At 35.1% G+C, this 57,671-nt stretch carries 61 protein-coding genes (1 of these 61 running past the window's edge); 22 read left to right on the forward strand and 39 right to left on the reverse strand.

Annotation, left to right across the window (positions count from 1 at the left end; all coding sequences use genetic code 11):
• Positions 1-754: 754 nt before the first annotated feature.
• Genes FG384_RS14340 through FG384_RS14350 form a run of 4 tightly spaced genes read right to left on the reverse strand, consistent with a single transcriptional unit; the run spans position 755 to position 2,423 of the window.
• Positions 755-1,243, reverse strand: a complete 489-nt coding sequence (locus tag FG384_RS14340) for a GNAT family N-acetyltransferase (RefSeq protein ID WP_142643294.1) — start codon at positions 1,241-1,243, stop codon at positions 755-757.
• Positions 1,244-1,261: 18 nt separating this feature from the next.
• On the reverse strand, positions 1,262-1,996 hold the full coding sequence (locus FG384_RS14345; RefSeq protein WP_142643295.1) for a hypothetical protein: 735 nt from the start codon (positions 1,994-1,996) through the stop codon (positions 1,262-1,264).
• A gap of 30 nt (positions 1,997-2,026) precedes the next feature.
• Positions 2,027-2,200 carry a hypothetical protein gene (locus tag FG384_RS19860; protein ID WP_166462454.1) on the reverse strand — a complete coding sequence of 58 codons (174 nt, stop codon included), beginning with the start codon at positions 2,198-2,200 and terminating at the stop codon, positions 2,027-2,029.
• 34 nt (positions 2,201-2,234) lie between these two features.
• A complete protein-coding gene (locus FG384_RS14350; RefSeq protein ID WP_142643296.1) occupies positions 2,235-2,423 on the reverse strand; it encodes a hypothetical protein in 189 nt (62 codons plus the stop codon).
• 64 nt (positions 2,424-2,487) lie between these two features.
• Between FG384_RS14350 and FG384_RS14355 the strand changes: the two genes are divergently transcribed.
• Positions 2,488-3,201: a class I SAM-dependent methyltransferase gene (locus tag FG384_RS14355; RefSeq protein WP_142643297.1), complete on the forward strand. Its 714-nt coding sequence runs from the start codon at positions 2,488-2,490 to the stop codon at positions 3,199-3,201.
• Between the two features lie 28 nt (positions 3,202-3,229).
• Here FG384_RS14355 and FG384_RS14360 read toward each other — a convergent pair whose 3' ends face one another.
• Positions 3,230-4,081: a DUF2268 domain-containing putative Zn-dependent protease gene (locus FG384_RS14360; RefSeq protein WP_142643298.1), complete on the reverse strand. Its 852-nt coding sequence runs from the start codon at positions 4,079-4,081 to the stop codon at positions 3,230-3,232.
• Between the two features lie 175 nt (positions 4,082-4,256).
• On the opposite strand from FG384_RS14360, the gene FG384_RS14365 reads away from it, so the two are divergent.
• Positions 4,257-4,520, forward strand: coding sequence for a hypothetical protein (locus FG384_RS14365; RefSeq protein WP_142643299.1), 264 nt, complete (start codon positions 4,257-4,259; stop codon positions 4,518-4,520).
• 163 nt (positions 4,521-4,683) lie between these two features.
• Here FG384_RS14365 and FG384_RS14370 read toward each other — a convergent pair whose 3' ends face one another.
• On the reverse strand, positions 4,684-5,172 hold the full coding sequence (locus FG384_RS14370; protein ID WP_142643300.1) for a GNAT family N-acetyltransferase: 489 nt from the start codon (positions 5,170-5,172) through the stop codon (positions 4,684-4,686).
• A 193-nt stretch (positions 5,173-5,365) separates the two neighbouring features.
• On the opposite strand from FG384_RS14370, the gene FG384_RS14375 reads away from it, so the two are divergent.
• The 4 genes from FG384_RS14375 (at position 5,366) to FG384_RS14390 (ending at position 9,568) form a co-directional block, all read left to right on the forward strand.
• Positions 5,366-6,931: a spore germination protein gene (locus tag FG384_RS14375; protein WP_142643301.1), complete on the forward strand. Its 1,566-nt coding sequence runs from the start codon at positions 5,366-5,368 to the stop codon at positions 6,929-6,931.
• Positions 6,932-6,966: 35 nt separating this feature from the next.
• Complete coding sequence (locus FG384_RS14380; protein ID WP_142643302.1) at positions 6,967-8,163, forward strand: Ger(x)C family spore germination protein; 1,197 nt, start codon at positions 6,967-6,969, stop codon at positions 8,161-8,163.
• 6 nt (positions 8,164-8,169) lie between these two features.
• Entirely contained in the window at positions 8,170-8,403 is a 234-nt protein-coding gene (locus FG384_RS14385) for a hypothetical protein (protein WP_142643303.1), read from the forward strand.
• 67 nt (positions 8,404-8,470) lie between these two features.
• A complete protein-coding gene (locus FG384_RS14390; protein ID WP_142643304.1) occupies positions 8,471-9,568 on the forward strand; it encodes a GerAB/ArcD/ProY family transporter in 1,098 nt (365 codons plus the stop codon).
• A gap of 978 nt (positions 9,569-10,546) precedes the next feature.
• Here the strand turns inward: FG384_RS14390 and FG384_RS14395 are convergent.
• Genes FG384_RS14395 through FG384_RS14410 form a run of 4 tightly spaced genes read right to left on the reverse strand, consistent with a single transcriptional unit; the run spans position 10,547 to position 13,733 of the window.
• Positions 10,547-11,680, reverse strand: coding sequence for a bifunctional cystathionine gamma-lyase/homocysteine desulfhydrase (locus FG384_RS14395; protein ID WP_142643305.1), 1,134 nt, complete (start codon positions 11,678-11,680; stop codon positions 10,547-10,549).
• A complete protein-coding gene (locus FG384_RS14400) occupies positions 11,681-12,613 on the reverse strand; it encodes a PLP-dependent cysteine synthase family protein (RefSeq protein WP_142643306.1) in 933 nt (310 codons plus the stop codon).
• Complete coding sequence (locus FG384_RS14405) at positions 12,613-13,083, reverse strand: S-ribosylhomocysteine lyase (protein ID WP_142643307.1); 471 nt, start codon at positions 13,081-13,083, stop codon at positions 12,613-12,615. Before FG384_RS14405 ends, FG384_RS14400 begins: the two co-directional genes overlap by 1 nt.
• A 2-nt stretch (positions 13,084-13,085) precedes the next feature.
• Positions 13,086-13,733 (reverse strand): class I SAM-dependent methyltransferase, encoded by a 648-nt coding sequence (locus FG384_RS14410; RefSeq protein ID WP_142643308.1) that lies wholly within the window; start codon positions 13,731-13,733, stop codon positions 13,086-13,088.
• Positions 13,734-14,096: 363 nt separating this feature from the next.
• Here FG384_RS14410 and FG384_RS14415 point away from each other — a divergent pair, with 363 nt between their 5' ends.
• On the forward strand, positions 14,097-14,378 hold the full coding sequence (locus FG384_RS14415; protein WP_205961807.1) for a hypothetical protein: 282 nt from the start codon (positions 14,097-14,099) through the stop codon (positions 14,376-14,378).
• Between the two features lie 38 nt (positions 14,379-14,416).
• Here FG384_RS14415 and FG384_RS14420 read toward each other — a convergent pair whose 3' ends face one another.
• Positions 14,417-14,920, reverse strand: a complete 504-nt coding sequence (locus tag FG384_RS14420) for a GNAT family N-acetyltransferase (protein ID WP_142643310.1) — start codon at positions 14,918-14,920, stop codon at positions 14,417-14,419.
• Between the two features lie 25 nt (positions 14,921-14,945).
• Complete coding sequence (locus FG384_RS14425; protein ID WP_142643311.1) at positions 14,946-15,383, reverse strand: hypothetical protein; 438 nt, start codon at positions 15,381-15,383, stop codon at positions 14,946-14,948.
• Between the two features lie 214 nt (positions 15,384-15,597).
• On the opposite strand from FG384_RS14425, the gene FG384_RS19865 reads away from it, so the two are divergent.
• From FG384_RS19865 to FG384_RS14435, 3 genes are read left to right on the forward strand one after another with little or no spacing between them, the layout of a single operon-like run.
• Positions 15,598-15,738, forward strand: a complete 141-nt coding sequence (locus FG384_RS19865) for a hypothetical protein (RefSeq protein WP_166462455.1) — start codon at positions 15,598-15,600, stop codon at positions 15,736-15,738.
• Positions 15,739-15,770: 32 nt separating this feature from the next.
• The gene (locus FG384_RS14430; protein ID WP_142643312.1) at positions 15,771-16,772 is read left to right on the forward strand and encodes a S66 family peptidase; all 1,002 of its coding nucleotides are present in this window, start codon (positions 15,771-15,773) and stop codon (positions 16,770-16,772) included.
• Complete coding sequence (locus FG384_RS14435; protein WP_142643313.1) at positions 16,769-17,320, forward strand: HAD-IIIA family hydrolase; 552 nt, start codon at positions 16,769-16,771, stop codon at positions 17,318-17,320. The genes FG384_RS14430 and FG384_RS14435 overlap by 4 nt, the downstream gene beginning before the upstream one ends.
• Before the next feature lie 90 nt (positions 17,321-17,410).
• On the opposite strand, the gene FG384_RS14440 is transcribed toward FG384_RS14435, so the two are convergent.
• The 5 genes from FG384_RS14440 to FG384_RS14460 form a co-directional block, all read right to left on the reverse strand.
• On the reverse strand, positions 17,411-17,797 hold the full coding sequence (locus FG384_RS14440) for a CopG family transcriptional regulator (RefSeq protein WP_142643314.1): 387 nt from the start codon (positions 17,795-17,797) through the stop codon (positions 17,411-17,413).
• Between the two features lie 321 nt (positions 17,798-18,118).
• Positions 18,119-18,880: a hypothetical protein gene (locus FG384_RS14445; RefSeq protein ID WP_142643315.1), complete on the reverse strand. Its 762-nt coding sequence runs from the start codon at positions 18,878-18,880 to the stop codon at positions 18,119-18,121.
• Between the two features lies 1 nt (position 18,881).
• Entirely contained in the window at positions 18,882-19,637 is a 756-nt protein-coding gene (locus FG384_RS14450; RefSeq protein ID WP_142643316.1) for an ABC transporter permease, read from the reverse strand.
• Positions 19,634-20,362 carry an ABC transporter ATP-binding protein gene (locus FG384_RS14455; protein WP_142643317.1) on the reverse strand — a complete coding sequence of 243 codons (729 nt, stop codon included), beginning with the start codon at positions 20,360-20,362 and terminating at the stop codon, positions 19,634-19,636. Before FG384_RS14455 ends, FG384_RS14450 begins: the two co-directional genes overlap by 4 nt.
• Positions 20,359-20,892, reverse strand: a complete 534-nt coding sequence (locus FG384_RS14460; RefSeq protein WP_142643318.1) for a GNAT family N-acetyltransferase — start codon at positions 20,890-20,892, stop codon at positions 20,359-20,361. Before FG384_RS14460 ends, FG384_RS14455 begins: the two co-directional genes overlap by 4 nt.
• Positions 20,893-21,078: 186 nt before the next feature.
• Here FG384_RS14460 and FG384_RS14465 point away from each other — a divergent pair, with 186 nt between their 5' ends.
• Positions 21,079-22,380, forward strand: a complete 1,302-nt coding sequence (locus tag FG384_RS14465) for an amino acid permease (RefSeq protein ID WP_240793442.1) — start codon at positions 21,079-21,081, stop codon at positions 22,378-22,380.
• A gap of 138 nt (positions 22,381-22,518) precedes the next feature.
• On the opposite strand, the gene FG384_RS14470 is transcribed toward FG384_RS14465, so the two are convergent.
• From FG384_RS14470 to FG384_RS14505, 8 genes are all read right to left on the reverse strand, one after another.
• Entirely contained in the window at positions 22,519-24,495 is a 1,977-nt protein-coding gene (locus FG384_RS14470; protein WP_142643320.1) for a S9 family peptidase, read from the reverse strand.
• A 153-nt stretch (positions 24,496-24,648) separates the two neighbouring features.
• Entirely contained in the window at positions 24,649-26,196 is a 1,548-nt protein-coding gene (locus tag FG384_RS14475) for a fatty acid--CoA ligase family protein (protein ID WP_142643321.1), read from the reverse strand.
• Between the two features lie 191 nt (positions 26,197-26,387).
• The gene (locus FG384_RS14480; protein WP_142643322.1) at positions 26,388-27,665 is read right to left on the reverse strand and encodes a M28 family metallopeptidase; all 1,278 of its coding nucleotides are present in this window, start codon (positions 27,663-27,665) and stop codon (positions 26,388-26,390) included.
• A gap of 116 nt (positions 27,666-27,781) precedes the next feature.
• Positions 27,782-29,719, reverse strand: a complete 1,938-nt coding sequence (locus FG384_RS14485) for an FtsX-like permease family protein (protein ID WP_142643323.1) — start codon at positions 29,717-29,719, stop codon at positions 27,782-27,784.
• The gene (locus FG384_RS14490) at positions 29,691-30,464 is read right to left on the reverse strand and encodes an ABC transporter ATP-binding protein (RefSeq protein WP_142643324.1); all 774 of its coding nucleotides are present in this window, start codon (positions 30,462-30,464) and stop codon (positions 29,691-29,693) included. The genes FG384_RS14485 and FG384_RS14490 overlap by 29 nt, the downstream gene beginning before the upstream one ends.
• Positions 30,388-31,470 (reverse strand): sensor histidine kinase, encoded by a 1,083-nt coding sequence (locus tag FG384_RS14495; RefSeq protein WP_142643325.1) that lies wholly within the window; start codon positions 31,468-31,470, stop codon positions 30,388-30,390. The genes FG384_RS14490 and FG384_RS14495 overlap by 77 nt, the downstream gene beginning before the upstream one ends.
• 1 nt (position 31,471) lies before the next feature.
• Entirely contained in the window at positions 31,472-32,176 is a 705-nt protein-coding gene (locus tag FG384_RS14500; protein ID WP_142643326.1) for a response regulator transcription factor, read from the reverse strand.
• 80 nt (positions 32,177-32,256) lie between these two features.
• The gene (locus tag FG384_RS14505) at positions 32,257-33,249 is read right to left on the reverse strand and encodes a lipoate--protein ligase (protein ID WP_142643327.1); all 993 of its coding nucleotides are present in this window, start codon (positions 33,247-33,249) and stop codon (positions 32,257-32,259) included.
• A 123-nt stretch (positions 33,250-33,372) separates the two neighbouring features.
• Between FG384_RS14505 and yhfH the strand changes: the two genes are divergently transcribed.
• The gene (gene yhfH / locus FG384_RS14510) at positions 33,373-33,498 is read left to right on the forward strand and encodes a protein YhfH (RefSeq protein WP_142643328.1); all 126 of its coding nucleotides are present in this window, start codon (positions 33,373-33,375) and stop codon (positions 33,496-33,498) included.
• 175 nt (positions 33,499-33,673) lie between these two features.
• Here the strand turns inward: yhfH and FG384_RS14515 are convergent, their stop codons facing one another.
• The 8 genes from FG384_RS14515 to hemE all read right to left on the reverse strand — a co-directional run bounded on the left by FG384_RS14515 (position 33,674) and on the right by hemE (position 42,356).
• The gene (locus FG384_RS14515; protein WP_142643329.1) at positions 33,674-35,863 is read right to left on the reverse strand and encodes a YhgE/Pip domain-containing protein; all 2,190 of its coding nucleotides are present in this window, start codon (positions 35,861-35,863) and stop codon (positions 33,674-33,676) included.
• Positions 35,864-35,930: 67 nt separating this feature from the next.
• Positions 35,931-36,500: a TetR/AcrR family transcriptional regulator gene (locus FG384_RS14520; protein WP_142643330.1), complete on the reverse strand. Its 570-nt coding sequence runs from the start codon at positions 36,498-36,500 to the stop codon at positions 35,931-35,933.
• 91 nt (positions 36,501-36,591) lie between these two features.
• Positions 36,592-37,059 carry a FixH family protein gene (locus tag FG384_RS14525; protein WP_142643331.1) on the reverse strand — a complete coding sequence of 156 codons (468 nt, stop codon included), beginning with the start codon at positions 37,057-37,059 and terminating at the stop codon, positions 36,592-36,594.
• Entirely contained in the window at positions 37,056-38,450 is a 1,395-nt protein-coding gene (locus FG384_RS14530) for a sensor histidine kinase (protein ID WP_142643332.1), read from the reverse strand. Before FG384_RS14530 ends, FG384_RS14525 begins: the two co-directional genes overlap by 4 nt.
• Complete coding sequence (locus FG384_RS14535) at positions 38,447-39,121, reverse strand: response regulator transcription factor (RefSeq protein WP_142643333.1); 675 nt, start codon at positions 39,119-39,121, stop codon at positions 38,447-38,449. Before FG384_RS14535 ends, FG384_RS14530 begins: the two co-directional genes overlap by 4 nt.
• Positions 39,118-40,062 carry a YncE family protein gene (locus FG384_RS14540; protein ID WP_142643334.1) on the reverse strand — a complete coding sequence of 315 codons (945 nt, stop codon included), beginning with the start codon at positions 40,060-40,062 and terminating at the stop codon, positions 39,118-39,120. The genes FG384_RS14535 and FG384_RS14540 overlap by 4 nt, the downstream gene beginning before the upstream one ends.
• 291 nt (positions 40,063-40,353) lie before the next feature.
• Positions 40,354-41,286, reverse strand: coding sequence for a ferrochelatase (gene hemH / locus FG384_RS14545; protein WP_142643384.1), 933 nt, complete (start codon positions 41,284-41,286; stop codon positions 40,354-40,356).
• Between the two features lie 17 nt (positions 41,287-41,303).
• Complete coding sequence (gene hemE / locus FG384_RS14550; RefSeq protein ID WP_142643335.1) at positions 41,304-42,356, reverse strand: uroporphyrinogen decarboxylase; 1,053 nt, start codon at positions 42,354-42,356, stop codon at positions 41,304-41,306.
• A gap of 450 nt (positions 42,357-42,806) precedes the next feature.
• Here hemE and FG384_RS14555 point away from each other — a divergent pair, with 450 nt between their 5' ends.
• From FG384_RS14555 to FG384_RS14565, 3 genes are all read left to right on the forward strand, one after another.
• A complete protein-coding gene (locus FG384_RS14555) occupies positions 42,807-43,298 on the forward strand; it encodes an antibiotic biosynthesis monooxygenase family protein (protein WP_142643336.1) in 492 nt (163 codons plus the stop codon).
• A 58-nt stretch (positions 43,299-43,356) separates the two neighbouring features.
• Positions 43,357-44,529, forward strand: coding sequence for a M20 metallopeptidase family protein (locus tag FG384_RS14560; RefSeq protein ID WP_142643337.1), 1,173 nt, complete (start codon positions 43,357-43,359; stop codon positions 44,527-44,529).
• 929 nt (positions 44,530-45,458) lie between these two features.
• Positions 45,459-45,641 (forward strand): hypothetical protein, encoded by a 183-nt coding sequence (locus FG384_RS14565; RefSeq protein WP_142643338.1) that lies wholly within the window; start codon positions 45,459-45,461, stop codon positions 45,639-45,641.
• Between the two features lie 463 nt (positions 45,642-46,104).
• Here the strand turns inward: FG384_RS14565 and FG384_RS14570 are convergent, their stop codons facing one another.
• Both FG384_RS14570 and FG384_RS14575 read right to left on the reverse strand, forming a co-directional pair.
• Positions 46,105-47,301: an ABC transporter permease gene (locus FG384_RS14570; protein ID WP_142643339.1), complete on the reverse strand. Its 1,197-nt coding sequence runs from the start codon at positions 47,299-47,301 to the stop codon at positions 46,105-46,107.
• The gene (locus tag FG384_RS14575) at positions 47,285-48,034 is read right to left on the reverse strand and encodes an ABC transporter ATP-binding protein (protein WP_142643340.1); all 750 of its coding nucleotides are present in this window, start codon (positions 48,032-48,034) and stop codon (positions 47,285-47,287) included. Before FG384_RS14575 ends, FG384_RS14570 begins: the two co-directional genes overlap by 17 nt.
• A gap of 363 nt (positions 48,035-48,397) precedes the next feature.
• Here FG384_RS14575 and FG384_RS14580 point away from each other — a divergent pair, with 363 nt between their 5' ends.
• The 6 genes from FG384_RS14580 to FG384_RS14605 all read left to right on the forward strand — a co-directional run bounded on the left by FG384_RS14580 (position 48,398) and on the right by FG384_RS14605 (position 51,646).
• The gene (locus tag FG384_RS14580) at positions 48,398-48,823 is read left to right on the forward strand and encodes an HIT family protein (RefSeq protein ID WP_142643341.1); all 426 of its coding nucleotides are present in this window, start codon (positions 48,398-48,400) and stop codon (positions 48,821-48,823) included.
• Positions 48,824-48,943: 120 nt separating this feature from the next.
• Positions 48,944-49,468 (forward strand): tryptophan transporter, encoded by a 525-nt coding sequence (locus tag FG384_RS14585; protein ID WP_142643342.1) that lies wholly within the window; start codon positions 48,944-48,946, stop codon positions 49,466-49,468.
• 191 nt (positions 49,469-49,659) lie between these two features.
• Positions 49,660-50,034, forward strand: a complete 375-nt coding sequence (locus FG384_RS14590; RefSeq protein WP_142643343.1) for a YtxH domain-containing protein — start codon at positions 49,660-49,662, stop codon at positions 50,032-50,034.
• A gap of 159 nt (positions 50,035-50,193) precedes the next feature.
• On the forward strand, positions 50,194-50,727 hold the full coding sequence (locus tag FG384_RS14595) for an HTH-type transcriptional regulator Hpr (RefSeq protein ID WP_142643344.1): 534 nt from the start codon (positions 50,194-50,196) through the stop codon (positions 50,725-50,727).
• A gap of 118 nt (positions 50,728-50,845) precedes the next feature.
• Positions 50,846-51,391, forward strand: a complete 546-nt coding sequence (locus FG384_RS14600; protein ID WP_142643345.1) for a DUF3267 domain-containing protein — start codon at positions 50,846-50,848, stop codon at positions 51,389-51,391.
• Between the two features lie 69 nt (positions 51,392-51,460).
• On the forward strand, positions 51,461-51,646 hold the full coding sequence (locus FG384_RS14605; RefSeq protein WP_142643346.1) for a hypothetical protein: 186 nt from the start codon (positions 51,461-51,463) through the stop codon (positions 51,644-51,646).
• Between the two features lie 113 nt (positions 51,647-51,759).
• Here the strand turns inward: FG384_RS14605 and FG384_RS14610 are convergent, their stop codons facing one another.
• On the reverse strand, positions 51,760-51,852 hold the full coding sequence (locus FG384_RS14610) for a YjcZ family sporulation protein (RefSeq protein WP_142643347.1): 93 nt from the start codon (positions 51,850-51,852) through the stop codon (positions 51,760-51,762).
• Positions 51,853-51,989: 137 nt separating this feature from the next.
• On the opposite strand from FG384_RS14610, the gene FG384_RS14615 reads away from it, so the two are divergent.
• Entirely contained in the window at positions 51,990-52,919 is a 930-nt protein-coding gene (locus FG384_RS14615; RefSeq protein WP_142643348.1) for a peptidylprolyl isomerase, read from the forward strand.
• A 55-nt stretch (positions 52,920-52,974) separates the two neighbouring features.
• On the opposite strand, the gene yhaM is transcribed toward FG384_RS14615, so the two are convergent.
• The 3 genes in view from yhaM to FG384_RS14630 are tightly spaced (at most 3 nt apart) and all read right to left on the reverse strand, a layout consistent with a single transcriptional unit that may run on beyond the window.
• Entirely contained in the window at positions 52,975-53,913 is a 939-nt protein-coding gene (gene yhaM / locus FG384_RS14620) for a 3'-5' exoribonuclease YhaM (protein ID WP_142643349.1), read from the reverse strand.
• Entirely contained in the window at positions 53,910-56,630 is a 2,721-nt protein-coding gene (locus tag FG384_RS14625) for an ATP-binding protein (protein WP_142643350.1), read from the reverse strand. The genes yhaM and FG384_RS14625 overlap by 4 nt, the downstream gene beginning before the upstream one ends.
• Before the next feature lie 3 nt (positions 56,631-56,633).
• Positions 56,634-57,671, reverse strand: the 3' portion of a protein-coding gene (locus tag FG384_RS14630; protein WP_142643351.1) for a metallophosphoesterase family protein. 174 nt of this gene lie beyond the right edge of the window; the window shows 1,038 of its 1,212 coding nt (coding positions 175-1,212); its start codon lies off the right edge, out of view; its stop codon occupies positions 56,634-56,636.

Genomic DNA, 57,671 nt, shown 5'->3' on the forward strand with positions numbered 1-57,671 from the left:
TTCACTTCTACTGGATAACTGACTCTTGTTCCCATAGAAAAAACACCTCCGTATTGAATTTAGGTATTGTATACCCGCTTTTCAACGAAAGGTGTTTTTATTTGTCTCATTTTTTTAGGTCAGTGCAAGAGGGGCTTTTAGCTTGTCGACAAATGCTTTTTTATGAATCAAAATGTATTAAGAACTTAATAATTATTGTGCTTTTCCTGTAACAATCGCTCCAGGCGGACGCTTTCCGCAGGCTCGCGCCAACAGGATGTTGGTCATGAAGGCGTTGCCGCAGGACGCGGCGATCTTAGCCTTCCTACCTATTGCCTGTGGGTCTTGGACTGTCTCACTGTCCCGCAGGAGTCGCCACCTTCCACACATTTTTATCTTCAATAAATAGAAAAGTGGACAATAAAAGCCTTTTCACTTGATGAGATGGGATAGTCAATTTGTAATTTTTATTAGATATTCCGAAAAACCTTTATTAATCACAGCATCTTCAGATTTCCACTTTCAACTTTTGAAAAATAAGTAGGGCCCGCCACGTAGACTCCTGTGGGAATAGCTTGAGCTGAAGACCCCGTAGGAAAGACACTGGCCCAACTTTATTTGGCCAGTGTCTTTGCGGTGACGAGGAGGCTAAAGCCAAGCCCACGGAAAGCGAAGTGGCGGGCACTGCTTGATTCTCTTACTAGTAAAATATGCTTTTGCAACCACATACATCTCTTATTAGTGAATAAATATTAAAACTTCAAACATTTGATACTTATATTGAAAATGTCTGAATAAAACATGGTTCACCATCAACCAGCTCACTTTTTTCATCAAATTCGATATTTAATTGTTTATATACCTTCTTCCAAAAAGAAACAGCAGGTACATTTTCAACGAGCTCTATTACAGTGTACCTCCCATGTTTTTCAGCAAACAATTTTTGCAAAACTTGTTTACCTAACCCTTTACCTTTGTACTTATTTAATATAAAAATATCATTTACGCAATAGTCACTATCTTTTTTTAAAAAAGGTCTCTCTAATAATAATAAAAATCCTATAATACTATCTTCGTACTTTATAAAATACGGAGAAATACCTTCTATTTTCCAAAATGTATGTAAATCCTCAAAATGAAAAAAACCATCTGCTGCAATATCAATATTTGTAGTAAATGTTGATAGGTCATGTAAATACAAAGAATACAGATTTCGTAATATTGGTGACTCTATTTCTGAAACTACTTGAAGAGAGATAGTCACAATATTTTCCTCCTAATTTTATTTACTTAAAATAAACTCTTTAGTTACTTGAAGGATTTCCTCTTGAACTCCTTTTGTATTTTGGTTTTCCACCCAATAACCTACATGATAAAGATGACCGTTATAATAAGAATATAATTCATTAGCAGATGTTACCATAGTACCTACACGTTCTTCTTTTTCATTGTACATATAATACCTATAAGCAAGTCCTCCATTTGTATTAATCACTTGATGAAAAATTGGTATTTCATCTGTTAAGATTTCTTTTTTAATCTCATTTCCCACAGTATCCGTTTTTTCTTTGGAGAAATCATATTTTTCAAGTGGATTTTCATCTACTTCCGTAACTGAAATGATGAGAAATTCTTCTGGTTGACCATACTCAGAGTTATTAAGATATGTGAGTTGTAGTTGATTTTGTAAATTTCCCTGCTCATCTTTTGATGTAACAACATATGCAGTTTGTTCATTTACTTCAAAAGGCAGCTTTTTCGAATTAACAAGATGCACGGATTTCTTCATGGATTCAGGTACAAGCGCTAACATCTTATCAATTGGCAAAGGCTTATAATATATAACATTTTGCCTATGATCAAGCTCATCAACTGACTTAAAATATTCACTATATGTGAGACCATCCCCTTTAGCTTTCTCTAAAATGGAACGATCTTCTTTACTGATGCAGCCAGTCATTATAAAGGTTATCATCAATAGGAGAAAAATAGATTTAGGCTTACTATTACCAATCACTTGGAATACCTCGTTTCTAAATAAGTTTTTTCACTGAGTGTCAGCTTTCTCCTTATTAACAGTTAATAATTCCTTTAATGTTATATGAATATTATTTAAGCTAATGATAATAAATCCCAACATAACAAAAGTAACGACTTCACCTGTAATGAAAGAAACTAAACCAAGTACTATAAAAAACAGACTATATAGCCAATTATTCATTTTCATCTCACCTACCATTTCTTTTGACTCTTTGTTAATAAAAGTGCTTCCATAGACGAACTAAAACTCTTGGAAAGAAGACGATTATGTTCCAAATCACTTCCAATATGATAGAATCACGAATCTCCATCAGAATGCTTTTGAAAAAACCTGCTTCACCCTTATTTTTCTTTTCCATCATCTTAATATCCCTTACTTTTATTATTCTTTTATCGTAATTCAAACTCTTTCCTACAATTAGTATAGCAATGACGCATACTATAGCTGTATTAATAAGGGGGAATTCGATGTCTAATGCTTATTTGGATTTATTGGCATATTTCGGTATTGGCGGAGCACATCCCGGAGGCTTCAATCTAACTCAATCTATATTGGAAGATGTAAACATTCAGCCAATTCATTCTGTTCTAGATATAGGTTGTGGAACTGGACAGACTGCAGCTTTTTTAGCTAATAGGTTTAATTGTAAAGTGACTGCGATAGATAACCACCCAGTTATGCTAAAAAAAGCTCAGGAACGATCCAAAAATAGTGAAGCCTCTTTCCAAGTGTTCGAGAGAGATGTACAAAATTTAAACTTTATGGATAATTCCTTTGATTTCATAATATCCGAGTCTGTTATTATTTTTACTCAGATTTCGAAGACGTTAAATGAACTTTCAAGAGTATTAAACAGTAATGGATGTTTGATCATAATTGAAATGACAGCTGAACAAAATCTATCAGAAGAATTACAAAGAAAAGTATGTAGCCTCTACGGCATCCATGAAATTTTAAGTGAAGAGGAGTGGATATTGCGGTTACGGGAAGTTGGATTTAGTCAAATTGAAATCATAAATACACCAGCTGAACTTCCTCAAAGTGAAATTAATGACATAAATCAATCAATAAATATAAATAAGGATTTCTATGATTTATGGGAAGAGCATAACCATTTCATACATCATTATCGACATTTAATAGGCTATCGTGCTTTTAAATGCCAATTAAATGAAAAATGATATCTTTTTTAGAATACTGTTCTGCACTCTACAATAACTTCTCAATAGCAAATTTGGAACCTGCTATTATTTCTTCTGAAGATTTGGTATATAACTCGTCATTACGAAAAGGACCATGCTTCTTCTGGAATGTGTCAACAATTTGATAACCTAAATGATAACCTATCCATTTTGGAAATTTGCTTCTGACTCTACCATATAGAAAAAGTTGATGATTTTTAACTCCACTAATATTTAACGATCGTATAAAGTGATGTTTCCATATTTCAGAAGCTTCCTCAAATGAATAAAGATTTGTCCATGGGCCTAACCACTTTTCACCATACAGATCCTTGACCGCATACTCACCAAGACCTTCAATGATGAGCGAATCCCTTAGAGTAATTTTTTCAGGGGCTAAATCTAAATAGTTTAGTCGACAAACGTGATTATACTCATGTGCTAATAATGCCTTTATTTCTCCTGAACTAAGATCGGGAGACACAAATAAAAATAAGGCCCCTCTAAATGCTACACCATTTTTTTTAGGTATTTGCTCCGTTGATTTCAAATTGCCTATCTTTATTGGAAAAATATAGATGGAAACCTTTGGACCATTCCATAATTTTTTTAGTAATCTATATTCCTTCTTAACAATTTGCCAAACCTTTTTGGTTTCCATTTCTTTTACTATTTCTTTTATATTCAACCATTCATCAGGCTCAAATAATCCATAGTTTAGAAGTTCATATTGCCATACTTCTGGATTTACTTTTGGAGTTAATTTCATAAGTGGTTCACATAATATCTCACGTTGTAAATAAGCTGAACCTCTTCCAGACTGCTCCTCGCATAATTCAACAAATTTATATAACCAACTCTGTGTTTGTATTACCGGCAAATATCTCATCCTTTTTCATTTTTTTGTCTTTTTTATTCTTCCATGATTTTAGAAACTTTATATTTCCTTTAGTCTTTCAACCTCTAGACTATTGTCTATTACGTAATATTATTAGTTGCATATGTTAATAGGACATACGTGTATGTTAATAGTCTCGAAAGGAGGATGAAAACGAATGAGTCAATCTAATGTATATAGTCAATGTTGTAGGTATCATGGGCAGAGGGTAAGAATTACTTGTGATGATGGTAGAGTTCACATAGGGGAAATTACTAGAGTTAGTAGAAATATGGTCTGGATTCGACCAGATAATAATCTTGGTGGTTATGGCTTAGGATTCTTTGGAGATGGATTTGGATTTGGGGGATTTAGATTTGGATTTGGCATCGCTCTTGGTGCGATTACTGCTATCGTTCTCGCTTCAGCATTTTTTTGGTGAATCATATCCTATCCTATGCAAAATAATTTCACGATTCCACAAGCATTGTCTAACATCCATTAAATTTAAGGATTTCACATACTTATCACTTGGAAATTGAAAAAAGGGAATGGGTCATCCAAGTAGCCTCTATTCCCTTTTTTAACATTTTCTCCTACTGTTTTTATCTCCATTCATGTTCTAAAACACTATATAACAGAGAATCTCTCCATCCATCTTTTACGAATAAATCTTCGCGTATTTGGACTTCCTTAGTCATGCCTATTTTTTCTAACACTTTGGATGAAGCAATATTTTTAGGGTCACAAGTAGCATAAATACGATGAAGCTGAAATTGAGAAAAGCCGAATTCGATTAAAAGTTTTGCAACTTCTGTAGCTATCCCTTTCCCCCAATAATCCGTGTGCACAATATATCCAATCTCCCCGTTCTTATTTCGAACATCTCGAATATTGAATTCTCCTGCCCCAACCATTTTTTCATTTTCCTTTTCAATTATTGCAAAAATAAATCGATTTCTTTCTTCTTTTTTCGCATCTATCAAAACTTGTTTTACAAACTCCTTTGTTTCCTGTTCACTGTTTGGCCCCCAAGGTTGATATTGGCAAACGATTGCTTTGGAAACTAATCTTTCGCTTTTTAGAGTAATCATACCTTGCACCTTTCTTTACCTTACTATTTTATTTATTATCTCTACTCATTTACTTTCTCTAAAAATGGGGAATATCCTTTTTTATGATAAATCCAAATGTTATCATTCACTTTCTATAACTTTATACGTTTAATTTAAAGCTAAATGATGCATACTTCCTCTATGCTTCAAGTACAAACGGAGGAGATTCACTATGAGTTTTTTTAGAAAATCTATTTCTAACTCTCCTGAACCTAAAGATTCTTCAACTACTACAGAAACATTATATTTACATACAGAACTTCTAGAAAATATTAAAAAAATAAAAGAAGCTACAGGAAATAGTAATGATGTCGTTATTCGTGAGATGCAAATTGGTAAATCAGAAAAACTACTAATCGCCATTATTTATACAGATGGCCTAGCTGACAAAACTGTTATTACAGATTTCATCATGAAATCATTGGAACTAGACATAGATATTTCTTCAGACTCTATTTCCAAAAAGGTTTCTCAATCTCTGAAAGATTATTGTTTGACAGTAGGTGATGCGAAAGACATCACTGATTTTAAAACACTATATAGTGCAATATTAAATGGTGAAAGCGTAATCCTAGTAGACGGACATTCAGTAGGTATATCTGCCAGCACTAAACACGCTAAGGATAGAGCTGTTACAGAACCTACAACTGAATCTGTTATTCGTGGACCTCGTGAAGCATTCACAGAAACCTTAAGGACTAATACCGCTTTGATTCGACGAAAGATTAAAGACCCTAATCTTTGGATTGTCTCGAGAATAGTGGGACGAGTGACTCAAACAGATATTGCTATTATGTATATTAGCGGAATTGCAAACGATAAAATTGTAGAAGAGGTTCTTTCACGTGTAGACCGAATTGATATAGATGGAATACTAGAAAGCGGATATATTGAGGAATTTATACAAGACAACTCGTTTACCCTTTTCCCAACTATCTATAGCACTGAGCGCCCTGATGTAATTGCTGCAGAACTGCTTGAAGGTAGAGTGGCCATCTTTGTGGATGGTACACCTATTGTGCTTATTGTCCCGGCTCTGTTTACAACTTTTATACAATCTGCTGAGGATCACTATCAACGTGCTGATGTGAGCTCACTTATTCGTATATTAAGATACGTCGGAATAAGTATTGCTTTACTTGGACCATCACTTTATATTTCAATCACCACATTCCACCAAGAAATGCTACCTACACCTATGCTCATTAGCATTGCTTCGCAGCGAGAAGGAGTTCCATTTCCTGCTTTTGTAGAAGCGCTTGGGATGGAGCTTGCCTTTGAAATTTTGAGAGAAGCTGGTCTGCGGATGCCTAGAACAATTGGTCCTGCTGTCTCCATTGTAGGCACATTAGTTATTGGACAAGCTGCAGTAGAAGCAGGTATAGTTTCAGCTGCTATGGTTATCGTCGTATCAATAACTGCAATATGTAGTTTCCTATTTCCATCCTATGCTTTATCTAATGCTATTCGTATACTACGCTTCCCACTTATGATATTAGCGGGAATGTTTGGCTTGTTTGGTGTAGTCATTGGAATGATTGCTCTAACCCTACATTTATGTAGCCTCCGTTCCTTCGGAGTTCCATATATGAGCCCTTTAGCACCGTTTATTCCATCTGATCAAAAAGACACTATACTACGTTTTCCACGTTGGGCCCAATTGACACGACCACGTCTTATCAATAAAAAAAATGCAACTAGTGGAACCTTTCATAAAAATACTAAAAAAAGAAAATAGCATTACAAAAATATTTGATAAAGGGAAGGTTCAATATGAAAAAGAAAATACTGTTTTTGTTATTTCTTTGCCTTCCCCTTTTTTTAAGTGGATGCTGGAGCAAACGTGAATTAAATGAGCTTGCTATAACGGTAGCAATAGGGATTGATAAAGTGGACGACCAATACGAGGTATCTGTTCAAATAGTCGATCCAGGTGAAGTTTCTGCAAGGAATCCGAGTGCAAATAGAACTTCTGTAAATGTTTACCATGCAAAAGGAAAAAGTATATTCGAAGCTATAAGACGCATGACAACTGTAACTCCAAGAAAGCTGTACTTCGCTCATATACAAATATTGATTCTAGGTGAAGATTTAGCAAAAGAAGGAATCAGTGATGCGTTAGAATTGTTTGTAAGAGATCATGAAATTCGGAACGACTTCTATATTATTGTATCTGAGGAAACGACTGCTAAAGAAATATTAGAAATAATAACACCTTTAGAAAAAATTCCTGCGAACAAAATGTTTAATTCTCTCGATGTTTCAGAAAGTACTTGGGCAACAACAAGTACAGTCCAATTAGATGAATTAGCTAACCAGCTCAGTAAAAAAGAAAAAAACACTATATTGTCTGCTATTACAATAAAAGGAGATCCAAAGCAAGGTATAGAGCAATCGAATGTTCAGAAAATCGATGCACCAGCTAAATTGCAATACTCTGGATTAGCAGTATTTAAACAAGACAAACTAGTTGGCTCATTAAGTGAAGACGAAAGTAAAGGATATAACTTTTTAAAAAATAAAGTAAAAAGTACAGTAGAAATCATTTCTTGTCCTAATGGTGGGCAGCTAACAACCGAATTGTTTAGTGCTAAAACAAAAGTAAAAGGAAAAATAAAAAACGGGTCTCCATCTATAGATGTTTCCGTTACAGTCAATCAAAATGTTGGAGTAGTAGAATGTAATATTGATCTAACAAAAAAAGAAACAATTGATCTGATAAATAAAGAAACGAGTGAATCGATTAAAGAAAAAATACATCAGACACTTGAAATTCTTCAGAAAGATTATAAAGCAGATGTTTTAGAATTCGGAGAAGCTATTCATCGTACTGACCATAAAGAATGGAATAAAATAAAAAATGATTGGGTTCAATTGTTTCCAGAATTAAAGATTAACGTTTCTGTAGATGTAAAGACAAGAGGTTTAGGAACAATGCAAAATTCTATCATACACAATTCCAAGGAGTAAACATTCGTGCTTTTTAGTATAGCAATACTATTAATCGTTACTGTCATTTTGCTTTTTGAAATACCCAATCTTTCAAAAAAGAATTATACCAAGGATATTTGGGCTTTTTCTATTTTACTATTGATAGGTACAAGCTTGAGTATTGCATTGGCTTTCCAAGTAAAGATTCCAAATCCTTTAGATATGATTACTTTTGTTCTTCAACCATTAAGCGATTTAATAATGAAGCCTTTAAAGTAAAACAAATATCTAAATATTAATGAGAAGTTGGATGAAATAATTTAATTGCAAAAGAGGGAAGCAAATAGTGGGGAAATTCGTAATTAGCGTTCGCCAATTTATGGTTATATTAATTCTTTATGGAGTCGGTACATCTATCTTAAATATTCCAGCGAGTATTACGGGAGAGGCTAAACAGGACGCATGGATTTCTTCAATATTAGGGGTAGTAATAAGTTTATTAATAATAAAACTATACATTACTGTAGGAAACCTTGCTCCTAATCTGTCACTAGTAGAGATTTATGAACAGATTTTAGGTAAATGGATTGGAAAGCTTGTGTCTCTTACTTTTATAATAGTTACCCTTTTAGCTGCAGGAGAATTAGTATTTTATGTTAGTAATTTCATGCGGACAGAAATCATACCTGAAACACCTGCATATGCTATTAATATACTCTTTGTTCTCGTTATCGTCTATGCAACTTATTTAGGAATAGAAACCTTTGCTCGTTCCGCAGAGATACTTTTTCCATTTTTTGTTCTCTTATTTATCATTTTTGTCGTTTTAATTTCTCCTCAAATCGATTTTCATAATGTACAACCTGTACTAGAAGTAGGAGCAAAGCCTTTAATATCTAGTACCTTTATTTTTATAAGTGGATTTTCGCTTCCTTTGTTTGTTTTGTTAATGCTATTTCCTTCCATTATCAACGAAAATAAAGATTCTGGAAAAGCATTTTACTTAGGCACTATTATCGCAGGAATTATCCTAATCATTGTAATTGCTTTGCCAATTTTGGTATTAGGTGCTGAAACCACATCACAACGTACATTCCCAAGCTACGCTTTAGCCCAGAGAATATCAATAGGAAATTTTTTAGAACGCATTGAAGTTATTATGGGATTTATGTGGATTATCACGATCTTTATTAGAACTATAATGTATTTTTATGCCTCAGTAATAGGCCTGACACAAATACTGAAACTCCAAGATTATCGTTCTATTGTATTGCCATTAGGTATGATTTTAGTTGTCCTTTCATTAATTGTTCATCCGAACATAATTCATTCTAATTTATATGACAAGGAGATTTGGCCTATTTTAGCATTGATTCACGGGCTATTCCTTCCTTTGTTATTGATAGTAGTAGCTAAAGTTCGAAATTCTTTCAAACCAAAATAAGTGTATTCATTGTGCTTTTTTGGGATGCATCTTGTATAGTCATCCTATTTTAGTTGAATGCCAACTTTATACGAGATGCAATTATCGTATTCCATGTAGTCGATTAAAACTGTATGAATTTACTATATTTACAATATAAAACAAACCAATTCACAATTAATAAATAGGTTGTTCAGACGTAGACAAACAGTTGATTTCCGCTGCGGGCGAACGCTTTCCGTGGGCGTGGCTTGAGCCTCTTTGGTCGCCTACGCTCCCTAAAGGGTCTCAAGACTCACGCTATTCCCACAGGAGTCGTCGCCCTCCGCTCCAATCAACTAGTGCACTGAAAAAAACTAGGTGATGGATAAGTTAACAATACTCCATAGATAAGAAAAACGTTGAAATGGCTCCCTTTCCGTGGGCGTTGCCTCAGCCTCCTCGCTTCGCTGTGGGGTCTTCGACTAACGCTATTCCCACAGGAGTGTCGCCTTTTTCAACGATTTTCTAGAAAAGAAAAAATATTTTTCATAAAAAATAGACAGTTTTTCAGTGCTCTTACTACGTTAAGGGCACTGAAAAACTCTAATTAGTATTTTTGTAGGAACTATTTGCTGTATTTATTTAAGAGAATTTAGCGCGACGCATGAGACTCCTGCGGGAAAGTGAGACAGACGAGACCCCGCACGAAGCAGAGCGAAGGAGGAGGCTCGTCGCTCGCCCGCGGAAAGCGAATGCCAAAGCGATAAATTCTCTTAACGACTATTTGAAAGAAAATTTATTAGAATAACACTTTTTAAATAGCCTCCACGCTTCGCTGCGGGGTCTTCAGCTAACGCTATTCCGGCAGGAGTGTCGCCTTTTCAACGATTTTCTAGTTTTAGACAAGCCCATCTTGTTCCAGTTATTTGAAGTTTATTAATTTATTTTTTCGTCTCCGTCTAGTCCACAGTCTGAACAAACCTATTCACAATCAATGAATAGGTTTGTTCAAAATCATTATGATAATGCTTGTATTAAATCTTCCAATAAATCTTCTACGTCTTCAATCCCAACAGAAATACGTACAAGCCCATCAGTAATGCCTAGTTCTAAACGTCGCTCACGAGGTATCGAGGCATGCGTCATTCTTGCTGGTACAGAGATTAAGCTTTCCACTGCTCCTAAACTTTCTGCTAAAGTGAAATAACGAAGCTTTGCGAGGAGTTCATCTGCTTTTACTTCACTTCCAACATCAAAAGAAATCATCCCACCAAATCCAGTCGTTTGTTTCTTCATCAACTCATGCCCTGGATGATCTGCTAAACCAGGGTAAAATACTCTTCCAACAGCTTCATGGTTATTTAAAAACTCAGCAATACGCATTGCATTCATATGATGTTCTTCCATACGAAGCCCAAGTGTTTTTATTCCACGTATTAATAACCAAGAATCTTGTGGTCCAAGAACTGCCCCAACTGAGTTTTGTATAAAATGTAAATCCTTTGCAAGTTGCTCAGAATTCACAACAACTAATCCTGCTACAACATCACTATGGCCACCGATATATTTTGTTGCACTATGCACAACGATATCCGCTCCAAGTGCTATTGGCTGCTGGAAATAAGGGGTCATAAACGTATTATCTACAATCGTTAGTAAACCTTTTTCTTTTGCAAGTTTCGAAATAGCTTCTAAATCTGTTATTTTTAATAATGGATTTGTTGGCGTTTCAAGAAATATAGCTTTCGTATTTTCTAAAATAGCAGATTCCACTACGGATACATCGCTCGTATCAACAAATGTAGCTTCTATTCCAAAACGATTTAATACTTTTGTCATGACACGGTAAGTTCCACCGTATACATCATCCGTTAAAATAACATGGTCTCCTTTACTGAAAAGCATCATGATAGAGCTCGTTGCAGCCATTCCAGAAGCAAAAGCAAATCCTGCAACGCCACCTTCTAAATCACTGATCAATATTTCTAATGCATGACGAGTAGGATTTCCAGTACGAGAGTATTCATAGCCTTTAAATTGTCCAACCGCTTGTTGTTTGTATGTGCTTACTTGGTAAATCGGAGTAGACACAGCACCAGTTGCTTCGTCTCCAACAATCCCTGCATGTATAAGCTTTGTTTTTGCGCGCATTTATTTCTCCTCCATAAATAAATCATATATTTTCTGACTTAAATAACGTTCGCTCGAATCTGGAAAAATCGTTACTATATGACTTCCTTCTTTTGCGATTTCTGCTTCTTTCAGTGCCGCGTAAAAAGCTGCTCCAGAAGAACTTCCAACTAGCAGACCTTCTTCTCTCGATAGTTTTTGCAATTGATGAAATGCATCCTTGTCACTAACAGTATGAATCCCATCAAAGTAAGAACGATCCATAAAGGTTGGTAAAAATTCCATACCAATCCCTTCCGTCACATGCGATCCAGCAGTTCCACCATTCAAAATCGATCCGATTGGTTCCACAATTACCGTTTTCACATTTACATTTCGTTCTTTTAAAAATGTAGAAGTTCCCATGAATGTTCCACCAGAACCTGCCCCAGCAATAAACACATCTATTTGACCATCTAAATCACGCCATAATTCAGGGCCAAGTGTTTTTGTATAAGTATATGGATTTGCAGGATTAGAAAATTGAGATGGCGAAAAAGCATTTTGTGTCCTCTCAACCAACTCACGTGCTTTATCAATAGCACCTTGCATTCCTAAAGAAGTATCCGTATTCACAATTTCTGCACCCAATGCTCGCATAAGGGTCTGTTTTTCTGTACTAAATTTTTGAGGCACGACAAAAATTACTTTATACCCTTTACCTATTGCAGCAAGGGCTATACCAATTCCAGTGTTTCCGGCAGTAGGCTCAATAATTGTTCCACCTGCCACAAGCTTCCCGGACTTTTCAGCATCTTCTATCAAGGATAATCCGAGACGGTCCTTCACACTACCGCCTGGATTCAAATACTCCAACTTCGCAAATATTCTACAATTATTTGGAATCGGAATATGAGTAATTTCAATAGTAGGTGTATTTCCTACTAATTCTTGTACACTGCGATAAATTTTCATTACGCTTCCTCTTTATAAATTTGTCGCCATTCCTCTTTTTTCGAAAGCATTTCTATAGCGATTTCTTTTGCACCTTCTAAGCTATGGCTTGCTGCCCAACCACATTGCACTTCATTACAAGCTGGAACTTCTGTTGCTTCCAACACATCTTGCAATGTCTTTTCTAAAATCTCTAAAATTTCATCATAGTTTTCAAGATTAATAACCGATAAATAAAAACCAGTTTGACATCCCATTGGACTAATATCCACTACTTGTTCTGTATGATTACGTATATTTTCCGCCATTAAATGCTCTAATGAATGCAAGCTTGGCATTTTCATATGTTCTTTATTTGGCTGCTTAAAACGAATATCGTATTTGTAAATTTCATCTCCATGAACGCCTACTTTTGTACCTGCTAAGCGAACAAATGGTGCCATAACCTTTGTGTGATCTAGGTTAAAACTTTCAACATTCATTTTTTTCATTTTCATAGCTCCTTATTTTTCGACGCATCCATTAACCAAACAAAATCATTCATTTTTGTAAAGCTCACATGAAAACCTGCCTCTTCGAATAATTTAGTTAGTATGGGAATGGTCGTATAATATTCTCTTTCTAAATCGTCTGCTACGTGATGAAAACCACGATTTCTCTCTTTTGCAATTTGTGCTTGCTTTGCTTCTTCTGTAATAAAAACAGTATCCGCAAAAACGACTTTACCATTTGTAGGCAAAAGCTTTGCATACTCTTTCAATGCTTCTCCTTTTTCATCGTCTGTTAAATGATGAAAAACATATGAGCTAACAATTGCATCTATACTTTCTATACCCACATTAAATTGGAGTAAATCGCCATCTAATACCTCAATAGAAGGAAATCGTTCTGATGTAATTTTACGCATCATTGTATTTGGTTCAATACCAATGACCGAAACGCACGTTTCTAGTAACTTAGCTGTTAAATTTCCAGTACCAGTTCCAAATTCAATAACTGTGCCTGATACTCGATTAGCTACTTCATTCAATATATTGTCATATCCATCAAACACATCTCGATACTCAGGATCCTCTCCTGAAACAGATGCATCATATGAATGTACCCACTCATCGAAAATATCTATAAATTCTCTTCCCATAAACAAACCCCTTTTTTAAAATATATTATTCCGAGTTGAATACTTTGCTTTAGGCTTAATATAAATAGTTATAACATATTCAAATAAATTGTCAAATATGAAAATCGAAAGCGACACTGGTATTTAATCTTGATAGGCTAGAATATTGACTGTCACTAAACACTCTTCGTTTAAGTGGATATTTATTGTCCAAACTAACCTAAATTAGAGCAATACTACTAGGAGTACTATACAAAAAAAGAGCCCCTCCTATTTAGGAGAAACCCTCTACTTCTATTGTATGCAAGTTTGTTTTATATCTACGGGCGGCTTGTTAAAGCTATAGAAATTATTAAAGACTACATAAGGAAGAACAAATATGAGATGATAATGATACTAGATTATATGGAGGATGAAGTCATTTTGAGGTTCTGGAGTTTCTTTTTCGCATTTATCATCGCAAAAATCATATTGGAACAGTCGATTTTGAAGTTTGACTTTTTCCAATATAGTTTATTTAATAACTTTACTTGGATTAAGTTATTAAGTTTAATAGTAGAAGTAATCATCTTTTCAGTAGTATTTATCGTTTTTTATTACTTATTTACAAACTTCAGCAAATGGAAAATGCGTATCAAATATGAGTTAGCTCAGAAAAAGAAGTAACTTCCCCGAGAACACTGAGAGGAAGTTACCTTTTTTGTCTATTTTTTATTACTTAAATTATATCCTTCATTTATCGCATCCCAATTAAGTGGTCTAGCCATGCTGTTTTCAATCCATTCCAATGGCTTAAAACCAAATTGTGCATAGAGAGAATGTGCATCTCTCGTACCTAAGTGGAAGCTTGTTCCTTTTAACTTAGGATGTTCAGTAATGATACCCATTAACCATTTGCTAAGACCACGTCCTCTATAGTCCGGAAGTATGAAAACATCCCCTAGCCAAGAATATCTCACTAGATCAGACACAACACGCGCGAAACCAATTTGTTTTGGTGAGCCAGTAGTTGGATTTCCGTCATAAATTCCGTAACAAATAATCGAATTATCAATAGATGCTACTATTAATTCTTTCGAAACACCTGTAAGCCAATAAGACTCTTTACTTAAAAAATTATGTATAACTTCAACATCTAACAAACTTTTATCAGTACTAATAAAAAATCCATCTTTGTTTAATAACTCTTGTTGTTCATTCACTAACATTTTTGTTCCTCCAATAGAATTTCCATCATTCTAAAATTTGATAGTCCTTTGTTTTAATGAAAGCTATATCATTTTCATCAGAAAAGTTGACGAGTTCTTCGAATATATGCGTTGGTGAAAAATCAAAAAGGCGAATATTAAACCCCTTTCTCACCTGTATAATAGCTCCCTTAGTTGCCCATCCAAAACGCTTGAATTTCATTTGCTTAATTTGATATGGATGAATTACTTTTTTATAAATAGGTATTATCCAAACAAAAACCTGATACGTTAAATGTTTTTCGGCTATATTCATTCGATACTGAATAAGAAATGATAGTAAAATGAAAAAAAGTAGTGCAATTATAAAATACGAAAAGCCATCAGAAAAGTTACTTGATTGTCTATTCGCCAAGCCTACCCATCCAGTTACTACAAGCGATACAAACAAAACAGATTTCTGGGTTGTTGCATGAAAAGTCATTTTTCTCTCACCTTTTTCAATAATAAAAGTATTTCTTGTTGCCCTGTCTATCTTTGCTTATATGCTCCTTACACCTAGTATTTATCTAAAAATTCTAATATAATATTAACCTACCTATGTTATAATTGTAAATACTTACCTACAAATACAATCGTTACTATTTCATTAGAACTGAAGTTTAGTATCATCTATTTTTCAAAAAAGGGGTAATAGAATGGGAAATCTTGAAAAGGAATATCCAATTTTAAAAGAGGATCGTCGACGAAGTGAGAGTAAGAACAAAAACATTAAATCACTAATTCTACTAGGAATTGGATTTGCTAGTATCCTTATTAAGCTTTTATTCTATAATTGATTTTGAAAATAATTTTAAGGAGAATCTAATCAATGACATTGTTGAATCGCATAAAACAAGGGGACAAGATTGGGATTTACTCCCCTTCGTCCCCAATCACTTTTTCTTCACCAAAACGATCTAAGCGAGCTATTTCATTTTTACAATCTAAAGGCTTTGAAATTGTAGAGGGGTGTCTAACTGGCAAGCATGATCATTATCGCTCTGGAACTATTCAAGATAGAGCAAACGAATTAAATGAGCTTATAAGAAATCCAGACATCAGCTGTATTATGTCAACGATTGGTGGAACTAATTCTAATGCACTCTTGCCTTACATTGACTATGAAGCTTTTAAGAAGAATCCTAAAATCATGATTGGTTATTCGGATGCGACAGCAATTTTATTAGGCATTTATGCTCAAACCGGAATACCAACATTTTACGGTCCAGCTTTAGTGCCTTCATTTGGGGAATTTGAGCCATTTGTTCATAATACATATGAGTATTTCAGTGAAATGTTAATAGAGGAACAATGTATTCCTTTTACAGTTCCTACTCCCCCTTACTGGACTGATGAACCTCTTAATTGGGAGGTAAAAACTGATGATAAACAACAGAGACCAAATGAATGGAATTGTGTAAATGAAGGTTCTGCACATGGAAGATTAATTGGTGGGAATCTAAATGCAATGTATGGTATTTGGGGAAGTCCTTATATGCCAGTCATACAAGAAGGAGATATTCTTTTAATTGAGGATACGATGAAAACGGCATCTGTTGTTGAAAAGAATTTTAATCTTTTAAAATTGAACGGTGTATTCGACCGTGTATCTGGAATTATATTAGGAAAACATGAGCTATTTGATGATCAAGGGACTGGAAGAAAGCCATATGAAATTTTAGCGGAAACAATAGGCAAAATGGAGGTTCCAATTTTAGCAGACTTTGATTGTTGCCATACCCACCCAATGCTAACGATGCCTATTGGACGTAATGTAAAATTAGATGCAACGAATAAAGAAGTAACTATTATGGAGCATTGGATTAAATGATGAATATACAAGCGGTATTCATTGATCGGGATGGCACTATTGGTGGCACTGGGCATTTTATTCATCCAAAGGACTTCAAACCTTATGACTTTAGCCAAGAAGCATTTCAATTGCTTAAAGAACATGGAATCAAAACCATTGCATTCACAAATCAACACCGAATAAGTCGAAAAGAAGCTTCTATTCAGGAATTTCAAGAAGAGTTTAATACTTATGGCTTTCATGATGCATTTATTTGTCCTCATAGTGAAAATGATAATTGTAATTGCCATAAACCTAGACCAGGAATGTTATTAGATGCTGCTCGTAAACACAATTTAGACCTTAAGAAGTGTGTAGTGATCGGGGATGTTGGGTTAACTGATATGTTGGCTGCTCATGCAGTTGGTGCAATGAAAATATTAGTTTTAACTGGGTGGGGGCCAAGTTCCTTGACTCAATATCGAGAGGCTTGGAAGGAAGCTCAACCGGATTTTATAGCGGAAAATCTGTTGGAAGCTGTTCAATGGTTGTTAAATAATCATACAAAAATGCAGGGAGGAACGTAATCCTCTCTGCATTTTTTTCATTTCTACATCTAGTACCCCAATAAGATTATCGTTTTTAGTGAAAATGGAACACGGTATTTGTATTAAATCTTATTTAATGATTGACTGTAATGCCTCTTTTAATTCAACTCTAGCCTTGAATACACCAAAAATCTTTATTGAATTTATTGTTTTTAGTGCTAGTTCTTGCTCTATGTCATCGGATAACACGAGCATTCCAACAACTTTAATAGAGAGGCTTTTCTTTTCATTTAAAAGTTTTTCAAGTGTTTTACGATTATAAATACTAACTCCCATAATAAAATGCTTTTGTGTGATCACTTGATCCACGACTTGGGAGTGAGTAGTTAGCTGATTTCGAATTGATGTTTTAATAAAATCGGTACGATTAGAATAAAAGCCCTGCTCAATTAATAAATCTACTTTCCCCAAATCCACTACATTCATATTAATCGTTATTTTTTCCGTTTCCGCCATCTCAACACCATCCCCTTACCATCCATTTTCATTAGTCTATCACACTAAAATAATTATTGAAAGCAGTGATTTCCGCTGAGGGCGAACGCTTTCCGCGGGCGTGGCTTGAGCCTCTTTGGTCGCTATGCTCCCTGCCAGCGAAGCGAGGAGGCTAAGGCAACGCCCGCGGAAAGGGAGCCATTTCAACGATTTTCTTATCTATATTTTTAAAACTCCGTCTGGCCAAGCAGATTATAGGGACTTTCCTCTTAAAAATAAAAAGACTGTAGCCAACTCGTTTTTTGAGTGTCTAAAGTCTGAAAATTCCACATGTATGTTTTTTTAAATAATCTTTTCCTCAATATACTTCAACAAAATCGGTTCTAAGTAATCTTCTTTTAACGAGTGATTATTTTCTATAAAGTCTAGTACATTAGCTTTCTCTAATAAAACGAAGATAAACTCTTCAAATTCAGGCTGCTCACCTTTGTCAATCAAGTTCTTATTATGTTTATCAAATAATGCATGAAGCTCTTGAGCAGTTAAGTCCACTTTCAGCTCATACATAACAGCCAAAAAATCATATGTTCCTTTGCTTTTTACAAATTTAGGGATAAATGATTTTGTATAAGGAGATTCAATTTGCAAACCCATTTCTTCCCTTAATTCTTTTCCGATACTTTTGGACAGATTAAAAATATAGCCTTCTAAATCTGACTTATCTAATCCCCCTCCTGTAAATTGTAATCGACCAGGTGTCGAAGTATTTTGATTCATCCGACCAAAGGCAATATAATTATCGCTTGTTATTACGGATACACAAGTAAAAATAACTTTACAAGGATACGCACAATCTTCATGTCGAATCGTGTATAAAAAGTGTTTGTAGTCTGTTTCGGCTACGGTTACTTGAAGTTCTTCAGATGTTTTGTTAATTTCCGTAATGGTAAATACTTCCCCGTTACGAAAATGGGGATTTTGTTTTACTTGCTCATCCCAAAAATTTTGATGCTGCACTCGAATATTTTTCGGTAATTCTAAAGGAGTTTGATCATATGTCACGATTACTTTGGCAGGCGTTTTTTCAATTAATATTGGTTTCACATTATTCCTCCCGATTTTTCAATTGCAAATCCTTCGTGAATAATTTTTTGTAACACAATATACTTAATAACATACTCGTAATCGCAGATGAACTAGTAAATACAAATATGATTAGTATTTGATAACGAACGGCTTCTACAGGGTCTGCTCCAGCGACAATCATTCCAGTCATCATGCCAGGAAGTTGCACTAGCCCTACTGTTTTCATAGTATCAATTGTTGGAATCATACTATATTTAACCGATCGCTTCAGTACATCCTGCACCGCTTGTCGACCTGTTGCCCCTAGAGAAAGTAACGTTTCGATTTCTCCTCTGGAGCTTTTTATTTCTCGTTTTAATTGTGTTAAAAATAAACCACAAGCTATCATGGCATTCCCAATTGTCATCCCACTTATCGGGATAATGTACTGAGGGGTAGCTTCAATAATTTGAAGACTAAGTAAAAGTCCCATCATTAATATTTCCATCGTTGCAATCGCAAGTATAATTCTCCAAATGACTCCTGACATACCATTCGCTCGTCTTGACGTATTTCTAGCAGCAACAACTATCATGACGCAAACAATCAATACTATAAGGAGTAGATTTTCTGACTTAAATACAAATTGCAAAACATATCCTACTGCTAGTAGCTGAATTGCTGATCGAATAGTTCCAACTGCAATTTCCTTTTCCAAATCAAGCTTTTGCCAAACTGATACAAGCATCGTAATAACAACAAATAATAATGTAAAACTTAGTGCTAATAGACTCATATCATCACCTGACTAGGAAAATCATTACCATTTTCAAAAAATACTTCCGTCTTTGAATCTATCGCTAATGTTCCATCTTCCATATACCAAATGCGCTCACTTATTTTTTTTGCTTGTTCCGTATCATGAGTAACCCAAATGAAAGACGTTCCTTTTTCCAAATGGAATTTTACTAAAAGCTGCTCCACATATTCCTTACTTTGCTGATCGAGGGAAGCAGTAATCTCATCAAGGAGTAGGATAGAAGGGCTTATCAATAATGAACGCACTAATGATACTCTTTGCTTCTCGCCTCCAGATAAATCCGTTGCTTGTTTTCCCCAATCGAGATCACTAAGTCCTACATCCTTCATTAACTCTCGTGCAAAGTTTTCATCAAATGTACTATTATGCAATTTACTAACTGTTTTTAAATTATCCTCAATTGTTCCTGGAAGCATGACTGCTTGCTGTGCAACATAACATATATTCATGCGCCAAATACGAGTATCTGTGTCCTTAGCGGAGACACCTTTGAAACAAACATCACCATTATCTACGGTGTCTAGTAGAGCAAGCATTCGGAGTAATGTACTCTTCCCTTGTCCTGATTTACCGAGTAGAGCAATACGTTCTGGCTTTTGAAGTGTAGCTGTAATATTTGCAAATAAAAATGAGCGACTTGTTTCTTCATTAGATTCCCAATAATTTTTAGTTATATTTTTTAATTCGAACAAAGTTGTCATTTGTGTTCTTCCCATTCTTCTCTTAATAGACCCATTCGTATCGAGTCATAGTAAATACCATTATATAGCCGACATTTACGAAGTCTTGCTTCCATTGTCATACCTAGCTTTTCGCCTACTTTTATCATACGTTCATTACCTGACCAAGTTGTATAGCCTACACGCACAAGTGGTAATTCATGAAATAAATGAGTAATCCACATTCGAAGCGCTTCCGTTCCTATTCCGCCACTCCAATGATTTGGATCATAAATTACAATACCCATTTCTATCCATAGTGATTCTTCATGCTCCCAATAATAACAAAGGGATCCTACTAACTCGTCGTCTACATAAATACCCCAATAATCTTCTTGGTTAATGTATTGATCTTTTTTCTCTAAAAATTGATCTAATGTTTTCGACTCATATGGAAAATAAGGAGCATCCCATTTCTTCCATTCTGGTGCTTCTTCTCTTGCACTTAATTCCCATAGTCGGATCATTTCTTCTTCGGTTACTGGCCTAATCGTTACTATTCTCACTTTCATGACCCCTGTCCTACTTGCATATACATAATTTTAGCATAATATTGATAATATAGACTGTTCCCTTTATATACTTTATTGTGTTAAATTGTTATATAACAAAAATTATTTATTACCAAAGGAGTGACACAAACATTGGGTGGAAATCAGCAATTACAACGTGGACTAGAACAACGGCATATCACCCTAATGTCTTTAGGAGCTGCAATAGGAGTCGGATTATTTTTAGGGTCCGCTACAGCTATAAGACTAGCAGGACCTGCAATTCTTATTTCATACATACTTGGAGGACTTGCAATATTAATCATTATGCGTGCACTTGGTGAAATGGCAGTACACAATCCGGTTGCTGGGTCATTCAGTAGATACGCTAAGGATTATTTAGGGCCTCTTGCAGGTTATATAACAGGATGGAATTATTGGTTTTTATGGGTTGTTACATGTATGGCGGAGATTACAGCTGTAGGAGTTTATATGCAAATGTGGTATCCAGATACACCAAGTTGGATATGGGCATTAGCAGCACTTGTTATAATGACATTAGTAAATTTAATCGCCGTGAAAGCGTATGGTGAGTTTGAATTTTGGTTTGCACTTATTAAAATTGTCGCTATTTTAGCAATGATATTCGTTGGGTTAGGAGTCATTCTTTTTGGTTTAGGGAATGGTGGTGTTTCAATAGGCATAAGTAATTTATGGGCGAACGGCGGCTTTGCACCAAATGGAGTAACAGGTATTTTGATGTCTTTACAAATGGTGATGTTTGCTTATTTAGGTGTTGAAATGATTGGTGTTACCGCTGGAGAAGCGAAAAATCCAAAAACGGTTATCCCTCGTGCAATTGATACTGTCTTTTGGCGTATTTTACTCTTTTACGTTGGTGCTTTATTTGTCATCATGTCTATATATCCATGGAATGAAATTGGCAACAATGGTAGCCCTTTCGTTTTAATGTTTGAGAAAATTGGAATTGGACCTGCTGCTGGCATTATTAATTTCGTTGTTTTAACAGCTGCATTATCAAGCTGTAATAGTGGAATTTTTAGCACTGGACGTATGTTATTTAATTTAGCTGAACAAAGGCAAGCGTCTGCTTCCTTTAAGAAGATTAGCAGAACCGGTGTGCCTTCGAAAGCAATCTTATTTTCTGCATTATTATTACTTGTAGGGGTAATACTGAATTATCTTGTTCCTGAAAAAGTGTTTATATGGGTAACAAGTATTTCAACCTTCGGAGCAGTTTGGACTTGGGGCATTATTTTATTATCTCAATTAAAGTTCCGTAAAACGCTATCTAAGGGTGAGGTTTCAAGGTTAACGTATAAAGCTCTACTTTATCCATTTGGTTCTTACTTGGCACTTGCTTTTTTAGTGTTAGTATTAGGGCTCATGGCATACTTCCCAGATACACGTATTGCTTTAATTGTAGGGCCCATTTGGATCATTGGATTAGTGTTTGTCTATTATAAAAAAGGTTTCGATAAACGTTGATCTTTTTGAGGGATTGAGCGATTTCTCGTGATCATTGAGCGATTATCTGCAAAGATTGAGCTATTCCAGCGCATCATTGAGCGATTCACCAATAAAGCCCTTCATTTCAACTTAGAAATGAAGGGCTTTTCTTTATACTTAAATATATTTCTCGAACCATCCTACAATTTGGTCCAGTCGAGTTAACCGCAAGTTAGGTAAACCAGTACGCGATAGATTGTGATCGGCCTCTGGGAAACGAACAAAACTCGTTTCTTTCCCTAGTGCTTTTAATGAAATATATAGCTGTTGCGCTTGTTCAATTGGGCAACGATAGTCATTTTCACTATGCAAAATAAGTAAAGGCGTTTCCACATTTGCCACATATTTTAGCGGTGAATGATTCCATAGTTTATCGATATCCGTCATATCTGCTCCAATTTGCCATTCACTGAAGTAATAACCAATATCGGATACACCATAAAAACTAATCCAGTTCGAAATAGATCGTTGTGTAACTGCAGCCTTAAAGCGATTCGTATGGCCAACGATCCAATTCGTCATAAATCCACCATAGCTTCCTCCAGTTACTCCAAGTCTACTTTCATCGATCCAGTCGTTTTCTTTTAATACATAATCTAGACCAGACATAATATCCTCATAGTCTCCGCCACCATAATCACCACGAACTGCATCGACAAATAGTTGACTATAACTATGACTTCCACGTGGATTCACATATAACACACCATATCCTTTTGCAGCTAATAACTGCATCTCATGGAAAAATGTATTTGTATACATTGCATGGGGTCCTCCATGTATTTCGACAATCAGAGGATACTTCTCCCCTTTCTTATATCCTGCAGGTTTCATCAACCATCCATGGACATCCCAATCTTTTGCACCTTTATAAACGATTGCTTCTGGTTCGACAAGTTCTACTTTATCTAAAAATGACTCATTAAATTGTGTTAGAGTTGTTCTTTCACCAGTCGCCAAATTTTGCTTAAATAATTCCCCGGGAAATATTGCGTTACTAATTGTCGCAAGTGCGAACGTACCAGTTGCATCTATATCATATCCATAAACATGCTCGTTTTCGCCCGTAGCAGGGTACAATTCACCTTCTAATGAAGCGAAATAAAGGCGAACATCCCCCATTGTAGATACTTGGAAGTACAAATGATTATCATTCGTCCATACTACGTCTGGTGCAATAGCACCTTGTTGAAAATCTGCTACTGAGAAATCTCCGATTGGTGCATCGATACCTTCCGTTAATACTTGTCGAATGCCTGTATTCATTTCATACACATAAACTTCAGAATGTGTTGCATTTTGAAAATTCCGAGGCATGCCCACAAATGCAATATACTGATCGTCTTTAGAAAAGGCAGCTCCACCAAAATAACCATCTTCATCGATAATAACTGTTTCTTCCTTTGTAACCACATCGACTAAATACATTGGTTGACGGAATGAAAAGTCTTGATTTTGGTCACGATTTACTCCGAAGACTAGCTTCTTTCCATCATGAGATACAGCGTGTAGATTATATTGAAAATTTCCTTCTGTAAATTGGGTCAACTGCTCCGAAGCTAAATCAATAAACCCAATTTGTTTGTACACATCTTTTGGAAGTAAACCGACACCATCCGAATGATATTTCATTTTATCTACAGCATAGGCTTCAGGTAGTTTATTTTCTTCCTTTTCTAGTTCATCTGTCCAAGCTTTACCTTCCTTTAGAGACGCAGTGAACCATACTCTTTCTCCACATGGAGACCATAAGTAGGAGGACACACCTTTCTCCAAATTAGTATATTTTTTTGCCTCTCCTCCGCTAGCAGGAAGAATATACAATTGATTTGTTTCTTCTCGGTTGGATAGAAAAGCAATATATTTTCCGTCTTTAGACCATTGTGGAGAAGAGATTCTTTCCTTTTTATATGTCCATTGGGTAATCTCCTCTGTTTCCAAATCCACATGATATAAATATGCATAGTATTTATTGTCTTTTTCATCCATTTGGGTTCGAATAAACACTGCTTCTTTTCCATTTGGCGCAAAAACAGGGTTTGTTATAGAATGCAGTTTAAATAAGTCGGTAGTTTCTAATTTTCTTTTAGACATTCATAAATTCCTCTCTTTCAAAAAGACTCTATAATTATTTCGACATGCGAAATCTTTTTCCTTCTTTGAACATAAAAACGACTACAAAGTCCTTAAACTTTATTCATTGAAGTAAAAAAGCTGCTCCCTTTTATTAAAAGGAGCAGCACTACTTTAAACAGTCTGTTTTTTTAGAGAACGACGTAATATTTTCCCTGTCGTATTTTTAGGGAGTTCCTCTAAAAATTCAAAACGCTTTGGAACTTTATATTTTGCTAGCTTTTCTGAACAGTAATCATGAAGCTGAGCTTCCGTTAGTGAAGGATCTTTTTTCACTACAAATGCCAATACTTCCTCTCCGAAGGTTGGATCTGGGACTCCAACTACAGCTGCTTCGACTATGCTTGGATGCCCAAATAATACTTCCTCTACTTCACGTGGATACACATTGTAACCTCCAACGATAATCATGTCTTTCTTACGATCAACAATATAGAAGTAGCCTTCCTCATCTTGTCTTGCAAGGTCCCCAGTATACAACCAGCCGTTACGGATAGCGTATTCCGTTTCCTCTGGCATTTTATAATACCCCTTCATCACATTAGGACCTCGAACAACTAATTCCCCAACCTTTCCAATCGGAACCTCTTCCCCTAGCTCGTTGACAACTTTATTTTCCACGTTCACAATGTTCGTTCCAATGGAACCTGGTTTACGATCACGATCTAGTGGGTTAAAGCATGTAACTGGAGATGCTTCCGATAATCCATATCCTTCTGAAATACGTACTTTAAATTTCTCTTCAAAATTATGAAGTAATGCCACTGGCAATGAAGAGCCACCTGAAATCGCTAAACGAAGTGTTGAGAAGTCTTCTACATTTCCATTTGGATATTGATATAAAAAGTTATACATTGTCGGTACACCAGCAAATACTGTAGCTTTATGTTCTTTCGCAATGTCAAAAACATCTTGTGGACTAAATCTAGGAACTAGTAATAATGTTGCCCCAACTAATAAAGGAGCGTTGACAACTACAGTAAGTGCAAATACATGAAATACTGGTAAAGCAGTAATGACACGATCATTAGTATTAATACTCAAATACTCCGCAACGTCACGTGCATTAGAATAAATATTACTATATGTAAGCATCGCGCCTTTTGGCTGACCAGTTGTCCCAGATGTGTACAAAATTACTGCATTATCATCTTCTGAAACTTCCACAGGTGCAGAATCTGGTGAAGTATCAGAAAGTAATAATGTAAACGATTTCACTTTTGTTTTTAAAGCATCAGGCAATGCACGTAATTTATCTGCTGTATCAGGTTGAGTTTCACAAATGATATAATTTTCGACAGATGTAAACACCCCTGCTGCCTTTTCTACTAATGGGAGTAATGCATCTAACGCAATAATTGCTTTCGCATCACTATTTTTTACTATATAACTTATCTCATCTGGTGTATAAATTGGATTGATTGGAACTGCGGTTGCCCCTAAACGCATAGTTGCATATAAAGAAATTAGAAAATGTGGAGAATTTCCAAGTAAAAATCCTACATGGTCGCCCTTTTCAATTCCAATTGATTTCAGTGCAGTTGCGAATTTTTCTACCGATTGTTCAAATTCTGCATAACTCGTATCTTTCCCCATAAAATGATACGCTACTTTTTCTGGATGCTCCCTAGCAATTTGCTGAACACGTGAAACTAAACTCATATTCTCGTCTCCCATCCCTAATTTGAATGAATATTCATTCATTACCCCTAATTTATTATATAAGAAAAGTTTTGATAATTCAATAAAAACAAAATATTGATAATCTATCACCAAAAGTTACTAGAAAGAAAACCTTCCAAGCAGACAATCAATTCCTCCCTTATTATTGCTCTTAATTAAGTAGAGATATACTATCTATTAATCTTTTCAAATTTAATATTATGATTTTCTAATACAAAATTTTGTACAATTTCTATAGCATCTTTAAGAGGTTTGCTATCGGTATATTCAATATTATCCTCAGGTGTATGAATTTTATCAAATCTTTCTTGGGAAATAGTTATAGCTTGATAATTAGACCTCATAAAAGGTACGTGATCACTATAAGAAGTAGCCACTTTCTCAATATGTTCATTACTAGTTATGTTCATCTCTTTGGCAATTGCAGTAAGTTTTTCACTCAAAAGATTACTTGCGGGCTCTTCCCCGAAAAAGGTAATTTCCCCACCATCTTTCACACCTATACAATCTAAATTGATATTTAAAATAGACTGATATTGAGAAGAGATTTCTTCAACAAATTCTGTACTTCCTACTAAACCACTTTCTTCAGCATTAAATGCAACAAAAATAATATCAGATGCAAATGCTTGTTTCTTCGAATCGTCTTTTAAAATAGATGCTAAATTCATTAACGCAGTTATTCCTGTCGCGTTATCCACACTTCCTAAGAAAGTAGTGTCTCCAGCAGTACCCATATGGTCGAAATGAGCAGAAATTACAATCGCTTGTTTCTTATTGCTTCTACTACTTGAAATTTTCCCAACTACATTATGCGCAGTAATTTGTTCAAACGGGCCCGAATAATTGAGCTCAATATTTTTAATCTTTTCTTCATTGGATTTTAAATAAGTATAGAATGAATCTGTTATTTGAAATACAGAACCTCCAAGAACAGCATGCATGGAGGTTTTGCGAAATGTCTCTGTTCTAACAAATTGTATTGCAACATTTTCACTTTCATCCTGCAGCTCATCTGTTATGAGAATCTTTCCTTTACTTTCAGAAAAACTTATTGGTAATTCTAAGTTGACATCGAAATCCGTATATTTTTCCATCCAATCAGTACCATAGGAGAAATCTTTCTTTTGTCCGTCTTGAAGGTTGACGACCAGATGGCTTTGTATTTTTACAGGATTGAAAAAATACATTTCAAATGGCATTAAGTAATCTTTCTTTTTTACTGGCACTAGCTCCAATTGTTTAAATTGTTTTGCTATTTCATCTCTCGCGAGGTTATTTCCTTTCGTTCCAGTTTGTCTCCCTTGAAATTTTTCAGATGACCAATACGAAATCTCTTCCTTTAACTTTTCCTCTGACAAATTATTTATAATTGTTTTGTTACATCCACTTAATAAGACTAGTATGAAAACAATAAAGAGCAACGATCGGTGTTTAGAATGTTTCATTTGTATAACCTCCCTCCCCTAGTGTTTATATACTTTATGATATTTCAAAAAAATAAATACAAATTTGCTTTTGTCTATATCGAATAAATTTAAATACAAAAAAGCACCATGATTTCTCATGATGCTTGTATATGTGCAATATATCTCCAACGAATTAGATAAAAGTAAGAAACTTGAATAACCGTGAATGCTATTAAAACAAGTAACATTTCCATAGCAATAGAAACGGCTGCTAAATCCACCCATACAGCTTGTAAGAAAATAAATGAAAATGTACTATGCACCATGGCAAGTCCCCAAGGTAAAAAGAATTGGGGAATCAACTGTCGATTGACTATTTTCACAAGTTCTTGATCTGTTACACCCATTCTTCGAAGAACGTCATACTGTTTTTTGTCACGTTCTAAATCGGTATATAGCTTGAAGTAAACGAAGCTTCCTGCAGCTAGCAATAGAACTGCAGCAACGAGCAATCCAGTAAAGAGCAACAAAGAGAATGTAGCACGAATAATGGAATAGTTTAATCCTGGATTAACAAAATAAAACGGATTGGGATTTATATTAGAGGTACCCATTGTGTTAATCATTATCTTGTCCAAGTCTACCCCTACATCTTTTGTTCGTAACCATTCTGGAACATGAAATGCATAAAACGTTGAAGTTGATTCTTTTAATCCATAACCAAATAAAGGTTCAGTCACTAATCGATAATCTTCGTCGTTTATAATAATCGTTCTATTTTTAATCCCTAACGACGGAAATACGAAATGTTTATATTGCCCAACAATTTGAATAGGTACACTACTTTCTTCCAATACCGTTTGTTCTTCTTGTTGACTTAGCGTTCTAAAATCTTCTTGTGTACTCGGTACTAGTATTGCTTCTCCTTGCTCCAAATCTATAAGTGGAGTTTTTAAAGGAATAGCTAAACTATTGAATTCAGATTCTTTAATTAAATTTACTACTTCTTGTGAACTGGAGGACGTCTGCTTTTTCACTTGAAACTTGATCAGCTCATAGGATAAATTTTCTCTTTGCAATTCATGAGATAGCTGCATGATATGTGCTTCCTCAAATGGATTATCCCATTCACTCGAATAAAAAATACTGACTGGGTTTAATTCTCGATATTGCGAAGTAAACGAAGTAAAGGACGTGACAACTCCTACGGACAAAAATGCAAGCGTCGACACAATCGTGACAACAAAGAACATACGTGCATTTTCTCTTACCTTAATAGAACCTTCTGCAAATGCTAATAAACGGAATGGATGCCAATACAGATTTTTTCGTTTTCGAATCTGACTTATTAGAAATAATATGCTATCTGAAAAAAAGAAGTATGTACCTATAGTTGCTAATAAAATTATAATGAAAGTAAGAAAGACGTTTATTTGGATTAGCGAAATCAATACCAAACTATAAGCTGTGAAAAGTAAAACTATACCTAAAATTGCTTTCCAACGAATATATTCGACTTGTCCATTATGCTTCCAATAACCTTTTAATAATTGGACAATTTCATTTTTTCGAATGAAAACAACACTACTAATGGAGATAATAATAAATAATGTTAAAAAAACAACAATCGTTAAAGCAAATGGCTTCCATGATAAATAAAGTGGCAAATTGTCCAACAAAAATAATTCTCGAATGACCATAAAGAAAAACTTAGAGAATGCAAACCCCCAAAAAATACCTACTGTAATCGATATGGCTCCAATAATCATCGTCTCTAAAAAAATCAATCGATTTAACTGCGTCTTTTCCATTCCTAAATTTAATAGCAAACCAAACTCTTTAGATCTTGCTTGTAAAAAAGCACTCATGGAATAGAATAAAAAAAACAAAGTAAAAATGATAAGAATAATTTCAGCAATTAGCATCCCGCCAAATGCAATATCTCTTAAAAATTGATCTTCGATATTAGGGTGAAACATTAACATCGAATATACAAAGAAAACCATCACAGAAAAAATACTCGCCATAAAAAATGCAGCGTATACTCTACTATTTCGAATTACATTATGATAAGCGAATTGTTGAAAGGTCATTTACGTTTCCACCTAATAAAGACAATACATTTAAGATACGTTGAAAAAATGTTTGTCTTCGATCATCTTTATAAATTTCATTAAAAAATTCACCATCTTTTATAAAGAGCACTCGATCACAGTAACTCGCTGCAATTGGATCATGTGTTACCATAATAATGGTTGTTTGGCTGACTTGATTCACTCGCGTCAATATTTCTAGTACATCTTTTGCTGCTTTTGAATCCAAATTTCCAGTTGGTTCATCTGCAAGTATAATAGCTGGTTCATGTATTAAAGCACGACCAATTGCTGTTCTTTGTGCTTGCCCACCTGAAATTTCGGAAGGCCTTTTTTCCAAAATAGCTGTCAAATCCAAATGCTCTGCAATTTCCCTCACCTTTTCTTTCATTAATTCCACTGGTTGCCCATCAAGGGTTAGAGGTAGCACCATGTTTTCTTCAACTGTTAATGCAGGGAGCAAATTGAAATCTTGAAAAACAAAACCAAGCTGTCTTCTTCTAAAAAGGGATAAATCATTTTTGGCAAGGTGAAGAGGATTCGTCCCATTAATAAGTATATCTCCAGAGGTCGGAATATCGATTGTAGAAATAATATTTAGTAATGTCGTTTTCCCACTACCAGATGGGCCCATTACTGCTATAAACTCTCCTTTTTCAACTTCCAAACTAAGTTGATTTATTGCAAGATGAGCTACCTTCCCCTCGTATACTTTCGTCACTTCTTCGAGTACTAATATCGACATCTTGATCACTCCGTTCTTCCTGTTCTTGCTGTTTAAATATAATGGAGACAGTCGTTCCTTCTCCGGTTTTAGAGTTTATCCTCATTTCGTGTCCTAAGCGATTGCAGATTTCTTGAGCTAAGTACAATCCCATACCAGTGGATTCACCTGTTTTTCTACCATTTTCTCCAGTGAAAAATGCTTTTGTCACTCTTTTTAAATCCGAAGCAGGAATTCCAATTCCTTCATCTCGTACAGAAAAAACGGCAACATCATCATGTATATTTGTTTCAAAAAACACCTTTTTATTTTCCTCAAAAGTATACTTCACTGCATTAGTTAAAAATTGTGCAATGACAAAACGGATCCATTTTGTATCAGTTGTAATAATACAGTTTTCTTCAATTGAAATAACAGGGAACACATGACTCCCTATAAATAAGCGCTTATTTGAAGTGACAACTTCTCTCACTAGTTGCTTTAAATTTACTTGTTCTATTTGCATATCCTCTTCGAATGTATCAAGTCTAGCATTCATTAATACAGCATCTAGACCTCTTTTTAATCGATCCATTTCCTCAGACACACTTCTAGAGTCAACATACTCATGTTCTTGTGTCATTAGCTCTATAACGGAAATGGGGGTTTTCATCTGGTGAACCCAACTGTTCATGAATTGTAAATGTCTGTTTTGCCTTGCATACAGTAATTGCACTTCTTTCTGATACAGTCGGTAAATATGTTGTAAATACGTTTCTACTTGTTTAATCTCTGGGGACTGTGCTTCTCGTTGTAAAACTACTTCTATTTTTGTTGGTACAGAAAGAATTTTTTTATAAAATGAAAATTTTTGTACAAATACTGCCCCTAAAAAAGTAACCGTTAATATACTACTAATAACGATTGAATAAATTGCTGTATCTACGTTTCGAAAACCATCTAGCCAATATAAGAGCATAATAAACATAACTAATATTATGTGAAAGATAAGAAAGATTAAATGTTCTCGTATAAACAATCGGAACATATTAAGATTCCTCCGAACTTAATATCAAACGATAGCCCGCTCCTCGGACAGTTTCAATCGTAGAAGTAACATTGTAATCTGCAAGTTTTTTTCGAACGCGGGTCATATTTACATTTAACGTATTTTCATCTACAAATGACTGATCATCCCAAAGATCTTCAAGCAACTGCTCTCTAGATACAAGCTTTGGGTGATTTCTCATAAGAAGTTCTAAAATAGTACACTCTTTCTTTTGTAAAGGTATTTCCTCAGAAGGTGTGTGCAATTCCATTCTTTCTAAAAATAACTGCAGCTTCCCAACTTTTACTATACGTTCTTCTTGTTTTGCTGCATATTCACCATAAGTTCTTCTCAAATGACTTCTTATTTTCGCAAGGACGATTTCATAATGAAAAGGTTTCGTAATAAAATCATCCCCACCATTTTCTAAAGCAAAAACTTGATCCATCTCACCAGATCTAGCAGAAACAAAAATAATTGGGCAAGTCGTATGTTGGCGAAGCTGACGGCACCAATAATAGCCATCGTACGATGGTAAATTTACATCTAATAATACTAAATGAGGGTCAAAAGCTTGGAACTCCTCTATAATGTTTTCGAAATCTTGAATAGTATGCACTTCATAATGATATTTACGTAAAGTATCTGCAAGTAATGCAGCAATTTTCCGATCATCTTCTACTACTAAAACACGATGTACCGTCACTTGAATCCTCCTCAACAAACAATCTCTCTCTATCATAACAAAAAAAAGAGCCTAACATACGTTAGACTCTACATTGTATCTTAATAAATAAGTTGTACTAATTCCTCTTTACTAATACCACCAAAATATTTTGGTACATCAATTAGCTCAAGTGCTTCATCAATTGCTTGTTTACTATACGGAATTCCAGTTAATAATTTTTCTACTTCATCCATATCGCCTACACCAAAGAAATCACCATAAATTTTTACTTCTTCGATAATCCCTTTATTTACTTCTAATCGTACATCCACCCCACCTGTTGGGAATCGATGTGAATGCTTCATATTAAATTTAGGGGATTTTCCATAGTTCCAATCCCATTGTTGATAGCGTTCTTTCGAAAGCGCATGGATGTTAGCCCAATCTTCTTCCGTAAGCTCCCAATATTGAATATTTTCTGATCCACCGAATATCGAAGATAGGATTTCAGAACGAAATTGTTCAATCGTCATTGGTTCTTTTAATAGTTCCGCGATGTTTGTCACACGGCTTCGAATGGATTTAATACCTTTAGATTCAATTTTTTCTTTACTAACTTTTAAAGCAGAAACGACCGCATCAATCTCTGTATCAAACATCAAAGTCCCGTGGCTAAACATTCTTCCCTTAGTAGAAAATTGTGCATTTCCAGAGATTTTTTTACCTTCAGCTAAAATATCATTTCGCCCAGACAACTCAGCATTTACGCCCATTTTATGTAAAGCGTCCACAACTGGTTGCGTGAACTTTTTAAAATTACGGAAGCTGTCGCCATCATCTTTCGTTAAAAAACTAAAATTCAAGTTCCCTAAATCATGGTAAACAGCTCCACCACCAGAAAGTCTACGCACCGGAATAATACCGTTCTTTTCCACAAACTCTGTATTAATTTCTTCTATTGTATTTTGGTTTCTTCCAATAATAATAGAAGGTTCATTTATGTAAAACAAAAGAAAAGAATCTTTATCTACATCCATTGTTTTTAAAGCATACTCTTCAATTGCAAGGTTAATACGTGGATCTGTTATACCTTTGTTATCTATAAAATACATCATCATCTCTCCTTTATTTATATTTTAACCGAAAGATCCGTTAATGTGTTGACAAACGTTTTTGTGTTATATTACAATCTAAATAACTTAAACAGTTATATAACAGATGGAGGTGGAACAACTATGTTAGAAAACGTAATTGAATTTTTCCGTAACCTACCAAAGAAAAAATGCGATAAATGTGGTGAACCGATAGAAGAGCAACATGAGTGCTATGGAAATCACTGTGATAAATGCAACACCCTATAATTTGAAAAATTAAGCCAGCCGGATTATCCCCTTCCAGCTGGCTTTTTTTAATTTCTTCTTTAAAACGTTCTCTATTGAAAGTAGAAATAACTTAGCAAAACAAATTTTCTCACGAACAATAATTTAAACAAATAAAAACGCCTATCTCTAGATTTCAAGAGATAGACGTTTTCGATTATGCTTCGGCTGTTTGTCTAGAATAGCGTTTTTTGAACACTAACATGAAATAGCCAAATGTTAATGCTAAACATACGACCATAAACCCAATTAGTACACCACTGCTAAACCAGAAATGACTCATATCTCCTGTCGAGATAGCCGCTTTAAAGCTTTGAACTGAATAAGTCATCGGTAAAAACTTATTGAATATTTGTAATGGCTGAGGAATCATTTCTAATGGGAATGTTCCTGCACTTGTAGTTAATTGAAGAATTAACACAAGTATCGCTACAAATCGTCCAGAATCACTTAAAACGGAAACAAATAATTGGATCATCGCTAAGAATGTAAAGCTTGTAATAATCGCAGTAAGTATGAACATACCCACGTTTTGTGTCTCTAATTTTAGGGCGAATAATGCTATTGCCACTACAATTAGGGACTGTATTATTCCAACAACCGCTAGTACTGTTACTTTACTTGTAAACCATGAAGCTCCATTTGTCGGCTTAATAGCTGGTTGTACGAATGGGAATACGATTGAAATTAGTAATGCCCCAACAAATAAACCGAGTGACAAGAAATAAGGAGTAAATCCTGTACCGTAGTTTGGTACTGCATTGACTTCTTCCACTTTCACATCTACAGGAGAAGCGACCATATCATAAGTTGAATCATTTGCGCTAACTTCTCCAACTTCGTCACTTGCACCTTGTAAACTAGATTGCAGTGTATTTGTTCCATCAGCTAATTCTTTCGTTCCGTCTGCTAGTTTTGTAGATCCTTCTGCAAGCTCTCCAGAACTGTCTGCAAGTGTTCCTGTTCCTTCTTGAAGTTTCGTTGAACCAATTGCTAGCTGATCTAAACCACTAACTAGGTTGGAGGAACCCGAATATGCTTTTTGAACTCCAGTAGTAAATTCTTTCATTTTTTCAGCTATTGTATTTGTTCCTACTGCCAAATTTGAAGTTCCTTCTACTAATTTTGCTGATGATTCATTTAGTTTGGCAACGCCTTGACCAGCTTGTGTATACGCACCACTTAATTGCGTTGCTCCATTGTGCACCTGAGTTGTACCATTTGATAATGCAGTTGTTCCATCAGCTAGTTTTTCCAGACCAGCTGTTACAGTTGAACTTCCAGACTCTAATTGTTTAAGAGATTCTTTTAATGCTGTAGCCTGCTCAGCTGGAAGTGTAGCACTTATTTGTTCTAACTGCCCTGAAAGTGCTTGAATACCCGCTGTTACCTTCGATGAACCTTGTGTCAATTGGTTAGTACTTTCATTCAATGTAGTAGAGCTACTTTGTAGTTTTGCTAAGGATGTTAATAACTCTTTTTCTTTTTCGCTTAGTAATTGGTAACTTTCATTCAGCTTAGCAACTCCAGCAGTATACTCCGTAATTCCATTTTGTAATGCTTCTGCACCTGTTGCTGTTTTCACTGTACCGTCCTTTAATTGGATGGAACCATCAGATAATTGAGAAAGTCCTTCGTTTAATTGCTTAGAACCATTTGCAGCTGATTGTATTCCTTCTGCAACTGTACTAGTTCCATCACGAAGCTCAATTGTACTACTTGCTAACTGTTCTAAATAACCTTTTAAGTCACTTGCTCCATTATTAATTTCCGAAGCACCATCTTTTAATTTACCAGCACCTTCTGATGCCTCAGTAAAACCATCACCAAGTTTTGTAATCGAAGAGAAAAGCTGCTCTGCGTAAGTAGAAGAAACTTCTTTATTCACTTCCGCACGAATTTGATTCATAGCCGATTCTCCAATTTGAGATGAAAGGAAGTTATACCCTTCATTCGCTTTATACGTAATAACCATTTTTTGAGGTGTCTCATCTAGTAATGTTGTTGCATGCTGAGAAAAATTTTCAGGAATTTCAATTAATAAATAATAATCTTCGTCTAATAAACCTTGTTCTGCCTCTTCTTTTGAAACCGACTGGAAATTGAACTCCTTACTATCAATTAAATTATCAGTCAAGTCATCACCAGCAACAAGTTTTTCACCATTAATTTCGGCACCTTCGTCAGAGTTAACGATTGCTACCGGTAAATCTTTTAAATTTGCATATGGATCCCAAAAAGCCCACAAAAACATCCCCGCGTACAAGACAGGAATAAATAAAACCGCAATTATTGGAACCAATAGTTTTCGATTCGAAAAAATCGCTTTCCATTCTGCTTTTATCATAATATACCCTCCTAGAACTTTGTGACCAAAATGTCCAAATGGTCATTTTACTTCAAAAAAATGAGTCTCAAATTAAGAGACTACGGAAAATAGTATCTTGAATAATATGTGAAATCTCCTCTTCTGACAGTGATTGGTCATGTGTTATGTTCCAATCATTTACAAAAGCTAAATAAGCCTTCAACAATAAATATGCTACCAACTCACTATTTACTTGTCGAATTTCACCTTTTTCAATATACTTGTCAATCTTTACTTTCACAAATGAGACTATTGCATACTCCACTTGTTTTAAAACTTGTTGAACAGTGGGAGTTCTCAAATCTTTTTCCTCATCTACAATTTTTGCAAACAACTGATGAGTTTCACGAAACTCCAACATTTTCATCAGCGCAAGATGTGCGTTTTCTTGGAATGTACGATCCTCTTTTATCACATTTGTTGCTTCCTGCTTCATTTCGGCAATCATTCGCAGGACAATCTCTTGAAAAAGGACTTCCTTATTTTCAAAAAATGTATAAATAGTACCCTTTCCAACATTTGCTATTTTTGCTATTTGATCCATTGTAGTAGCCTTATATCCGAAAAGCGAAAAAGATCTCGTTGCAGCTGTTATGATTTCCTGCTTACGGTCCATTTGTTTTCTCTCCTAACAAAAATGACTAGAAAACCATTTCGGTCATCTAGTCATTATATTACTCCGATCTTATATACATTGCAAGCTTTTTTTAATGTTTATGCCCTTCACCCATTGAATTATCACTATCATCAGGCATTACTTTGCTCATATCAGGATTTCCTACTTTTAATTCTTGCTTTGGCATTACATGTAGCCCACGTGCTGTTGTATGAGCAAACATGTAGTAAATCCCGTCATGATCAAATGTATAGTTCACTTCATAGACTCCATCTTTCGTTAACTTTCCATCTAACATTGTACCGTGTTCACGCATACCTGATTCCCATACTTCGAATTCTACTTTATCTGCATCATCCACTACTTTGTCGCCTTGTGTTACTTTTGCAGAAAGCTTAATATCTTCTCCTACTGGTAATGTCTCAGGCGTTTGAATAACTACAACAATCTCTTCCAGTGTCCCCTCATTGTGTGAACCTCCATTAGTTGTTGCCTCGTTATTGGAACAACCTACTAATGCTAATGTTGTTAATGCAATCACAGTCAATACTTTTTTCATAAGAATGTATCCTCCCAAATTGGTAACGTTAAGTACACAGTAGTTCCTTTTCCTATTTCACTTGTAAATGCTAGCTTTCCTCTTTGTACGGTAACTAATTGTAAAGCTATTGATAGACCTAATCCAGTTCCACCATCAAAACGACTTCTTGCTTTATTTACTCTATAAAAACGTTCTGTAATATGCGGCAGATGTTCAGCTTCCATTCCACAGCCTTCATCTTTAATCTTTATAGTCGTATCTTTTTTTGTCGTTTCATTTTCAATCCGAATAGTAGACTGATTTGGAGAATATCGGATAGCATTTTCCAAAATGTTTATAAAAATTTGTTTTGTCTTTTGTTCATCTGCCGAAAGTATTGTTTCTTCGTCTAATTTCACTTTAAATGTGATTTCTTTTTCATCTGCAATTGGTTTAACAAGCTGAAGTACTTCTCGTATAGCTTCTGCTAATATAATTGGACCAATTTCTACCTCATCTACATTTTCTGATCTAGCAACAGTAAGTAAATCATTCGTTAACTTTTGCATTCGATTCGCTTCACGTACGATGAGAGTATAAATTTCTGCCTTCTTCTCTTCTTGTATAAGATGTTGTTCGAATGCTTCACCGTACCCTTTAATATAACTAATTGGGGTTCTTAGTTCATGCGATACAACAGAAAGGAAGTCTCGCTTTTTTTTATCTTCTTCTTGGATCGATGCTGCCATTTTGTTAAAGGTGAGCGCCAGTTCCCCAACTTCATCCTGAGATTTCACTTCCACTCGAGTACTGTAATTTCCAGCAGCCATCGAAATGGAAGCTTCTTTCAGTTTGGCTAATGGGGTCAAAACCTTTTGCAAACTTTTGAAGCTAATATATGCCATTGCAATTAATAATAATGAAACACTAATAACTAAAAAAAGTATATCTTTAGAAGCCAATTCCGTAATTTTAGTTAGTGGTACATATACATAAATGATTCCTTCTAATCGATTTTCATCAACAAGTGGGAAAATAACAGAAACTACATCACGATCAAATCTACTTTCAAAGCCACGCTTTGTAACAGAGTTTCCGGCAATTAGCTCTGCTCGCTCTTCCGCCCCTATTAAGCTGTCATAATCTATTTCAAAAGGCAAACAAGCACTTAGTTCTCGTGGATTTCGAACAGTGAAAACTTCAATGTTAGAAAACCGATTAAATTCCTCTGTTTGTTTAATAAAGTCGTCTGTTACAACTCCACCCTTATATGTACTTTGAAGATTTTTTGCAACTTCTTTCATAGAATTCTCCGTGTCCTGTACATAAAGTTCTTCATATAAGAAATTAGTAAATATGACTAAAAAAACAATGGTAGTTGCGATAAACACAAGTAAAAGCATCCAAATCTTAAAGGATAACTTTTTCATCCATTTACCTCAAAACGATAGCCTATTCCCCAAACAGTTTCGATGTATTTCGAAGCAACCTTCCCTAATTTTAAACGCAATGTTTTAATATGCGTATCTACTGTTCGAGTCCCACCTTCATAGCCTATTCCCCAAAGCAGTTCTAGTAGTTGATCCCGAGAAAAGACCTTTCCTTCGTTCTCCATAAAAAGAAGCATGAGTTCATATTCTTTTAATGTAAGAACAAGCTTTCTATCTTCACTTTTTACTTGTCTTGCGACTGTGTCAATTTCAATTATCCCTTTGGTTAAGACGTCGCTATTTGTTGAAATTCCAGTTCTTCTTAGAAGTGCATTGATTCTCGCAGTTAGTTCTATTGCAGTAAAAGGTTTTACAATGTAATCGTCCCCGCCAAGCTCAAGGCCTTTTACTAAATCACTTTTTGCATCGAGCGCAGTTAAGAAAATAATGGGTACCTGCGAAAATCTTCTAATTTCTTTGCACACAGTAAAACCATCTTTTTTTGGCATCATAACGTCCAAAAGAACAAGATCTATATCCCTTTTTTGAACAATTTGAATTGCATCATCCCCATCTTCTGCCTGAACTACTTGAAGTCCATCTTTTTGCAAATGCATTTCGATTAATCTTCGCATATCCCGTTCATCATCTACTACTAATATAGTCGTCATTTGCTCACCTCCCTTGTAACTAGCTGAAATGGACCCTTTCCAACTTTAAGTTTTTCTATTATTTTTCCATTTTGTAAAAAGTATACTTGATGATCATCATATCCTGCGACAACGATGCAATCTTCAAAAGCTTTAATCGAAAAAGGATTCGCACCAACTTTAATAGACGAAAGGAGCTCTCCATCCTTTGAAAACTCAGATACATTGTTACTACCATGACTAACAGTAAAAATATTTCCATCGGAAGTATCTGTGAAATCTATTGGCATCATTGGTGCTTCTATTTCACCTTGCAGTTCACCACTAACCAAATTATACTTTCGAATGACCTTGTTTGGCTGACTACCTGCACCGTGTCCACCAAGCCATAGCTCATCTCCATTCAAATAAAGACCATGGGAAGAGGTTGGTATATTCCATGTTCGATCTAATTTTAAATCTCCTAATGAAAAAACAGACATAAGCGTATCTTTGAAATTTACAACGTACAAATACTGTTCATCTGCAATCATGGACATTGGATATCTTCCTGCATCGGCTTTCGCAATTTCATTTCCCTTTATATCAAATGAAGTAACAGTATTCTCTTTTCCATTTGCTACATAAATAGTATCTTCTACTGCATATGCAAACGTAGTTCCTTCATGAACTGGAAATGAAGTGATTTTTTTACCTGTAGATAACTGGATGAGTTCTGCTCTATCTAAAGAGTAGCCATAGAGAAAAATATAATCATTTAAAACAAGTGTGAAGCCCGTGTATGCGGCATCCAATTTCCATGTCTCGATTACTTCTTGATCTTTTGATATAAAATCAATAGATGAATCTAATGTGTTTAAACTCGCAACAAAATCAGTGGACGAATCAATGGAATTATATGAGTTATCTGAACAAGCTACAAGAATCCAGCTTAAAAATAATAAGTCTAATATTTTTCTCAAAAATTCGCCCTCCTTTCTTCCTATTCTATCGAAGATGTGTGAAAAAAGTTTGAAATACAAACGAAAGATTTTTTACGTTTAAAAACAGATTCTCGTGGACACTCATCTGTATTTGAGAGTTGTCAGCTGAGCGATGGAGCCTCGACGTAAAAACACTTGTAGAAAATTATCCAAATGTACAATATTTTATAATTTCCTAAAGCGTAAAAAAATTGTCCCAAAAGCCAATATTACATCGACTTTTAAGACAACTTACTGAAAATTAATATTAGATTACTGTCTCAATGATGATTAAGCACGAAGTTGTTTTAATACTACATCTGCCATTGCATCGATGAATAAAGCTTGATCATTAGGCATTGCTGGTCGAATATATGTAGCACCGATTTCATCACAAACAACTTTACATTCATAGTCGTTATCGTAAAGTACTTCTAAGTGTTCTGCAACGAAACCAACTGGAGTGTAAACAAAAGTTGTAAATCCTTTTTCTTCATGCAATTCACGTGTTAAATCTTGTACGTCTGGACCAATCCAAGGTTCTGGTGTTTGTCCCGCACTTTGCCATCCAACTGCATAGTTCTTCACACTTGAAGCTTTTGCGATTAAATCTGCAGTTTCGTTCAATTGGTCTGCGTATGGGTCACCCATCGCAAGAATTTTTTCTGGTAAAGAATGTGCTGAAACGATTAAACAAGCTTTGTCACGTTGCTCTTCCTTCAATGAAGCAAATGCTTCACTTACTTTCTCGCTCCAATATTGGATAAACTTCGGTTCGTCATACCAGCTTTCTACTGAAGTAATTTTTAGGTTACCAAGTTTCTCTGCTTCTTCTTTAATACGACCGTTATACGATTTAATAGAGAACGTTGAGAAGTGAGGCGCTAACACAATAGAAACGGCTTCTGTAATTCCATCCTTATGCATTTGTTCCACAGCATCTTCCAAGAAAGGTTCAATATGCTTTAAACCAATGTACACTTTGAATTCAATTTCATCTTGCACTTCATTCAATCGTTTACACAGACCTTCTGCTTGGTTTTGCGTAATTTTCGCTAACGGAGAAATTCCTCCAATAGCTTTATAACGATTTGTTAAATCTTCTAACGCTTCCTCGCTTGGTTTACGACCATGTCTAATATGCGTATAGTAGCGTTCAATATCTGCTTCTTCGTATGGTGTCCCATATGCCATTACTAATAGTCCCATTGTTTTTTTCATGATTGTCACCTCTAAAAAGTTTAGTTAGATTTTGCTGCAATAAGTTCTTTACTATATTCATGAATAAAAGTTGTTAAACGTTTTAATGTATCAGGGTTTACTTCTGGGAAAACACCGTGTCCAATATTAAAAATATGTCCCGGTTGAGCAACACCTTGTTCAATAATTACTTTTGCTCGTTTTTCAATTTCTGCCCAATCAGCTATTAAGAAGGATGGATCTAAGTTACCTTGAAGAGGCTTCGTCATTCCTTTTGCACGAGCTTCCTCAATTGATAAACGCCAATCTAACCCTACTACGTCAACAGGTAGATCATGCCATTCCATTGCTAAATGACTCGCTCCAACTCCAAAAGTGATAAGTGGTACACCAGTTTCACGAAGTTCTGAGAAAATACGTGTCATAATAGGTTTAATAAAGATTCGATAATCTTCTACATTTAAAGCTCCTACCCATGAGTCGAAAATTTGAATCGCTTTTGCTCCAGCTTTTACTTGAGCTTTTATATAAACAATAATCATATCCGCAAGCTTGTCCATTAAAGTGAACCATGCTTCTGGTTCAGATACCATAAATGCTTTTGTTTTGTTATAGCTTTTAGATGGGCCGCCTTCAATCATATAACTTGCTAAAGTAAAAGGCGCTCCTGCAAAACCGATTAATGGAACATTTAACTGTTCAGTTGTTAACAATTTAATCGTTTTTAATACAAAAGGCACATCATCTTCTGGAGATAAATCACCAAGATTGTGCACATCTTGTACGGTACGAATTGGATTAGAAATGACTGGACCAACACCAGCTTTTATTTTTACATCTACACCAATACCTGGAAGAGGTGTTACAATATCTTTATACAAAATTGCAGCATCTACGTTGTAATTTTCAACTGGTAGACGTGTAACATATGCACATAGCTCTGGCTCATGCGTAATTTGCTCTAATGAGTACTTTTCTTTTATTTTTCTATATTCCGGTTGAGATCTTCCCGCTTGCCTCATATACCAAACTGGGGTGTGCGTAACTTGTTCTCCTCGTGCAGCACGAAGTAGTGTATCGTTAAAAGTTGTCATTCCATTTTTTCCTACCTTTCTTCTCATATCAAATTTACTTTGGCTTATTTTACTCCTGCGCAAGCTCGTCGTAGAAACAGTTCATCAGCTTTCTCGATGTATTTCTTTATAAAATCTGTGCCATCAGCCAGGGGATTAACCTAATTCAACAGGCAATAGGGCACACTACTAAAATGGATAATTTTTTCTAAATCTTCACACCATTTTTAGAACTGCATGACTGCTACAACTAATGCTTCGCTTTCATATCACCAAACATTTGCTTTATAAGGTTACTTGTTATCTATTCAAATATACGTTTCCACTATAGCCTTTCTCTCCTTTATTGTATATATATATAGTGTAATTGTCATAAATTTGTCCTGTATTTCCAGTCTTTATTTGGACAAAGAGTTTTTAAACATTCATAAATGGGAAAAGTAATAGAAATATTAAATTGGAGGACTTAGTATGAATTTTTATATGACATCTGGAACACCTGAATTTATGGAATCACTAAAAGCAAAATACGCAAAGGAAGACATGTATCATCTTCATGGATTAGGAAACTCCGTATTAATACATGAAACCTCTGGAAAATCCTTTTTTCAAGCTCCAAGAAAATTTGAGGTAATGGAAACTTTAGGTCAATTGTCCGAGAAAGGATATTTCGTTTTACAGCATGTACCCGTCTCGGAGGAAGGTCGTCCCATTTTTGAATATAAGTACACACATTTAACAAGTACTATAGAAAGAGAACCTGGATTCATCGCACTTCGTGTTTTAAAACCGATTAAATCGGACACGTATATTATATTAACTCAGTGGACTGGTTCAAACAGTTTTGATGTATGGCAGAAATCAGTAGCATTTGACTTCGATAAAATTGCAGATAAACAAAAATTGTTTACGAGTGCACCATACATCTCCACCTATAAGTCCATTAAAAACGAGGAAGCCTAATAAAGGCTTCTTTTTTCTGCTATAATGTAAGCAATATATTAAATGGAGGGTTAAGAAAATGAACATGGAATTAGTAGAAAAGCTAGATTGCGCTTTTGAAGATATGGTAGTTATTCGCCGTTACTTACATATGCATCCAGAGGTTTCATTTAAAGAAACGAAAACTGCCCAGTATATTCAAGATTTTTACGCAGATTTAGGTATTCCGTTTCAAGCAAATGTAGGAGGCAATGGAGTTGTAGCAAGAGTGAAAGGTGCTAAACCTGGTAAAACAGTAGCGCTTCGAGCAGACTTTGACGCTCTTCCAATTCAAGATGAAAAAGATGTACCTTATAAATCTACAGTTGATGGTGTAATGCATGCATGTGGACATGACGGACATACAGCTGCATTACTTATTCTTGCACGAACAATGAATCAATTAAAAGAACAGCTAACTGGTGAATATGTATTTGTCCATCAGCATGCAGAGGAGTATGCACCTGGTGGAGCAAAACCGATGATTGAAGCTGGTTGTTTAGATGGAGTAGACGTTATTTTTGGTACTCATCTATGGTCATTAATTCCTTTTGGGACTATTGAGTACAAATCGGGTCCTATTATGGCTGCAGCCGATCGTTTTGAAATTACAGTGCAAGGTAGAGGCGGGCATGGTGCAAATCCCCACCAAGCAAAGGATGCAATTGTTGCAGCTTCTCAACTTGTTGTCAACTTACAGCAACTTGTATCTAGACGAGTAAACCCTACGGAATCTGCTGTACTTTCAGTCGGTTCATTTGTAGCGGAAAATGCATTTAATATTATTGCAGATTCAGCAAAACTTGCTGGTACAGTGCGTACCTTTAATCCAGAAGTTCGTGATTTAATGGAAAATGAGTTAAAACGTGTTATAGAAGGTACTTGTATTGCAAATGATTGTACATATTCATTCAAATATGACCGAGGATACCCACCAGTTATTAATCACAAACTAGAAACTGAATTTCTAGAAAAAGTTGCAAGTGAAGTCCCTGGGGTAGAAAATGTGCAGGAATCTATTCTTCATATGATAGGTGAAGACTTCGGCTATTATTTAGAAGAAATTCCAGGAACATTTTTCTTTACAGGCGCAATGCCTCAAGGAGAGGTTTTCCCACATCATAGCCCGAAATTTGATTTTGATGAACGAGCAATGCTCCTTGCTGCAAAAACACTAGGTTTAGCTGCTATTCAATATCAAAACGAGGAATAAAGAAATCTCAAATCTAATTTGATAGTTTATTAGAATCAACCATAATCTGGATTACTTTAGTTTGGATTATTTCTCTACTACACTATTAATACGAACCGAGGAAGTGACACAGTCATTTCCTCGGTTCTCTTTTTTGGTAATCGTGTAGAGGATGTTGTATCCGTCGCACTCCAGTAATTTTGAGCCTCTACGTTCACTATGCTCATGGGCACTGAAAAAGTCCCTATAATTCGACTTTGCCAGATGAGGTAGTCCAATATTCCAATAAATAAGAAAATCGTTGAAGCGGCTCCCTTTCCGCGGGCGTTGCCTCAGTCTCCTCGCTTCGCTGCGGGGTCTTCGGCTACACTATTCCCGCAGGAGTGTCGCCTTTTTCAACGATTTTCTAGTATTTTCTTAAATAATTGACAGCTTTTCAGTGCTTCAAGCGTAGGGAGGGAACTGAAAAAGTTACTATAATTCTGCTTTACCAGATGGGTGTCCAATATTCCTATAAATATGAAAATCGTTGAAACGGCTCCCTTTCCGGAGGCCACTGAAAAACCAAAATTCAGAAAATAAAGTCACCACTTGAGAAGTATATTTGTATCAAAATTGGCATGACGTCCCCATAAACACCCTAAAAAGTGAAGGAATTATGGGATTTCGTTTTTATTTTTTGAAAAAAAATGACTTTTTCAGTGGCCTCCCTTTCCGCGGGCGTTGCCTTAGCCTCCTCGCTGCGCTGCGGGGTCTTCGGCTAACGCTATTCCCGCAGGAGTGTCGCCTTTTTCAACGATTTTCTAGAAATGAAAAAGTATTTATACTAAAAATCATACTATTTTGCAGTGCCCTCGCTATACACCCTGCAGGCTCTTAAGACTCATGCATTCCCACAGGAGTCTTCACTCCCCGTTCCAAATCAACAAGTTCTATGAAAAATGGGTATAATGACGAAAACAAATCAATCAACGTTAACAGCTGAAAATGCTAACAATGGAGCAGTATATTTAATTTCTTTAATTCCACCTTTTCAAATTTTTCAAAAGGTAACCGATTACAGCTTCCAACTATGTACTAGATGGGCTTGCCGAAAACTAATTAAACGATTGTTATCATTTCTATTTGATTGAGTTTATGATTTCGGCTTCTTGTCACCATTTCACATCAACTCAAGATTAAAATAGAAAGGTAACAATAGTTTGGAGAAGCGTCCGCTCGACTCCTGCGGGAAAAGCGAGGCAGACGAGACCCCGCACGAAGCAAAGCGAAGGAGGAGGCTCGGAGCTCGTCCGCGGAAAGCGAGCGGTTAGCTTCGGAAAATCTAATCAATCCTATATAGAAAACTCATTTTTTCTGTCTATTTCAATTAATAAATGAATGAGTAAAATAGAAAAGTTGCACTTAGCTTTTTATTGGTCTGGAGAAGCGTCCGCTCGACTCCTGCGGGAAAGGCTCGGCGCTCGCCCACGGAAAGCGATCGGTTAGACTATGGAAAACCTAATCAATTCTATATAAAAATAAAAAAGACTGTGACAAACTTGTTTTAGTGTTTGTCTACAGTCTGTAGGCTATGATTTACCGACAGCCCTTTTCTTATTTTTTACTCATTCGAACCGTTAGTTCCGATATAACGTATACTGCAATCGGAACCAGCAACATAAGTAACGAATAATTCCCTTGAATAAGTACTCCTAGTAATACAAATATTGCTTGTACCAATTGAATCATACGAAGCAATTTATTTACAGCTGCCTTTCTAGCATCCGGATTAATAGGGAATAGCAAATCCATTCGGAATTCATGACCAGATAGCAGTGCATGTTTTAGCTGAATAACTGTTGCAAATGCAAGTGCACTGGAGAAAACAATCGCTACTATTGGAAATGGTATGAAAACAGTCCCTAGAACCGATAAAAAAGTTAATCGAACCCATAAATAAAAATAATCGTCTGTTCGAATTAACGTTCGCATTACTAAGTAAAGCTGCGCATTCTTTTGCCCATTTGGAACAATCTTATAAAAACTATTTAACCATTTTCTTCTCTTTATCTTTCCTCGAATATGGGGAACATCTGTAAAATAATTAGCAAATCGGTAAAAACGCATCATGCGAGATTGTTCCACTTCGATGAAATGGTCGAATGGAAATGACATCTCTTTTTTCTTTTTTTGCCAAGCAACAAGATATATCACACAAATAATTACTATCCCCAATGCGACAATAAAGTTTGCATTTAAGATGAAATATAATGCTGAAAACATTAAAAGAAATCTCACAAAACGATCTACCCACACATACTTACCATTTGAAGCACATCGATAATTAAATTCAACAAGCATACTCCAACTTTTAATGATTAAGACAAGTATAAAAAGAACAAAAACCTCATTTTTCGATACCCCACCTACTTTTGTAAGCAGTGGTATGGAGACAATAAATGAAGCGATAGCAATAAAGACACTAGAAAAATATGTCCATCTCAAAGCTAGTTTTAAATAATCATTTAACTTTGTTTCCAAAGGTAGAAAATAAACACTATCAGCTTGTTTCATTAGTGTCACGGGAGGACTAATCATGAATACCAGGCTTAAGATGAAAGCAACAAGTAAAAAAGCTGGAAAATTTGTAGGTGCTGTTTTTAGCCATTCACTATAAGCATACCCCGCTGCTCCTATTACAAAAACAAGCACAATTGCAATATGACCAGAAAAGATATACTTTAAGTATTTTTGCAACTCATTTATATAAAATACGAATCGTTTATTCCATACATCACGCAAGTTGTTCATCTTGTTGTTCCTTTGTCATTTCGATATATAGGTCATCTAACGTTGCATGTGGCATTTTAAAAACAGCTCGCAAATCATCCATCGTTCCTTGTGCTCTAATTTTCCCGTTGTGTAAAAGTAGAATTCGATCACAATATCTTTCTGCAGTAGATAATATATGTGTAGACATTAGAACAGATGCCCCATCTTCTTTTCTAGCTTGCATTTGATCGAGCAGTGACTGTATTCCAAGTGGATCTAAACCTACAAATGGTTCATCGATAATATATAAAGAAGGGCTTACTAAAAAGGCACACATAATCATAACTTTTTGGCGCATTCCTTTTGAAAAATGCGTTGGGAACCAGTTTAGCCTCTTCTCCATTCTAAACTCTTTTAATAGAGAGTCTTTTCTCGCTTCAAATACAGATTGGTCTAAGTTATATGCCATTGCAGTCAACTGCAGATGCTCATTTAACGTCAATTCATCATATAAAACAGGAGTTTCTGGAATATATGAAAAAGAAGATCTATATAATGCTGGGTCCTCTATCATCGTTTTTCCATTTAACCGAATGTCTCCCTCTGCTGCGTTCATCGTCCCAATAATATGTTTAATTGTTGTACTTTTCCCTGCTCCATTCAATCCAATTAATCCAACTAACTCTCCTTTACCTATTGAAAAATTTAGATTGTGTAATACAGGCTTTCTCGTATATCCACCTGTCACATTATTTACTTCTAATACTGTCATTTTTGCACCTCATCTCTACTAAATAGTTTACCAAAGCTAAAACGAAAAATCATTTCTAATTAGAAATGCGCAAGCGCCTATGTCTGCCCCGACAGGCAAATGGGGAAAAGCGAGGAGGCAGCTCCTCAGCCACCACAGCTTTTTCACATTTGACCCCGAGGGGCAAGGCGCTGGAGCTGGATCGATACTGTTACAAAAACCACCTTGAAAAATTGCTTGTCCTTCTTCTAAACTAGATTCTGCACATAAACTAGAAGATGTTACGATACATCTATCTTTCCTAAAACTAAATTACATAATTTTTTCAACAGTCTGTTTCATTATATGGTAAACTCATCGTAACAATGAATAGGAGGTTTTTACATGAGTGAATGTATTTTTTGTAAAATAATTGACGGTTCCATTCCTAGTGCAAAAATTTATGAGGACGAGCATGTATATGCATTTATGGATATAATGCCACTGACAAAAGGACACGCCCTTGTTATTCCTAAAAACCATAAAGAAAATGTCTATGATTTATCTGAAGAAGAAGCAAGTAATTTGTTTAAAGTTGTCCCAAAAATCGCGACAGTGTTAAAAGAAACATTCGGTCCTGTTGGCATGAATCTACTAAATAATAATGGGGCACCTGCTGGACAAAGTGTTTTCCATTTTCACTTACATTTTATCCCACGCTACGATCAAACAGATGGTTTCCGTGCTACATGGAATACAAAAGAAAAAACATATACACCTGAAATTATTCAAGATTTGGCAAAAGAATTATTCGAGAAGTTAAAGAACTAGTTATTGCAATCAAAGTAAAAAAGCCTTACAATCATAGGTAAGTTTCTTGCTAACGATCAAGAGGATACGTTAGAGGAAGCTTACAAATTAGAGCTTAGAAAAGCTGAGGAGAGATGAGAATTGAATACAAAAAATTTAGTATTAATGGCCCTATTGATAGCGGTCGGTGCAGTTCTGTATATTATTATCCCCGGATTTAATGGTGGGATGAAGCCAGATTTCATGTTAACGATGATGTTTATTGGCATTCTATTGTTCCCTGAAGTAAAAAGTGTATTTTTACTTGGTATTTCAACAGGAATTATTTCTGGTTTGTTTTCTACATTTCCAGGAGGATTTGTTCCGAATGTCATTGATAAAACCGTAACTGCATTTGTTTTCTTGGGATTAGTCCTTTTACTTGGTAAATACGCTAAAAAAATTCCTGCTGCAATTGTTCTTACATGTGTAGGAACGCTAGTATCTGGAACTATATTTTTATCTAGTGCTATTTTCGTATTTGATGCAGATGCACTATTTAAAGAATTATTTGTTTTAGTCGTACTTCCTGCAATCGTCATCAATGCAGTTGCATTCTTTGTTATCTATCCGATTGTCGGAAAACTAATTAAACGGTCAAAATTCGAAACAGCAATATCAGTTTAAAATATTCGCTTTCCTTTTTAAGGAAAGCTTTTTTTATTGCTTTTCAATCGATATATCTATTTTACCGATTTCGTTCTATCCAACTAGCTCTAGTATTTCGTAAGAATCACCAATCTCTTTTCTTGCTTACAATATTATGTTTTAATTATGTCAAGGAAAGGAATAATATTTATAAGCAAAGGGGGAGTCAAATGAAAACAACACATTTTATATTAGGGATTCTAACTGGTGCAGTTGTTGGAGCATCTACCGTCCTTCTTTCCACTCCACAATCCGGTGGCGAGTTTCGTTCTACTTTGAAATCTACTTCACTTGATGTTCGTGACAAAGTATCAGATGTGAAGCAGCAGCTTCAACAACTTAAAAACTCGATTACACTATTAGGTAAAGAATCTAAAGAAGTGATTCCTCAAACTATTGATGAACTAAAATCGAGCGTTGCCCAATGGCAAAATGAAACTGCTCCAATTCAAGAGCAGCTTCAAGCAGAAATCACTTCGATTCAACAAGCAGTGGAAGAATTAGAGCGAACGCTTCCAAAACCCCAAAAAACATTTACAGAATAAAAAAAGAGGTATGCATTTAGTCACTAATGATGATTAAACGCATTACCTCTTTTTCTATCACTTATTATTTTATTCATAATATTTATTTATTTTGTTTCAACTTACTTACTTTCTTGCTATAATATTCGAAAGAAAATAATCGGGAGAGTAGTGATTGAAATGACAGGACAGGATTATACGATGAAAGAAGCAATGCTCTATAGTCAGCGTATTGCACAACTTTCAAAAGCACTATGGAAAGCAGTTGAAAAAGATTGGCAAGCATGGATAAAACCTTATGATTTGAATATTAATGAACATCATATTTTATGGATATCTTATCATTTAGAAGGTGCTACTATTTCGGATGTAGCTAAGTTTGGAGTTATGCATGTTTCCACAGCATTTAATTTTTCGAAGAAATTAGAGGAGCGCGGACTACTCGCTTTTTCTAAAAGAGATACCGATAAGCGCAATACATATGTAGATGTGACGCCAGAAGGAAAAACATTACTTGAAGAAATGTATGAAAACTATCATGATACGCCTCACTCCGTTATAGATGGTTCGTTACCAATGAAGGATCTGTACGGGAAGTTTCCAGAATTTTTAGATGTTATGGCGGTAATACGAAATATTTACGGAGATGACTTTATGGAAATTTTTGAGCGCTCTATTAAAAATATTGATAATACCTTTAAACAAACTGAGTAACACCAACCGTTGTAAGCGCTCTAAAATTTTTAATAATTTTTGTATTGCTTTTTACAAGTAAACATCGTATTGTATGTATCTGAAAGATATCCATCAATATTTAGGAGATGCATACAATTTGCACTGTTGGAAAACAATTAATGTGAAAAAACAATATGGTTTGGACCGACTATTTCTACTGTCTTCTCTTCTAGTAATAACCGTTTTTTCTTTCGCATATGTTCTGTTAGGAATTATAAACGATACATCTAAATCAGATGATTACTTTTGGATATTTGTGCTTGCTTTTTTTAGCATTTATCCAACTCATAAATTATTTCACTATATTCCACTATTTCGTTTCAGAGATAAAGTGAGATTTTCTATAAAAAAACAATTTGGCTTTTTGCCGATAGTTTCTATTCGTATTTTTGAGCCTATTAATAAAAATATATTCGTTTTTTCGTTATTAGCACCATTTATTTTTATCAATTTAGCTCTTCTTACTGCAGCATTACTTTTACCTATATTCGCACATTACTTTACAATTTTGTTAGCTTATCATTGTGGTATGTGTTTGATCGATTTAATATATGTGAAAAATTTACTTAAATCACCGAAGAAGGCACTTATCGAAGAAACAGATGCAGGTTATGAAATATTAATAGCTACCGTCCATACTTAACAATAACTACTACTTGTAAACTATGTTCCTTCTTTGATATGCTTACTAGTATATGAAGGGAGTCTAGACATGATTATATTTACGTTAGTTCTATTCTCAGCATTTTATTTGCTACAAATTAATCGAATGACATATGCACTAATAATGTCGAGAGAAATTCCTGAAGAAAAACATACGAAGATCTTCCGTACGATTAACATACTAATCACGATTCTTCTTGTTTCCTTCTACGTGGAATTAGTTTATACAGTTTAAGGATAAAAAAAAGTTGACCCAATCATTTAATGATGCTGGGTCATTTCTTTTGATATAATAGGAATGAAAAGAGGAACCAAGATCGTCTTACACGATCTTAGTCCATCCCTTCTTTAGTAAAGAAACGCTGCTCCCACAATGATTAACAAAATAAACAGTACAACAATCAGTGCAAATCCGGAGCTGGAATTAGAATGTCCACTCATTTTAAACACCTCCCATTCCATGTATCCTATGCGATACTTCAAATATTCGGTAGGCAAATGATAGGGAACCATTTTCGTTTTTATTTCGTTTATGTTATAGTAACAACTGCAGCATGAAGAAGTTAGGAGAGAATTTCATGAAAAAAACAGTATTGTCATTAACACTTGCAGCATCTGTTCTTGCACTAGGAGCATGTAGCAATGATTCTGCAAACAGCAGTGAAGTAATTGCCACATCAAAGGTTGGAAATGTCACACAAAGCGAATTATATGAAGAAATGAAATCATCAATTGGCGATCAAGCATTTCAACTTCTAATGATCGAAAAAGTACTATCATCTAAGTATAAAGTTACGGAAGATGAAGTAAATGACCAGTTAAAAGCGGACAAGGAGCAATTTGGTGAAAACTTTGAAGCGATAATTGGACAACAAGGCTATACAGAAGAATCTTATAAAAAATATTTAGAACTTAATTTATTGCAAGAAAAAGCTTTAACTGAAGATGTAAAAGTAACTGAAGAAGAAGTTAAAGCAGAATATGAAAATATTAAAAATGAAATAAATGCTCGTCACGTTCTAGTAGCAGATGAAGAAACAGCGAAAAAAGTAAAAGCTGAACTTGAATCTGGTAAAGACTTTGCAGAAGTTGCAAAAGAATATTCTACAGAACCTGCTGCGCAAAATACTGGTGGAGAACTAGGTTGGTTTGGAAAAGGACAAATGGTAGCGGAATTTGAAGATGCTGCATTCAAATTAGAGAAAAACGTTATTAGTGATCCAGTTAAAACACAACATGGTTTCCATGTAATCGAAGTAACTGATAAACGTACGATCAAAGAATCATATGAAGATAAAAAGGCAGAACTTGAGAAAAAATTAAAACTTGAGAAAGCTGACACTTCTACATTATTACCAAAAGTAGCAAAAATGATGAAAGATGCAGACATTAAAATCAAAGACAAAGACTTAGAGACTGCACTTGATGAATTTTTAGCTGCTGCTGATGCTCCAAAAGAAGAAACAAATGCAACGGAAGAATCAGATACAACTAAGAGCGAGAAATAATATCTAACTATAAAAGAAGCGTAAAAGCCCTCTAATGAGCTTTTACGCTTTTTTGTTATTCAAATGTCGGCTTATAGAAAGAACGATTTTCAAGTGGAAATAAACGCTCCGTAAATTCACCTGGATTTGTTTTATCTAACGCACGATTCAGCATATTCATTTTCGCATCAATGTTATCAATATAATGCAAGATTTCCGCTTCTCGAACCATTGGACGCTTCGGACTTCCCCACTCTTCTTTTCCATGATGAGAAAGTACCATATGTTGAAGAAGCATTACCTCTTCACCTTCAATTTGTAACTCTTCTGCCGCTTTGGAAATTTCATTTACCATAATCGTAATATGACCAAGCAAGTTCCCTTCAATCGTATAGGTTGTTGCAACAGGTCCAGAAAGTTCTAATACTTTTCCTATGTCATGCAAAATAATCCCTGCATACAGAAGGTCTTTATTTAGTGTTGGATACAACACACATAATGCTTTCCCTAGTTTTAACATCGAAACAACATGATCAATTAATCCTGAAGCATAATCATGATGATTTTTCGTTGCAGCTGGGAAAGTCATAAACGCTGGTTGATGTTTTTTCAATAAGTGTCGAGTAATTCGTTGTATTAATGGATTTTTCATTTCAAAGAAATATTGTAATAATTCTTCCAACAGTTCTTCTTTCGACTTCTCAGCAGATGGTACAAGATCATTAACCGTTATGGATTCATCCGATTTAGCTGGTCGAATACTTTTCACGCGAAGCTGAAATTTCCCTCGATAGTCTTGGATTTCCCCACCTACCCGAACAATTTGACTTGCAGCAAATAATTTTTCATGCTCTTCGTTCGTATCCCATAGCTTTGCTTCGATGTCACCACTTTTATCTTGCAAAACAAGAGACATAAAAGGCTTTCCAACCGTAGTTACGCCTTTCGTTGATTGTTTTATTAGTAAGAAATGATCTACTGGATCCCCTACTCGTAGTTGTGTAATACCTTTCATTTTACAATCCCTCCACTTCCGGCTAATAAAGTCGCTACTTGTACGATATGAGCTTCCTTCCAGACATACCGCATATTTTCATGACATGTAAAATACAGTAGTTGATAATCATTTTGTATATCTGACATTAATTGTACCACTTGTTGTACTCGGAAACGATCGAAATGTACAAATGGATCATCCATAATTATTGGAAAAGGAGCTTCGTTTTTCAATGATATAGCAAGTGACATCCGAAGTGAAATGTAGGCTTGCTCTTTTGTTGCTTGACTAAGTTCAGCAATCCGAAAACGCTGACCATTTGATTTGATTGCTTCAAAGGTTCCATCCGGTGTGAGCACAAGATGTTCATATGAACTACCCGTAAGCATTTTAAAATAATTTTGAGCTAATTCTAATACTTCTGGCAGACGTTCTTCCTTTAACTGCATCATCATTTGTTTAATAGCTTCTACTACCGCTTTATAAGAAGACCATTTCTTTACGTATTCATGAAGTTCTGCTTTTTTCTGTTCAAGCTTTTGCAAAATCTCACTATGTTGCTCTTCATTTAATAGTTTATTTGTTTTGTATTGTAAAGATGCTTTTTCTTCAACTAATTCATTTCTTCGAGTTTGAAGTATTTGTAGTTTATCATTGCTTTCTTTTTCAAAAGAATCATCAAATTCATCTAATCCAATATCTATACTTCCTAGCTGCATCTGAATATGGTGTAATTCTTTTTCAAATGATACTCTTTGTTCAAACAAAGTATGCGCTAAATAATAATCATTTGCAGATTTCACTTCTGCCTCATAGAATAGCTCTTGAATACTTTGTTCGTACGCTTCAAGCAAGGTTGTATTTTCTTTTTGCTTAATAGTAATCTCCTTTATCTTACTATTAATGGATTCATGCTCCTCTACCTTTTTCTTTTCAGACAAATAATGCTCTCGAAGCTGATGGAATAACATATCTTCTATTAAGGATAGATTCGCTACTCTTTTGGCTTGTTGTATTAATTCTTGCATTCTCTCTCTTACTTCATATAAAGTAATTTCCATTTGATCTAGTTGTATTTGTAGCTCTTGTATAATTCGAAGTCTATTAAATAGTTCTTTTAATAAGTTCGATGAGAGCTTACTACTTAAATGGTAGTTCTCCAAAAAAATTTGCACATCTTGATGATTCTTTTGCTTTTCACTTTCCAATACATGTATTGTATTCTCTAACTGCCCAACTTGCTCTTTTAAGGATAGTTCTTCTTTCTTCAAAATACTTTCATACATTTTTACGTCAGTTGATTGCTTCATCGTTTTTGGTATAAAATAAAACGCTGCAAACACAAAAAAGCTTATAATTACAGCTATTAGCGTAAACATCCAATTCGACAGTAGAAAACCTAGGAGGACTCCCATTAATATAATGGCACTACTATACACTATTGAAAATCCATTAGTTTTGTTATTTTCCAAGGAAGTAGCTTTATTACTGTGCTTCCACTCTTGAATACGGGCTTGTTGCTTTCGAAGATCTTCAGATTTGACTTGAAGGAATCGATTCTCTTGTTTCAATTCAACTTCAAGTTGTTCATGTTTTTTTAATAACGATACGAGCTTTTCTTCTTGTTGAATGGATACGTCTGCCTTTACGATATCCGTTAAGTTCTTTTCCCAGTCTATTCCTACTAATGCTAACTGTTGCATTTGGTTTTGCAATGTCCTATTGTGTTCTTCTTCTATTTGAATCCGTTTAGCTTTCAACTGATGCCATTCTGTTTCATATGCTAGAAAAGATTGTAATGACTCTAATTGATTTACCGTCATTATTTCGTTGTTCTTCTTTAAATCCTTAAGATTTTCACTTAATTGTTCTATTGCAATTTTTACATTCACTTCTTTTTCTCTTAGGATTTCATAACGTCGAATTCCATCTATAGGGAAGTTTTGGTGCTTTACTTTTTCTAGTGCATTTACTAGTTCTATTTGTTTTTCTTTAATTGGCTTTAATTGCTTCCATTGTATAAATCGTTTTAACTCCGTTGTTACTGTTTTTTCTAGTTCGCTACACTCTACTATTTGCTGTTCAATTTCTTTTAAACGTTTAATAGAAGGTTCGTATTTATCTACTTCCTCTAGATGCAATTTCCATTCTGCTTCTATCGATCTTATTTCCTCTATTTTTTGATTGATAACCGGTTTTTTTCCACTTGGCTTAAACAGTTCTCCCATTTCTTTAACAAACTGCGCTTCTAAAATCGATAAAGTATCCATGCCGGTCGTTCCAGAAGAAAGTAAAGTTCGAGTTAACTCTTCCTCCGTCATTTTTTCAAACCCTTGTAATTGAAGCATTGAAAATGAAAATATCGCTTCGAAATCTGAACGATTATAGGAATGTAGCAAGCTAGTTAGTTCTTTTTCTCCACCTCGTGTTCCATTTTCAAAGTAAAGAGTAACATCCCCACTCGCTTTCCCTTTTACACGTTCTATTACAACTCGACCTTGTTGTTCATCCAATAATTGAATCTTACCTCCGTAGGTAGCTCCACTTTTTGGTTCGTATCTTAATACTTGTGCATTTTTTTGTGGGAACCCAAAAAGTATATGCAATATAAATTGCTGAATTGTAGATTTCCCTGCTTCATTTTCACCATAAAAGATGTTCATTCCTGCATTTAAATCTATTTGTACATTCTCATGTTTTCCAAAGCCGTAAATATGGAGTTTTTCTATTTTCATCGTTTATTCACTCCTCTGTGCAACAACTTTAGACAATAGCTGTTCTACCTCTTCTATGATTTCTTTCGTTAAGTCTGTTTCGATTGGGACAAGATATCTACTTCCTTTTGGATGCTGATACAGTTCCTTTAAAGTATACTTCCAATCGAAAGTGTTCCATTGTTGTATCAATTGCAATAGCATAGCAGATTCTTTTAATGTATCTTTTGACATTTCAAGTTTAAGCTGTTGTACGATAATAAAAGGATTTTTTTCGTCCATGCACTCTTGAATCACGGAAAGCCATTCTTCTTTAGTCGTTGATTGGAGCAGATCTTCCGTATCTTCCAATATATTAGTAAGTATTAAATCTACAATTGAATTACCATTTGATGCGCTATATGAAGTCAGCTTTTCTTCAATGCGAGCTATTAAATCGTTTGCATGGACGACACCTTCACAAGATACTTCTATTTCATCATAAATAAAAGAAGACGAGGGGATAAAATGAAGGACTGAATTCCCTTTTGATAAAGAGACATCATAGAATCCCTTCATTCCTTTTTCATTTCGATGCCTGCTTTGCGTATTTCCAGGATATACGATTGGAGGATCATTATGAAGAACTTGTCTTTTGTGAATATGACCAAGAGCCCAATAATCGTAGCCCTTCCCTATTAAATCGCTTTTACGAAAAGGAGCATAAACATCATGTTCTTCATTTCCTTCCACACTACCATGAAGCATTCCTATATGGTATTCACTAGCATCTTTCACTGATGGATAATAACGATGCATCGCTTCATTAATATGACGTTCCTTATAACTAAAACCAGTTACATGAACTTTTTTCCCTCTTACCTCAATCATTTTCGTTTCTACTTCTTCACCAAATACTTGTACATTATCTGGCAGCTGAAATCTCACCCATTTCCCACTTAAATGATCATGGTTGCCATAGCATAGAAAAACAGGAATTCCCTCCGACTGGAGAGATTCCATCCCTTTTTGAAATATATGCTGCGCACGTAAGCTTCTATTTTCTCCATCGTAAATATCTCC

This window comes from Psychrobacillus vulpis (assembly GCF_006861825.1).
Classification (GTDB): domain Bacteria; phylum Bacillota; class Bacilli; order Bacillales_A; family Planococcaceae; genus Psychrobacillus; species Psychrobacillus vulpis.

What these genes read in the sequence shown, in the direction of transcription:
- FG384_RS14625 (WP_142643350.1), bottom strand. Translation starts at nt 56,630, where the DNA reads ATGAAAATAGAAAAACTCCATATTTACGGCTTTGGAAAACATGAGAAT.
- yhfH (WP_142643328.1), top strand. Translation starts at nt 33,373, where the DNA reads ATGTTAGAAAACGTAATTGAATTTTTCCGTAACCTACCAAAGAAAAAA.
- FG384_RS14435 (WP_142643313.1), top strand. Translation starts at nt 16,769, where the DNA reads ATGATGAATATACAAGCGGTATTCATTGATCGGGATGGCACTATTGGT.
- FG384_RS14520 (WP_142643330.1), bottom strand. Translation starts at nt 36,500, where the DNA reads ATGGACCGTAAGCAGGAAATCATAACAGCTGCAACGAGATCTTTTTCG.
- FG384_RS14420 (WP_142643310.1), bottom strand. Translation starts at nt 14,920, where the DNA reads ATGTTAGTGAATGAACAACAAGAGTTATTAAACAAAGATGGATTTTTT.
- FG384_RS14380 (WP_142643302.1), top strand. Translation starts at nt 6,967, where the DNA reads ATGAAAAAGAAAATACTGTTTTTGTTATTTCTTTGCCTTCCCCTTTTT.
- FG384_RS14455 (WP_142643317.1), bottom strand. Translation starts at nt 20,362, where the DNA reads ATGACAACTTTGTTCGAATTAAAAAATATAACTAAAAATTATTGGGAA.
- FG384_RS14490 (WP_142643324.1), bottom strand. Translation starts at nt 30,464, where the DNA reads ATGTCGATATTAGTACTCGAAGAAGTGACGAAAGTATACGAGGGGAAG.
- FG384_RS14595 (WP_142643344.1), top strand. Translation starts at nt 50,194, where the DNA reads ATGACAGGACAGGATTATACGATGAAAGAAGCAATGCTCTATAGTCAG.
- FG384_RS14410 (WP_142643308.1), bottom strand. Translation starts at nt 13,733, where the DNA reads ATGGGAAGAGAATTTATAGATATTTTCGATGAGTGGGTACATTCATAT.
- FG384_RS14580 (WP_142643341.1), top strand. Translation starts at nt 48,398, where the DNA reads ATGAGTGAATGTATTTTTTGTAAAATAATTGACGGTTCCATTCCTAGT.
- FG384_RS14395 (WP_142643305.1), bottom strand. Translation starts at nt 11,680, where the DNA reads ATGCGCGCAAAAACAAAGCTTATACATGCAGGGATTGTTGGAGACGAA.
- FG384_RS14590 (WP_142643343.1), top strand. Translation starts at nt 49,660, where the DNA reads ATGAAAACAACACATTTTATATTAGGGATTCTAACTGGTGCAGTTGTT.
- FG384_RS14375 (WP_142643301.1), top strand. Translation starts at nt 5,366, where the DNA reads ATGAGTTTTTTTAGAAAATCTATTTCTAACTCTCCTGAACCTAAAGAT.
- FG384_RS14560 (WP_142643337.1), top strand. Translation starts at nt 43,357, where the DNA reads ATGAACATGGAATTAGTAGAAAAGCTAGATTGCGCTTTTGAAGATATG.
- FG384_RS14355 (WP_142643297.1), top strand. Translation starts at nt 2,488, where the DNA reads ATGTCTAATGCTTATTTGGATTTATTGGCATATTTCGGTATTGGCGGA.
- FG384_RS14570 (WP_142643339.1), bottom strand. Translation starts at nt 47,301, where the DNA reads ATGAACAACTTGCGTGATGTATGGAATAAACGATTCGTATTTTATATA.
- FG384_RS14370 (WP_142643300.1), bottom strand. Translation starts at nt 5,172, where the DNA reads ATGATTACTCTAAAAAGCGAAAGATTAGTTTCCAAAGCAATCGTTTGC.
- FG384_RS14615 (WP_142643348.1), top strand. Translation starts at nt 51,990, where the DNA reads ATGAAAAAAACAGTATTGTCATTAACACTTGCAGCATCTGTTCTTGCA.
- FG384_RS14565 (WP_142643338.1), top strand. Translation starts at nt 45,459, where the DNA reads ATGACGAAAACAAATCAATCAACGTTAACAGCTGAAAATGCTAACAAT.
- FG384_RS14415 (WP_205961807.1), top strand. Translation starts at nt 14,097, where the DNA reads ATGATAATGATACTAGATTATATGGAGGATGAAGTCATTTTGAGGTTC.
- FG384_RS14470 (WP_142643320.1), bottom strand. Translation starts at nt 24,495, where the DNA reads ATGTCTAAAAGAAAATTAGAAACTACCGACTTATTTAAACTGCATTCT.
- hemE (WP_142643335.1), bottom strand. Translation starts at nt 42,356, where the DNA reads ATGACAACTTTTAACGATACACTACTTCGTGCTGCACGAGGAGAACAA.
- FG384_RS14425 (WP_142643311.1), bottom strand. Translation starts at nt 15,383, where the DNA reads ATGACTTTTCATGCAACAACCCAGAAATCTGTTTTGTTTGTATCGCTT.
- FG384_RS19865 (WP_166462455.1), top strand. Translation starts at nt 15,598, where the DNA reads ATGGGAAATCTTGAAAAGGAATATCCAATTTTAAAAGAGGATCGTCGA.
- FG384_RS14480 (WP_142643322.1), bottom strand. Translation starts at nt 27,665, where the DNA reads ATGAAACATTCTAAACACCGATCGTTGCTCTTTATTGTTTTCATACTA.
- FG384_RS19860 (WP_166462454.1), bottom strand. Translation starts at nt 2,200, where the DNA reads ATGAATAATTGGCTATATAGTCTGTTTTTTATAGTACTTGGTTTAGTT.
- FG384_RS14495 (WP_142643325.1), bottom strand. Translation starts at nt 31,470, where the DNA reads ATGTTCCGATTGTTTATACGAGAACATTTAATCTTTCTTATCTTTCAC.
- FG384_RS14575 (WP_142643340.1), bottom strand. Translation starts at nt 48,034, where the DNA reads ATGACAGTATTAGAAGTAAATAATGTGACAGGTGGATATACGAGAAAG.
- FG384_RS14555 (WP_142643336.1), top strand. Translation starts at nt 42,807, where the DNA reads ATGAATTTTTATATGACATCTGGAACACCTGAATTTATGGAATCACTA.
- FG384_RS14400 (WP_142643306.1), bottom strand. Translation starts at nt 12,613, where the DNA reads ATGAAAATTTATCGCAGTGTACAAGAATTAGTAGGAAATACACCTACT.
- FG384_RS14515 (WP_142643329.1), bottom strand. Translation starts at nt 35,863, where the DNA reads ATGATAAAAGCAGAATGGAAAGCGATTTTTTCGAATCGAAAACTATTG.
- FG384_RS14485 (WP_142643323.1), bottom strand. Translation starts at nt 29,719, where the DNA reads ATGACCTTTCAACAATTCGCTTATCATAATGTAATTCGAAATAGTAGA.
- FG384_RS14405 (WP_142643307.1), bottom strand. Translation starts at nt 13,083, where the DNA reads ATGAAAAAAATGAATGTTGAAAGTTTTAACCTAGATCACACAAAGGTT.
- FG384_RS14530 (WP_142643332.1), bottom strand. Translation starts at nt 38,450, where the DNA reads ATGAAAAAGTTATCCTTTAAGATTTGGATGCTTTTACTTGTGTTTATC.
- FG384_RS14505 (WP_142643327.1), bottom strand. Translation starts at nt 33,249, where the DNA reads ATGTATTTTATAGATAACAAAGGTATAACAGATCCACGTATTAACCTT.
- FG384_RS14440 (WP_142643314.1), bottom strand. Translation starts at nt 17,797, where the DNA reads ATGGCGGAAACGGAAAAAATAACGATTAATATGAATGTAGTGGATTTG.
- FG384_RS14525 (WP_142643331.1), bottom strand. Translation starts at nt 37,059, where the DNA reads ATGAAAAAAGTATTGACTGTGATTGCATTAACAACATTAGCATTAGTA.
- FG384_RS14475 (WP_142643321.1), bottom strand. Translation starts at nt 26,196, where the DNA reads ATGAGTTTAGTTTCACGTGTTCAGCAAATTGCTAGGGAGCATCCAGAA.
- FG384_RS14465 (WP_240793442.1), top strand. Translation starts at nt 21,079, where the DNA reads ATGTCTTTAGGAGCTGCAATAGGAGTCGGATTATTTTTAGGGTCCGCT.
- FG384_RS14430 (WP_142643312.1), top strand. Translation starts at nt 15,771, where the DNA reads ATGACATTGTTGAATCGCATAAAACAAGGGGACAAGATTGGGATTTAC.
- FG384_RS14605 (WP_142643346.1), top strand. Translation starts at nt 51,461, where the DNA reads ATGATTATATTTACGTTAGTTCTATTCTCAGCATTTTATTTGCTACAA.
- FG384_RS14460 (WP_142643318.1), bottom strand. Translation starts at nt 20,892, where the DNA reads ATGAAAGTGAGAATAGTAACGATTAGGCCAGTAACCGAAGAAGAAATG.
- FG384_RS14450 (WP_142643316.1), bottom strand. Translation starts at nt 19,637, where the DNA reads ATGAGTCTATTAGCACTAAGTTTTACATTATTATTTGTTGTTATTACG.
- FG384_RS14365 (WP_142643299.1), top strand. Translation starts at nt 4,257, where the DNA reads ATGAGTCAATCTAATGTATATAGTCAATGTTGTAGGTATCATGGGCAG.
- FG384_RS14535 (WP_142643333.1), bottom strand. Translation starts at nt 39,121, where the DNA reads ATGACGACTATATTAGTAGTAGATGATGAACGGGATATGCGAAGATTA.
- yhaM (WP_142643349.1), bottom strand. Translation starts at nt 53,913, where the DNA reads ATGAAAGGTATTACACAACTACGAGTAGGGGATCCAGTAGATCATTTC.
- FG384_RS14610 (WP_142643347.1), bottom strand. Translation starts at nt 51,852, where the DNA reads ATGAGTGGACATTCTAATTCCAGCTCCGGATTTGCACTGATTGTTGTA.